This window comes from Gordonia sp. BP-119 (genome assembly GCF_016924115.1).
In the GTDB taxonomy this organism is placed as follows: Bacteria; Actinomycetota; Actinomycetes; order Mycobacteriales; family Mycobacteriaceae; genus Gordonia; species Gordonia hongkongensis.
The window spans coordinates 1-49,067 of sequence record NZ_JAFFZF010000037.1 but is presented as its reverse complement, the minus strand read 5'-3'; the positions used below and the strand labels follow the sequence as shown (position 1 = coordinate 49,067).

The window sequence follows — 49,067 nt, the reverse complement described above, 5'->3', positions numbered from 1 at the left end:
GCACCGCCTGCGAGCAGGTCGAACACCTCATGATCGAGGTCCTCACCGGGCTGGGCCTACGCGCCCTCGCCGAGTCCATCCCGGGGGTTTCGGCGGTCTCGGTCGCGGCGATCCTCGCCGAAACCGGGGACCTGACCCGCTTCGATTCCGCACGCGCGGTGGTCAAACACGCCGGACTGTGCCCGCGGGAGAACTCCTCCGGCAACTACCGCGGCACCACCCGCATCAGCGGGCGTGGCCGGCCCTTGTTGCGGGTCGCCGCCTGGCGGGCGGCATTCGCCGCGCTCACCCACAACGAGGTCTACGCCGCCCGCTACCGCCACCTGACCAGCCGAGACACCAACCAGCTCAACCCCAACCAGGCCCGGGTCGCGATCGCTGCCGCCCTATTGCGGCAACTGTTCGTCGTCATCACCACCAACACTGCCTGGAACCCCGACATCGCTGCCGGCCGTACCCGACCCGCCGAAAGGACCGCCGCCTGACCCCTAAACCCTCCGGCCGGGACAAGCTCGCTGCACCTTGGGCACCCAAGCCCGACCCTGAGCCTGAGCAGTCCCCACCCCCGGCGCGAACCAAGCTCGAATGAAGGCTGTTGGGTAGCAACCCGTTTGAACGCTAGGTAGAGCCCGCGCCAGGCACGACCCCGGCCAACCCGAACCCCCCACCACGCACCCATCCCGACACGCCAACCGGCCGCCGGGCCGAACACCCACGCCCACACCCACCACAGGACCCTGTTGACACAAACCCTCATAGGCTGCTCAGGGAGCAGAGGGAGTGGGCTGGCGAATCAGAACAGAGCCTCCCGATCACGCCGCCGAGGTCACCCGGTAGACGTCGTAGACGCCTTCGACGTTGCGCACCACGTTGAGCACGTGCCCGAGGTGCTTCGGGTCGCCCATCTCGAACGTGAACTTGCTGATGGCCACCCGGTCCCGGCTCGTCGTCACCGACGCGGACAGGATGTTGACGCGTTCGTCGGCGAGCACCTTGGTCACGTCCGACAGCAGCCGGTGCCGGTCGAGCGCCTCCACCTGGATCGCCACCAGGAACACCGATTCCGGCGACGGGGCCCAGGACACGTCGAGAATTCGTTCCTCTTGCTGCCGAAGCGATTCGGCGTTGGTGCAGTCGGTGCGGTGCACGCTGATCCCGCCGCCGCGGGTGACGAAACCGAGGATGTCGTCGCCGGGCACCGGGGTGCAGCACTTGGCGAGTTTGATCACGACGTTGTCGATGCCGTCGACCATGACGCCCGCGTCGCCGCCCTGACGTGCCCGGGTCGGCATCGTCGACGGCGTCGACCGCTCGGCGATCGCCTCTTCGGCGTCCTCGATGCCACCCAGTGAGGCGACCAGCCGGTTGACGACATGCCGTGCGGAGACATGGTTCTCACCGACCGCGGTATAGAGCGCGGTGACGTCGGTGTAGCGCAACTCGCGGGCGATCGCCGACATCGATTCCGCGCTGAGGAGCCGCTGGAGCGGGAGCCCGCCGCGGCGGACCTCCTTGGCGATCGCGTCCTTGCCGGCCTCGAGGGCCTCCTCGCGTCGCTCCTTGGCGAACCACTGCCGGATCTTGGCCTTGGCGCGCGGCGAGACCACGAACGTCTGCCAGTCCTTCGACGGACCCGCGGTCGGCGCCTTGGAGGTGAACACCTCCACCACCTCGCCGTTCTCGAGCGTGCGCTCGAGCGCGACCAGCCGACCGTTGACGCGCGCGCCGATACAGCGGTGCCCGACCTCGGTGTGGACCGCGTAGGCGAAGTCGACCGGGGTCGACCCGGCGGGCAGCGTGATGACGTCGCCCTTCGGGGTGAACACGAAGATCTCGCGCACGGCGAGGTCGTAGCGCAGCGACTCCAGGAACTCGCCCGGGTCCGCGGCCTCCCGCTGCCAGTCGAGCAGCTGGCGCATCCAGGCCATGTCGTCGATCTCGGCGGTGTCGGACTTCTTGCCCGACTTGCGGTAGCCGTTCTCCTTGTAGCGCCAGTGCGCGGCGATCCCGAACTCGGCCGTGCGGTGCATCTCGTGCGTGCGGATCTGCACCTCGAGCGGTTTGCCCTCGGGTCCGATCACGGTGGTGTGCAGCGACATGTAGACGCCGAACCGCGGCTGGGCGATGTAGTCCTTGAAGCGCCCGGCCATGGGTTGCCACAGCGAGTGCACGACACCGACGGCGGCGTAGCAGTCGCGGTCCTCCTCGCAGAGGATGCGCATCCCGACGAGGTCGTGGATGTCGTCGAAGTCGCGGCCCTTGACGATCATCTTCTGATAGATCGACCAGTAGTGCTTGGGCCGCCCCTCCACGGTGGCGTTGATACGCGCCCCGGCCAGCGCGTTGTTGATGTCGGCGCGCACCCGCGCGAGATATGTGTCGCGGGACGGAGCGCGGTCGGCGACCAGCCGCACGATCTCCTCGTAGCGCTTGGGATGCAGGATCGCGAACGACAAGTCCTCGAGTTCCCATTTGACCGTCGCCATGCCGAGTCGATGAGCAAGTGGCGCAATGACTTCCAGGGTCTCGCGAGCCTTGCGCGCCTGCTTCTCCGGCGGCAGGAAGCGCATCGTGCGCATGTTGTGCAACCGGTCGGCGACCTTGATGACGAGAACGCGCGGATCGCGCGCCATCGCGATGATCATCTTGCGGATGGTCTCGGCCTCCGCGGCGCTGCCGAGGGCGACCTTGTCGAGCTTGGTCACGCCGTCGACGAGGTGTGCGACCTCGGGTCCGAAGTCCTTCTCCAGCGCCTGCAGGGAGTAGCCGGTGTCCTCGACCGTGTCGTGCAGCAGCGCCGCGATGAGTGTGGTGGTGTCCATGCCCAGATCGGCGAGGATCGTGGCGACCGCCAGCGGATGGGTGATGTAGGGATCGCCGGACTTGCGCTTCTGGCCGCTGTGCCGTTCGTCGGCGACGTCGTAGGCGCGCTGCAGCAACGCCACGTCGGCCTTCGGGTAGATCTCGCGGTGCAGGGTGACCAGCGGTTCGAGGACCGGCCGGACCTGGCTGCGGGTCGCGGTCATGCGGCGCGCGAGGCGGGCGCGCACCCGGCGTGAGGCCGACGCACCCGGCTGGATGGAGCCGACCGCGGCCGGTGCGTTCGGCCGGTCGACGGTCTCGGCCGACGTCGCGCCGGCGTCCGGGGTGCCCGCGGGATTCACGCCACGCTGCGCCGTGTCGGATTCATCGGGCATCAGCGGTCCTCCTCACGGTTGTCTGTCGGCATACGGTGACCCGTCCGGCCTGCCGGGCGGGCTCAGCCGATTCTAGTCGCGCCCGCCCATGACCGGGTCGACGCCGTCAGTCCAGCGCGACCGCATGAACGGGAACGTCCGGTCCGAGGCCGCGGGCGATCGTGTCCCGGCCGCCGAGACCCGCGAGTTCCATGATCACCGCGACCCCGACGACGTGCGCACCCGCACGGTGGAGCAGTTCGGCTGCGGCGACCGCCGTCCCGCCGGTGGCGAGCACATCGTCGACGAGCAGGACACGCCGGCCGGTGAGGTCGAGGCCGTCGGCCGGGATCTCGAGCGTGGCCTGTCCGTATTCGAGGCTGTAGTCGATGGCGAGGACCGGCGGCGGCAGCTTGCCGCCCTTGCGGACCGCCAGCACCCCGACCTGGAGCTCACGCGCGACCGCGCCGCCCAGCAGGAACCCGCGGGCGTCGATGCCGGCCACGAGGTCAATCGACGAACAGCCATGGGTCAGCGCGGTGACGATCGTCGACAGCCCTTCCGGGTCCGCGAGGACCGGTGTCAGGTCCTTGAAAGCGATTCCGGGAGCCGGGAAGTCGTCGACGAGGCGAGCGTGTTCGGCGATCGCCGCCTGCGCTCGCGAGACCGCCTCCGCCGTACGGTCGGGCACGACACCACCCATCGCTTCACTCCCCTGCTCAGCCACGGATCGTCCACCGATCCATGTTCCATCCGGTGCCGTCGCGGCCGAGACCGGCCACCACGTTGCCCACCCGATCCTTCCACTGCCGTATCCGCGGCGCCGCGAAGAGGGGCACCGACGGCATCGTCGCCCAGGTCGCGTTCTCGATGGACCGGGCCAGACGGAGTCGGTCGGGCGCCGAGACGGTCGTCGCGAGCTGATCCACTCCCCGACTCACCATCGGCTCCCGGATGCCGGACAGGTTCAACGGGTCTCCGCCGCGCAACGCGTAGGCGTCCCGGCTCGGGTCGGCGGCACCGGCCGCGGCGAATGACGCGCCCCCGGCGACGATGAGTGCGTCGACGTCGCGGCCGAGCGCGTCGGGTCGCAGCTCGGGTGAGGACGCGTCCTCGACGACGATCCCGGCGGCGCGGCACGACGCCGCGATCGCCGCGGTCATCTGCTGCCACCGTGGAGTCGGTGCGACGTAGCCGATGCGTACCGTCCGCGGTCGCAGCGCGACCTCCGAACCGGCCGCCTCGCCGCCGGCCGGGTCCTGTACCGCGCCCTGCCCGGTGGCCGCCCGGACGAGTCCGCGCGCTCGTTCGATGTCCGGCCGCTGATAGGCCTGGCCGAATTCGGTGTTCATCTGTGCGGCCAGATTGTCTGCCGGGGAGAGCACCCGGAGATTCCAGACCTGCGCGCCGGCGCCGAAGTCGCGCGCGAGGTCGGCTCGCGGGACGCACGAGGCGAACGCCCGGCGCATCCGGACATCGCCGAACAAGCCGCGGCCGGCCAGGACGAGTTCCTCGACGCCCAGCGCGCGCGCCGGCGAGGACGGCCCGGCGGCCCCCGCCGAACCGGCGATGTCACCGTCGACGAGGCCGGCCGTCACGTCGACGACGTCGAACCGCCCGTCGGGGAGCCGGCGGGTCGCGTCGGTCCCGCGCCCCCAGACGACGATGCGCGAGGTCTCCGGCTTGTCGCCCCACCACTTGTCGTTGGGCACCAGGACGAGTCCGCCGGAGCGCGAGTACCGGTCGATGCGATACGGACCCGACGCCGGATAGTGCGCGTGATCGACCGGTCCGAACGTCAGATCGAAGCCGGTGTTCCATGCGTCCGCGATGCGTCCGACGGCGGCCCGGTCCATCGCCCGGATCGGGTCGATGACGTCGGAGAGGCCCGCCACGCGGGCCACCACATGCGCCGGCATCATCGCCCCGGCGCCGAAGAGCGAGAGCCAGTTCCGGTACTCCCGTCCGGGCGCGAAGGTGACAGTCGCGCTCTTGTCGCCGGCCGCGCAGTCGACTGCGTCGATGTCGCGATACCCGGCGGTGGTCGCCGGGGTGAAGCCGGGCAACCGGCCGCTCATCGCCGCCCAGGCGAGCACGAGGTCGTCGCAGTCGAGCGCCACCCCGTCGGAGAAGGTCGCCCCGGGGTTGAAGTCATACCGCAGGGTCGGCACGCGGCCGGGCACCTGGGTGACCGTGCCGACGTCGCGATCCGGGATGACCTGGCCGGCGGGGCCCAGCAGACTGAAGCCGGGCAGCAGCCGGGTGGTCGCCATGAGGACGCCATCGGCGTTGCCGCCCACCGTGTTCGCGTTGTAGGTCGTGATCCGCGCGTCGACCACGTAGTCGATCGTCGGCGGCGCGTCGTCGCCGCAGGCCGTCACCAGCCCGGCGACCGTGACGAGCCCGACGAGGAGGCTCAGGACCCTGACGAACTCCCGGCGTCCAACGCTCACGTCGCAGAGACTAGCGGTTGCGACGGCGTTTGCCGGTCGGGACCGCGCGGTCCGCGTCGTCGGTGTCGACTGCTGCCCCGGCGGACGCCCCTCGGCGCGTCCGGACCGGCCGCGGCTCGTCGGACGGGAGCCCGGCGCGACGCCGGAGGACCTTCTCGGTGTGCCGGCCGATGTCGGGGCGACGTTCCTTCAGTGTCGCCAGGAGCGGCGCGGCGAGGAAGACCGACGAGAACGTACCGACGAGGACACCGACGAGCTGAATTAGCCCGAGATCCTTGAGCGTTCCGACGCCGAGCAGCCAGACCGCGATGACCATCAACGCGATGATCGGCAGCACCGAGATGACGGTGGTGTTGATCGATCGCATGAGGGTCTGGTTCACACCCAGGTTGGCCTGTTCGGCGTAGGTGCGCCGGGTGGTCTGGAGCACCGAGCGGGTGTTCTCGGAGATCTTGTCGAACACGACCACCGTGTCGTAGATCGAGAAGCCGAGGATGGTGAGCAGGCCGATGACGGTCGCCGGGGTGACCTCCCACCCGACGAGCGAGTAGATACCGGCGGTCACGATCAGGTCGAAGAACAGCGACCCCATCGCCGCGATGGACATCTCCCGGTCGAATCGCACCGCGATGTAGACGAAGACGATGACCAGGAACACGGCCAGCGCGATCAGCATGCGCTCGGTTATCTCGCTGCCCCACGTCGAGCTCACATCCGAGATGCTCACCTCGGCGGGCGCGAGTTCGGGACCGAATTCGTCGGCGAGCGCGCGCGTCACCGACTCCGCCTGGGCGAGATCGAGGGTCTCGGTGCGCACCTGGACCGTCTGGCTGCCACCGGCTCCCGCGGTCTGTACCGATTCGGGCGCCTCGCCGAGGGTCGCGGTGACAACTTCTTCGACGGACTCCGCGGTGATATCGGAGGAGACGACCGGTACCGACATCTGGGTGCCGCCCTCGAAGTCGATCCCGAGGGTGAAGCCGCGGATTCCGATCGAGGCCAGGCAGATGAGCAGGATCGCCGCGGTGACGCCGTACCACATGCGGCGGCGCCCGACGATCTCGAAGGCACCGGTACCGGTGTAGAGCCGGGACAGGAACGAGCGGTTGCGATCGGCGACGAAGTCGGCGTCCGCGCCGGGCTGCGCCTTGTCGGCGTCGAGGACGGCCGAGTCGCCGGTTGCCTTGTTGTCCGGCCCGGTCATCGCACGGTCCCCTTCTCCCGAGTGGCGTCAGTGGTGTCGTCGGCGTCCGTCGGCGACGCAGACGTGCCGGCGGTGGCCGCACCCGCTTGCCGGTGCGCGGCGACGCGACGCTGGCGGGCGACCTCGCTGATCGCCCCGAGTCCGTTGACGCTCGGCTTCGACAGGAACGTCGAACGGCTCGCATAGACGACCAGCGGGTGGGTGACCAGGAACACGACCATGACGTCGAGGATCGTGGTGAGACCCAGTGTGAACGCGAAGCCGCGGACCTCACCGATCGCCAGGATGTAGATGACCGCGGCGGCGATGAAGCTCACCGCATTGCCGGACCAGATCGTGCGGCGCGCGCTCGCCCAACCGCGGGGCACCGCGGACCGGAAGCTGCGCCCCTCGCGCATCTCGTCCTTGATTCGTTCGAAGTAGACGACGAACGAGTCGGCGGTCATACCGATACCGATGATCAGACCCGCGATGCCGGCGAGGTCGAGGGTGAACCCGATCCAGCGACCGAGCAGCACGATGATGCCGTACACCATGGCCCCGGCGAGGACGAGCGACAGCACCGTCAGGATGCCGAGCATGCGGTAGTAGGCCAGGGCGTAGATGAACACCGCGACCAGGCCCACCAGTCCGGCGATCAGACCGGCCTGCAGCGACGCGAGACCCAGTGTCGCCGAGATCGTCTCGGCGTCGGAGGCGGTGAACGACAACGGCAGCGAGCCGTACTTCAGCACGTTGGCGAGTTCGTTCGACGACGACTCGGTGAACGGACTGGCGCTACCGCCGCTGATCCGGGTCTGACCGCCCGGGATGGGCTCGTTGATCGCCGGCGCCGAGACGACGCGCGAGTCGAGCGTGAAGGCGGTCTGGGTCCGGTTGGGCGCCTGCTCGGCGGTGTACCTGGGCCAGAAGCTGGCGGCCTCACCCTCGAATTCGAGGGTCACCACCCATTCGCCGGTCTGCGGATCGGTACCGGCGTTCGCGTTCTTGATGTCGCGACCGTCGATGATCTCCGGGCCGAGGAGGTAGACCTCCGAGCCGTCCGTCGAGCAGGCCACGAGGTACTGATCGGGGCGGTCGTTGCCCAGCAGCGGGTCGTTGGCCGTCGGCGAGCAGTCCATCTTCGCCATCTGCTGCTGGAGTGCCTCGAGCTGCTGCGGGGTCGCGTTCCCCGGCGCCTGACGGAGCTTGCGCTGCTCGTCGATGGCGGCTGCCGCGGCCTCGGTGGGCAGGGCGTCGGCCTGATCGTCGGCACTCTCGGGCTTCGGCGGTTGCGGAGTCGCCATGGCCGGCTGCCCGACGACCGGTCGGACGTACAGGCGCGCCGTCTGGCCGAGTGACTTGGCCTGCGCGCCGTCCTGGCCGGGGACCGTGATGATCAGGTTGTCACCGCTGACGACGACCTCGGAACCGGAGACGCCGAGCCCGTTCACGCGCTGCTCGATGATCTGCTTGGCCTGATCGAGCTGCTCTCGGGTCGCCGCCTGACCGTCCTCGGTCCGCGCGGTCAGCGTGACGCGCGTACCGCCCTGGAGGTCGATACCGAGCTTCGGTTCGATGGTCTGGGGTCCGGTGAAGAAGATCAGTCCGTAGACGACCGCGAGCAGGCCGATGAAGGCCACGAGCGGACGCCACGGCGGGATCTCTCGAGCCGGTCGCGACCGCTTCCCTGCAGTCCGGCCCTTCCCCGAAGTCCGAGAGGGAGTTGTCACAGCTGTTCAGGTCTCCTTGAGAGCGTCAACCGGCCGACGAGCAGCCCGACCGGCATGACCCATCGTCCACTCCTGGCCGGGACACGCCGGAAACGCGTCGGAGGCGGTGCAGACGGATGGGCGCGCCGCGTCGTGGATCGACGCGGCGCGGATGCGGCTTACTTGTCGTTGTCGCGCGCGTCGTCGGTGGCGGGCTTGTCCAGGCTGACCGAGTCGGCGTCGTTGTAGTCGTCGGACTCGATCTCCGGGGCGACGTGGCCGGCGTAGGTGGCCGCGGCCTCATCCGTCGGGACGACGCGCATGACGGCCAGCCGGTTCCAGCGGGTGACCACGCCGGTGGCGATCTCGACATCGACGACGTCGGGCGAGCTCGCGTCGATCACGGTGCCGAAGAGACCCGAGGTCAGCTGGACGCGGGTACCGGTGGACACCGAGTTCTGCATCTCCTGCATCTCGGCCACACGCTTCTTCTGCTTCCGCATCGACAAGAACATGAAGCCGGCCAGCAGGGCGAGCAGAAGCGGGAAGAGCAGAGCGTCCATGAGTGCGAGTCAGTCCTTTGGGTATCAGTGGGTACGGCGTGAGCGAGCGGCCTGTCCGGACAAATCCGGGCAGCATCAGCTCAGCTGTGCTCCACACAGTGTGCCACGTCTTGCGCGGAGCTCATCCCCGCAGGTGGTGCCGGTGTCCTCGACGGTCGTCGAAGATCCGGCTAGAGGTCGTCGAACAGCGTGTCGGCCGCCACGTCACGGGGACGCACCCCGAAGGTGGCGTTCATCGCACCGGCGGGCGGGGTGAGTCCGAGATGATGCCAGGCGGCGGCAGTGGCCACCCGCCCGCGCGGCGTCCGCGCGATCATGCCCGCGCGCACCAAGAACGGCTCGCAGACCTCCTCCACGGTCGCCGGTTCCTCGCCGACGGCCACGGCCAGCGTGGACACCCCGACCGGCCCCCCGCCGAAGGCGCGGATCAGGGCGTCGAGGACGGCTCGGTCCAGACGGTCGAAGCCGAGTTCGTCGACGTCGTAGACCGCGAGCGCCGCGCGGGCGACGTCCACGGTGATCGACCCGTCTCCCCTTACCTCGGCGTAGTCGCGGACCCGGCGGAGCAGCCGGTTCGCGATGCGGGGCGTGCCCCGCGACCGGCGCGCGATCTCGCCCGAGGCGTCGCCGCGGAGTTCCATGCCCAGAATCCCGGCCGAGCGGTGCAGCACCCGGACGAGTTCGTCGGGCTCGTAGAACTCCATGTGCGCGGTGAACCCGAACCGGTCGCGCAGCGGGCCGGTCAGCGACCCCGACCGTGTTGTCGCCCCGACCAGCGTGAACGGCGCGACGTCGAGCGGAATCGAAGTCGCTCCCGGGCCCTTGCCGACCACGACGTCGACGCGGAAGTCCTCCATCGCGAGGTACAGCATCTCCTCGGCCGGGCGCGCGATGCGATGGATCTCGTCGATGAACAGCACGTCGCCCTCGACGAGGTTCGACAGCATGGCCGCGAGGTCGCCGGCGCGCTCGAGTGCCGGACCAGAGGTCACCCGGATGGCGGCGCCCATCTCCGAGGCGATGATCATGGCCAGCGACGTCTTGCCGAGCCCGGGCGGTCCCGACAGCAGGATGTGGTCGGGGGTGCCACCGCGGCCCTTGGCCCCGTGCAGGACCAGTTCGAGCTGTTCGCAGACCCGCGGCTGGCCGATGAAATCAGCGAGTGACCGGGGACGGAGACCGGCGTCGAGGTCGCCGTCGGAGCGCACCGGCATCGCGCTCACGTCCCGGTCGTCGACGTCGTCCGGATCGCCGCCCATCTACGACGCCTTGCCGAGCAGTGACAGCGAGTGACGCAGCGCGGTGGACGCATCGGCGTCGGGATTCTCGGCCAGTACCGCCGTGACCGCCTTCTCCGCCGGACCGGCGGTGAACCCGAGCCCGACGAGCGCCTCGGCGACCTGCTCGCGAATACCGCCGACGACGGTCACACCGGTCGACGCCTCGCCCGTGGGCCGGTCCACCTTGTCCCGCAGTTCGACGCACAGCCGTTCGGCCACGCGTTTGCCGATGCCGGGTACCGAGGTCAGTGACTTGGTGTCCGATTCGGCGAGCGCGCGTCGCAACGCATCCGGCTCGAGGACTGCGAGGGTCGCCATCGCGAGTCGCGGGCCGACGCCGGTGACCGTCTGCAGCAGCGCGAACAGCGCACGGGCGTCGGGTTCGGTGAAGCCGTAGAGCGTCATGGAGTCCTCGCGGACGATCATCGAGGTCAGCAGCGTCGCCTCGTCGCCGCGGCGCAGCCGGGACAGCGTCGCGGGCGTCGCCAGCACGCGGTATCCCACTCCCCCGCAGTCGATCACGGCGTGGTCGAGCGCGATCTCGAGCACCGGTCCGCGGACTGACGCGATCATGCGCGACTCCCTTCTCGTGCCTGGGCCACCCGCGCGCGGTGCCGCGCCGCGGCCGCGTCGGCCTGCTTCTGTGCGGCTGCCATCCGCTCCATCATGGGTCCGCGCCAGCAGTGACAGATCGCCAGCGCGAGCGCATCTGCGGCGTCGGCGGGACGCGGCTTTGTCTGCATGCCGAGAATCCGGGTGACCATCGCGGTGACCTGGGATTTGTCGGCTCGTCCGCTGCCGGTCACCGCCGCCTTCACCTCCGACGGGGTGTGGAAGCGCACCGGGACGTCGCGCTGGGACGCCGCGAGCGCGATGACGCCGCCGGCCTGCGCGGTCCCCATCGCCGTGGACACCTGGTTCTGCGCGAAGACCCGTTCGATGGCCACCACGTCGGGCTGGTGCACATCGAGCCAGTGACACGCCGAGGTGTAGATCGCGAGCAGTCGCTCGGCGAGTTCCATGTCGCTCGGGGTGCGCACGACGTCCACGTCGAGTGCGGTCACCGTCCGCCCCCGACCCGACTCGACCAGCGCGATACCGCACCGGGTCAGACCCGGATCGACGCCCATGACGCGCACTCGTACCCTCCCAGGCATGGTGATCTGCGAACAGTTGTTCGAGATCTTATCGGGGAGGACGGACAAGTCCGGTGATCAACACACCGGAGAGGAGGCGGCTGTCAGTCGTTCTCGAGTTCGGCGAGGACCTCGTCGCTGATGTCGACGTTGCTGTAGACGTTCTGGACGTCGTCGGAGTCCTCGAGGGCGTCGATCAGCTTGAACACCTTGCGTGCGCCGTCGGCGTCCACCGCGACCTCGACCGACGCGCGGAAGCTGGCCTCGGCGGAGTCGTAGTCGATCCCGGCCTCCTGCAGCGCGCTGCGGACGGCGATGAGATCGCTTGGCTCGCTGACGATCTCGAAGGACTCGCCGAGATCGGTGACCTCTTCGGCGCCCGCGTCGAGCACGGCCATCAGGACGTCGTCCTCGGTCTGTCCGTTCTTCTCCAGCGTCACCACGCCCTTGCGGGTGAACAGGTAGGAGACCGAACCCGGGTCGGCCATGTTGCCGCCGTTGCGCGTCATCGCGGTCCGGACCTCGCCGGCCGCACGGTTGCGGTTGTCGGTGAGGCATTCGATGAGCACGGCGACGCCGTTGGGCCCGTAGCCCTCGTACATGATGGTCTGCCAGTCCGCGCCGCCGGCCTCTTCACCACCGCCGCGCTTGCGTGCGCGTTCGATGTTGTCGTTGGGGACCGAGGACTTCTTCGCCTTCTGGATCGCGTCGAACAGTGTGGGGTTACCCGCCGGGTCACCGCCGCCGGTCCGCGCCGCCACCTCGATGTTCTTGATGAGCTTGGCGAACATCTTGCCGCGCTTGGCGTCGATGGCCGCCTTCTTGTGCTTGGTGGTGGCCCATTTGGAGTGGCCGCTCATGTCCGTCGATTCCTTTCCCGGCGCCGGCACGTGCGGCGGGCCGTGGCCCGCATCCGGCGCACTCCTACCTGTATCCGGTCGCCCTGTTGGTGGTGCGCCCTGTTGGGTTGTTCCCGGCGTGCCGGGCTCGTGGTCTACCGCTGGTTCGGCACGATCTTACCGACGCACCATCTCCACGAAGTATTCATGTACGCGCCGGTCGCCGGTCACCTCCGGGTGGAACGACGTCGCGAGCACGTTCCCCTGACGCACCGCGACGATCCGCCCGGCCGCCGGGCCGCCGGGAACACGCGCCAGGACCTCGACCTCCGGGGCGACGGACTCGACCCACGGCGCCCGGATGAACACCGCGCGCATCGGCGCGGCGCCCTCGGCGTCGGTGATCCCGGTGAACTCCAGGTCGGTCTCGAAACTCTCCACCTGACGCCCGAATGCGTTGCGCCGCACCGTGACATCGAGGGCGTCCAGATGCCGTGCGTCGGGCCGGGTGTCGAGGATCGTGGAGGCGAGCATGATCATGCCCGCGCACGACCCGTACGCCGGGAGGCCGTCGGACAGCTTGTCCACCAGCGGGTCGAACAGGTCGAAGATGCCGAGCAGTTTGCTCATCGTCGTCGATTCACCGCCGGGGATGACGATTCCGTCGACCTCGTCGAGTTCGGCCGGGCGTCGCACCGCCACGGCGTCGGCGCCGGCCGCCTCGAGCGCGAAGACGTGCTCGCGCACATCGCCCTGCAGTGCCAGAACCCCGATCCGCGGCCGGTTCCCTTCGCTCACCGATCGGTCCGGGCGTGCTGGTCGTCGGGCATCACGCGGCCGGTGCGCGCCAGCCCCTCCTGGGTGACCGCCGCGACCAGGCGGCCCTGTCGATCGAAGATCCGTCCCTGGGTCAGGGCGCGACCACCGCCCGCCGACGGCGACGTCTGGTCGTAGAGGAGCCAGTCGTCCGCGCGGAACGGCCGCATGAACCACATCGCATGGTCGAGCGAGGCGACCTGCGGATTGGATTCGGGGTGGGGCACACGCGAGGACCCGAGCAGGGTCATGTCGCTCATGTAGGCCAGCGTGCCGACGTGGAAGACGGTGTCGTCGGGCAGCCGATGGCGGTAGCGGAACCAGACTCGTTGTTGCGCAGCGAAATACGACGATGTGACCATCTTCTCCGGGGGCACGATGCGCAGATCGAAGTTGCGCCACTCCTTGAACACCGCGCGCTCTTCCTCGGCCAGCTCGTCGAGGCGGTCGGTGAGCTCGTCCGGTTGCGGGGCCGGCGGCATCCGGTCCTGGTGCTCGTAGCCCTGGTCGGTGCGCACGTGGAACGACGCCGACATGGTGAAGATGGCCTCGCCGTTCTGGATGCCGGTCACCCGCCGGGTGACGAACGACCGTCCGTCGCGTATGCGGTCGACGAGGAACACCGCCGGACGATCCGGGTCACCGGGACGCAGGAAGTAACCGTGGAGGGAATGGACGTCGAACTCGTCGGACACCGTGCGGGTCGCCGACATCAGGGCCTGACCGGCGACCTGGCCGCCGAAGGTGCGCTGCAGGTGACTCGGGAACGCACCGCCGCGGTAGATGTCGGTCTCGATCTGTTCGACCTGGAGTATGTCCTCGATGGCTGCCACGCAGACCAGTATCGCGCACGGCGCCGGTGGGCACTCCCCTGCCCGCCGAAGCGCGGCCGGCGATCAGAGTTCGTCGAGGGTCATGATCCCGTCCTGGATGGCCCTGGCGACCAGCGATGCCTTCGTCGGGGCCGGACGGCCGATCTCGGCGTACTTGGCCCGGATCCGGGTGAGGTGGGTGTTCACCGTACCGAGCGAGATGTAGAGCTGCTGGGCCACAGCGGGTTTGGAGTCGACGAGCATCCAGGTGCGCAGGACCTCGACCTCGCGCGAGGTGAGATTCGGCTTGGCGCGGTCGGCCGTGGCCTCCGCGACCTCGGGGAACTCGGCGAGCGCGGAAACGGCGACCGCACGGTGCAGGTGGGGGTGTCCCGGACGATGGCCCAGGCCGAGCGGCTGACCCGCGCGCGGTGTCTGGATCTGGTGGCCGGGCAACGGCATCCGGCGAGCCGCCAGACGCGCCAGGGCTTCCTTCCGGCGGGCGATGGCCTCCGCGTCACGACGAGCGCTGACCGAGCGCAGGTGCTGGGGGGCCTGATGGGCGATCGCAGTCATGTGTGCTTCCTCTTCACTCATTCAACCGGTGGTCTTCCGGGTTCTCCCGGCGATGAGATGAAGATTATGGGCTGCGGCCCGGGTGGTCGATGGGGAGAACTCCCCTACCCGTGGGGAGAACTACCCACGGTGAAACCGCAGGTCAGCGACGTGCATACGCGGCGGCTGACTCAGTCGGCCGCGTTTCGGGCCGCCTCGGCGTCGATGAGGGGGAGATCTTCTCGCGTGACGATGCGTGACGACACCGCGTACTCCACCAGTTTGGTCCGGCGGTTGCTCGCGAGTTTCCCGCCCCCGCCGCGCATTCCGCTCACCCCGAGTTGATCGAGTTTGTCGCAGACGTTGTCGAGCTTGCGATTGAACTTGGTCAGCGGCCAGCCCAGCCGGCGCGCCGCCTGCGCCGACGACGGGATGGCACTCGACCCGGTCCCCTCACGCCGCAGGATCTCCTCGGCCAGCACGATGATCAGCAGCTTCTGACTCTCCGTGAGCGTGGGCACGCCTTGCGTCGTGTGCCCGCCGCTGTATTCCGGACGCGTCACCGATTTCACCTGCGGCGCGCGGGCGAACAGGCTCAGCTCGTAGGTCGTCGGGCCGGCGGTGAACACGATGGTCGTCTCACCGAAGACGAGCGGCATGCGCGCACCGGGGCCCAGGGTCGCCGAGAACCCGACGTCGCCCGCCGAGACGCTCGCCGACAGGTGCGTGCCGAGATTGGTGAGCCACCAGAGCCCGTTCTCGTTGTGTATCACCAGGAATCGGCGATGAAGGTACGGGTTGTCGTCGATGGACAGATCCGCTTCGCGGCCGATGAAGAACCGTCGGTCGGCGTCGAGCGCGATGCGCTCGCCGCAGTATTCGACGTAGGTCGCCCCGGCGTCCAGCGCGGCGTCGCCGGACTCTGCGGGGGATGTCTCGGCCCGGTCCTGACCCGTGGTCATCAGTCCTCCGATCAGCTCGGGTCGGGGGCCGGAGCAGCTCCGGCGGCCTCTCCCTGCGCCGAGTCGTCGAGCGCGGGCATCGTGAGGGTCGGCACCGATTCGTGGACACTCACGACGATGACGGTGACGTTGTCGTGCGCGCCGAGCGCCAGCGCGGCGTCGACGAGCCGTTCGGCCGCCTGCCGGGAGTCCTCCGCATTGCGCAGGATGTCACCGATCTCCTCGTCGGGCAGCTCCCCGGTCAGACCGTCGGTACACAGCAGCAGCACATCCCCCGGGAATGCCGGCGTACTCGAGTAGTCGGCGACCGGGTCGACCATGCCCGCGCCGAGCGCACGCGTGATCACGTTGCGGCGCGGATCGGTTCGGGCCTGCTCGGGCGTGAGGAATCCGGCGTCGATGAATTCCTGGACCTGCGAGTGGTCGGTGGTGAGCTGGTTGAGCGACCCGTTCTGGAAGCGATAGGTCCGCGAGTCGCCGATGTTGAGCACCAGCCAGTGCGGGCTCTGCTCGTGCGTGACGAGCACGATGCCGGTGGCGGTGGTACCCGCGCGTCGCTCGGTCTCGGTGTCGATCTCGCCGATGCGCCGCTGGGCGGCGAGCAACAGATCGTCGAGTTGCAGTTGGGTCGCCTTGAGTTCACCCGCGCTGGTGGCCTCCGACAAGGTGAGCAGTGCGGCCTCGCTGGCCAGTTCGCCGCTGTCGTGCCCGCCCATGCCGTCGGCGAGCAGGTACATCCCCGGCAGCGCGAGTGCCGCGTCCTCGTTCGTCTCCCGGACTCGTCCCACATTGCACGCCGCGGACCACTCGAGCCGCAATTCACCCACGATGTGTGTGCCCGAGACCGAAGCGTCTCGAACGATGGTCGCCGCATCCATGATCAGCAGATACTACCGCCGCGAAGCCCCTGACCCGCCACGCATGTCGACTGTTCGGTCTCCGGCGTGTTGAGAAGGGGCCCCGCGGCGGGAGGCGGTCGGTCTGACCACCTACGATCCGGACGAAGCGGTCACCAGCCGCGCTCGGCGAGGCGGTGCGGCTGCGGGATGTCGTCGACGTTGATGCCGACCATCGCCTCACCAAGGCCGCGCGAGACCTTCGCCAGCACGTCGGGATCGTCGTGGAACGTGGTCGCCTGCACGATCGCCGCGGCCCGCTGTGCCGGGTTGCCCGACTTGAAGATCCCCGATCCGACGAACACGCCCTCGGCGCCGAGCTGCATCATCATCGCGGCGTCGGCCGGGGTGGCGATCCCGCCGGCGGTGAACAGGGTGACCGGCAGCTTGCCGGCCTCGGCCACCTCGACCACGAGCTCGTAGGGAGCCTGCAACTCCTTTGCCGCGACGTACAGTTCGTCCTTCGGCAACGAGGTCAGACGCCGGATCTCGTCGCGGATCTTGCGCATGTGGGTCGTCGCGTTCGACACGTCGCCGGTGCCGGCCTCGCCCTTCGAGCGGATCATGGCCGCCCCCTCGGTGATCCGGCGCAGGGCCTCACCGAGATTGGTCGCACCGCACACGAACGGCACCGTGAAGGCCCACTTGTCGATGTGGTTGCTGTAGTCGGCCGGGGTCAGGACCTCGGATTCGTCGACGTAGTCCACGCCGAGGCTCTGCAGGATCTGCGCCTCGACGAAATGACCGATGCGGGCCTTGGCCATCACCGGGATCGAGACGGCGGCGATGATGCCGTCGATCATGTCGGGATCGCTCATCCGCGACACCCCGCCCTGGGCACGGATGTCGGCGGGCACCCGCTCCAGAGCCATGACGGCCACCGCGCCGGCATCCTCGGCGATCTTCGCCTGCTCGGGGGTCACGACGTCCATGATCACGCCGCCCTTGAGCATCTCCGCCATGCCGCGCTTGACCCGGGCCGTGCCCTGGCCGACCTCGGGAACGGTCGTGCCGTTGTGACTCACTGAAGATCTCCTCGTGTCGCAGTCCCGACCTGCCGCGTTCGCGGCGGCGGTATGCCCACCAGTCTAGGTGAGGGGCCGATGGCCCCTGACGAGGGATCAGTCCGCCTGGCCTGGGGTGACGCGCTCGATGATCTCGAAGTACTCCGGGGGTGCCGCGTGGCCGCCGAGCCGCAGCCATCGAACGGGCCGGCGTTGCGCGAGGGCCCTGGTGTCCCGCACGGCGTCGTTGTAGAACCGACGCGCCATCATCACCCGCGTCTCGGCGTCGGCGAGTTCGACGACGAGGGCCGCGGACCGACGATTCGGGTCGGTGCGCGCCAGTGCGGCCGACAGCGCGTTCTCGGCGTCCTCACGTGCCGTCGGCGCGGCCCGCTCGGCGCGATCGGCCAGCGTGGCGAGCTCTCGCGCCTGGGCGGCGACGCCGTCGTCGACGGACGTGCGGGAGTTCGCGGCGCCGTCGCCGGCGATCATCTCCGCTGACACCGCACGCACGACCACCGCGCGCCGGTCGAGGTTCGATTCGAGCGCCTGGCGGGCGAGATCGACACGGACGTTGAGCCGGTCGAGGCGGTTGGCCGTGTGGTAGGCCCATCCCGCCACGAGCAGCACGGCCACCACGCCGAGGACGATCCAGGTGGCCATCAGTCCGACACCACGACCGGACCGGCTCCCACCGTGACGGTGTCGTAGACCCGGAGAATCTGGTCGGCCACCCGCGACCAGTCGTACTTGTCGGCCCGAATCCGTCCGGCGGCGACGAGATCGGCGCGCGCCTCCGGGTCGGCGAGGAGTTCGACGAGGCCGGCGGCGAGTTGATCGGGGGACCCCGTCTCGACGAGTCGCCCGGCCCGGCCGTCGTCGAGCACCCGCCGGAAGGCGTTCAGGGAGCTGGCGATCACCGCCGCCCCGGCCGCCATCGCCTCGACCAGGACGATGCCGAAGCTCTCGCCGCCGAGGTTGGGCGCGCAGTAGACGTCGGCGGAGGCCAGCGCCCGCGCCTTGGTCGCGTCGTCGACCTGCCCCAGAAACACCAGGTGTTCGGCGAGTGGACCCGCCCGCCGCCGCAGCGCCGCCTGGTTGCCGCCGCCGACGACCAGGACCCGCACGTACGGGAACCTCTCCACGACCGCGGGCAGTGCACGCATGAGCACGTCGATGCCCTTGCGCGGTTCGTCGAAACGACCGAGGAACAGGATCGTGCCACCCGGGTGCGGATACCCCTCGAGGGGCTCGGCGTCGGCGAAGGACGCGACGTTGATGCCGTTCGGGATCTCGACGGCATCGGAGCCGAGTGACTCCATCTGCCAGCGACGCGCGAGCTCGGAGACGGCGATCTTGCCCGCGATCCGTTCGTGGTACGGCCGCAAGATCCCCTGGAACACGCTCAGCCACAAGGACTTCGAGGTGGCGGTGTGGAAGGTGGTGACGATGGGCCCGGAGGCCACCATCAACGACAGCATCGAGATGCTCGGCGAATTCGGTTCGTGGACGTGCAGGACGTCGAAGCCGTTCTCGGCGACCCAGCGACGCAACCGCAGGTAGCCCTTGGGACTGAAATTCACCCGGGAGACCGAGCCGTTGTACGGGATCGCCAGCGCGGGTCCCGCCCGGACGACGTACTCCGGCAGTTCGGTGTCGCGGCCGGCCGGGGCGAGCACGCTGACCTCGTGGCCACGGTCGAGGAAGACGTCCGCGAGTTCGGTGACGTGGGCCTGTACACCCCCGGGCACGTCGAAGGAGTAGGGGCAGATCATTCCGATTCGCATAGCACTCCCCTGGTCGTCGTCATGTCGGCGTCCCGTCCTGCTCGACGCGACCGCGTTGACGGTCGGTCCAGTCGCTCTCCCAGAGCGGCTGCAGCATGTGCCAGTCCGCGGGATGCGCGGCGATATTGACCGCGAAGGCGTCGGCGAGGGCCTGGGTGGCTGCTTCGATCCCGCCGGAGACGTCGATCGACTCACCGCAACACATCCGGGAGTACGGCGCCTCCTCGAACCAGTGATGAACCGGCAGCAGTGTCGCACCGGTTTCGATGGCCAGGCGCGCCGAGCCCGCGGGCATGCGGGTCCGTTCGCCGAAGAAGGTCACCGGCACCCCGTGCCGGGCGATGTCGCGTTCGCCGAGCAGGCACACAATGCCGCCGGCGCGGAGCCGGTCGGCCAGCAGTCCGAACGGAGGCTGTTCTCCGCCGCTGAGGGGGAAGATCTCGAACCCCAGCGATTCCCGGTAGGCGACGAACCGGTTGAACAGTGACTCCGGCTTCAGGCGTTCGGCTACGGTCGCGAACCTGCCGTAGTGGTGGACCAGCCAGACACCGGCCATGTCCCAGTTGCCGGTGTGCGGCAGCGCCAGGATGACTCCCTTGCCCCGGGCCAGCGCGGCGTCCAGTCGGGCCCGGTCCTCGTCGGGGAGCGCAACGGTGGACGTGACGGTCGCACGATCCTGCGTCGGCAGGCGGAACGCCTCGCACCAGTACCGGGCGTAGGAGCGCATGGCGTCGGCGACGAGGTCGTCGGGCACCTGCGCGGGTTCCACGCCCAGGACACGGGCCAGGTTGCGGCGCAACTGGTCCGGGCCACCGCCACGACGACCCGCGTAGCTGCCGGCACGGTCGAACAGACCCCGCGCCGCCCGTTCCGGAGCCCAGCGGACGGCGGCCCAGCCGGCCCGGTACCCGAGATCAGCGGCCATCGCGCCGAGATCGGTCATCGCTGTCCCGCGGGCGGGGTCTGACCGTCCGAGCCGGACGAGGGTTCGGCATCGCCGTTCTCGGCTTCTGCGGGCTCGGTGTCTGCGGGTTCCGAGGCGATGGGGATGAGGTCCCGCGCACCCGGCGACTGCGCGATCGACCACATCCGCTGCCCGACGGTGATGACACTGGCGACCGCGAGGAACCACATCGCGACGTGGATGGCCCACCACAGGCCGAGACCCGTGAGACCGGCGCCGACGAGCACGATGATCAACCGGTCGGGCCGCTCGATGAGACCGCCGTCGCCGTACAGGCCGCTCGCCTCCGCGCGGGCCTTGGCATAGGAGATGACCTGGGAGGTCACCAGACAGATGAGGGTCGCGACGAGGAGCAGGTCGTGGGGTTCGGTGACCGCGCACCACCAGGCGAGGCCCGCGAAGATGGCGCCGTCGGCGACGCGGTCACAGGTCGCGTCGAGAACGGCGCCGAATCGCGTGCCACCGCCCCGGGCACGGGCCATCGCGCCGTCGAGCATGTCGAACATCACGAACAGCCAGATGACCAGCGTGCCCCAGAACAGCTCCCCCATCGGGAACAGCGTGAGGGCGGCTGCGACGCCGGCCAGCGTGCCGATCACCGTCACCGAGTCCGGCGTCAGCCCGGTCCGCAGGAGCGCCCGACCCATCGGGAGGGTCACCTTCGAGACCGATGCCCGACCCAGAATGCTCAGCATCGCCGAGTTCCTCCCCCATCTCGCGCCGCGTCGTGGCTCAGCGCTTCCCGATCGCTCTCGTCTGACATCGCCTCACCTGATCGCACCGGCACCCGATCGCTCACAGCGGGGTCAGTCGTCCAGCCGTTGCCAGGCGGTGGCCAGCAGTCCGCGAGTGTCCCGGAGCAACTGCGGCATGACCTTCGTCTCGCCGACGATGGTGATGAAGTTCGCGTCGCCCATCCATCGCGGCACGATGTGCTGGTGGAGGTGCTCGGACAAGGAACCGCCCGCCGCGTAGCCGAGATTCAGACCCACGTTGAACGCGTTGGGGTTCGACACCGCCTTGATCGTGCGGATCATCCGCTGCGTGAACGTCATCAGTTCCGCGGACTCCGCGGCGGTCAGATCCTCGAGGTCGGCGACCTGCCGGTACGGCACCACCATGGTGTGCCCCGGGTTGTAGGGGTACAGGTTCAGCACCGCGTAGACGGTGTCACCACGCGCCACGATGAGACCGTCCTCATCGCTCATGGTCGGGATGTCGAGGAACGGGTGCCCCGTCTTCTCGGCCGGTTGCGGGTCGGCGATGTAGGTCATCCGGTGGGGACTCCACAGCCGTTGCAGGCGATCCGCCACACCGACACCCTCGTCCCGGATCTCGCCGGGCGCCTCACCGAACGCGGCGTCACTCATCGAGCGCTCCCGCCACCACGACCGTCTCCACCTCGCCGAGCGCGGCCTCGACCAACTCCTTGGTGGGCGACTCGTTGCGCCTGCTCCGGACCCACCCGACGATCACCGACACCGCATCGGCGACCGGCACGCCGTTGACCTGCGTGCCGTCGCGGAACCGGAAGCTCACCGCCCCGGCCTCGACGTCGCGTTCGCCGGCGAGCAGCATGAACGGCACCTTGCCGGTGGTGTGGTTGCGGATCTTCTTCTGCATGCGGTCGTCGGAGGCGTCGACCTCGGCGCGGACACCGGCGGCGAGAAGGTCGGCTGCCACGTCGTACAGATGCTCCTCGAACGCCTCCGCGACCGGGATGCCGACCACCTGGACCGGTGCGAGCCACGCCGGGAACGCGCCCGCGTAGTGCTCGGTGAGCACGCCGAAGAACCGCTCGATGGAGCCGAACTTCGCCGAGTGGATCATCACCGGCTGCTGCTTGGTGCCGTCGGCGGCGGTGTACTCGAGGTCGAATCCGGCCGGCTGGTTGAAGTCGTACTGGATGGTCGACATCTGCCAGGTACGCCCGATCGCGTCCTTCGCCTGAACCGAGACCTTCGGTCCGTAGTAGGCGGCACCACCCGGGTCGGGCACGAGGTCGAGACCTGATTCGACGCACACCTCTTCGAGGATGGCGGTCGCGGCGGCCCACTGCTCCGCGGAACCGATGAACTTCGGCGAGTCGTCACGGGTGGACAGCTCGAGGTAGAACTCGTCGAGGCCGAAGTCGCGCAGCAACCCGAGGATGAAGTCGAGCAGATGCTTGATCTCGTCCTTGGCCTGTTCCGGCGTCACATAGCTGTGCGAATCGTCCTGGGCGAACCCGCGGACGCGGGTCAGACCGTGCACGACGCCCGACTTCTCGTAGCGGTAGACGTGACCGAACTCGAAGAGCCGCAGCGGCAGTTCACGGTACGACCGTCCGCGCGACCGGAAGATCAGATTGTGCATCGGGCAGTTCATTGCCTTGAGGTAGTAGTCCTGCCCCTGGCGGGTGATCTCCCCTGCCTCGTTGCGTTCCTCGTCGACGTGGATCGGCGGGAACATGCCGTCGGCGTAGTACGGCAGATGGCCCGACAGGTGGAACAGATGTTCCTTCGAGATGTGCGGGGTGCCGACGTACTGGAAGCCGTTCTCGATGTGCTTCGCGCGGACGTAGTCCTCCATCTCGCGCTTGATGATGCCGCCCTTCGGGTGGAAGACCGGGAGTCCCGAGCCGAGCTCGTCGGGGAAGCTGAACAGGTCGAGTTCGGCGCCGAGCTTGCGGTGATCGCGCTTCTCGGCCTCCGCGAGCATCTCCAGGTGTGCGTCCAGCGCCTCCGACGATTCCCACGCGGTGCCGTAGACGCGCTGCAGACCGGCGTTGGCCTGATCGCCGCGCCAGTACGCCGCCGAGCTGCGGGTCAGCTTGAAGGCCGCGATGTACTTGGTCGTCGGGACGTGCGGCCCGCGGCACAGGTCGCACCAGATGCGTTCTCCGGTGCGCGGATTGAGGTTGTCGTAGACCGACAGTTCCCCGCCGCCGACCTCCATCACCTCGGCGTCGTCGGCCGCGCCCTTGTCGTCGATGAGTTCGAGTTTGAACGGCTCCCCGGCCAGTTCGGCGCGGGCCTCGTCCTTCGACTCGTACACCCGCCGCGAGAACCGCTGACCCGACTTGATGATCTGCTTCATCTTCTTCTCGAGGGCGGTGATGTCCTCGGGGGTGAAGGGTTCGGCGACGTCGAAGTCGTAGTAGAAGCCGTCCTTGATCGGCGGGCCGATGCCGAGCTTGGCCTCGGGGAACAGCTCCTGGACCGCCTGCGCGAGAACGTGTGCGGTGGAATGCCGGATCACGCTGCGGCCGGCCTCGGTGTTCGCGGCGACCGGTTTGACATCGGTGTCGGCGTCGGGTGCCCACGACAGGTCGCGGAGGTCCCCGCCCGCGTCACGGACGACGACGATGGCCTCCGGGCCCTTGTTGGGCAGCTCGGCCTCGCGCAGTGCGGTGCCCGCGGTCGTCCCAGCCGGCACACGGATCGTGGCGGGGCTGGTCACCTGGACGTCGTCGGGCACGGGGGCGCTCCTCGGGTTGGGGCGGACACGCGAAGACGCGTCCGGGTCGGACGTTTGCGACTCTGATGGTATCCGCGACGGGTCGTCGTGGAGTGCACCCCTACCTTGCGGCGTCGGAGATCAGCCGAAGATCGGACTCGCCAGCCAGCCGTAGTCGAGGCCGACCCACCCGGCGACGGTGTTGAGCGCGCCGAGAACCCAGAGGGTGGCGATGACGATGGCACAGGTTGCGAGCCAGAAGACGGCCTGTACCGACCAGTGTTGCCGACCGATCCAGTCCATCCAGGCGTCGTATTTCGCCCGCGCGAACTTCAGCAACCGGTGCGCCCAGTCGAACTCGGACGCCAGGATGCCCAGTCCGAGGAACACGATGAGCCAGCCCGGGCCCGGGTACGGGACCGCGACGATTCCGCACAGCAGGACGATCGTGCCGATGGTCCCGACCGCGATGCGGTACATGCCGTGCCACTTCGGGTTGCTTCGCACGACGTAGCGACGATGGCGTGCGCGGATGCGCAGGCGATGCCGGAGAGACCCGCGGTCCGCGTCGGCCGACGTCCGCGCGCCGCTCGGTGTGGACGTCTCGTTCACTCCGGATTCGCTCGCCCCCGGTGTCGGCATCGTCTCCCACCTCGTTCATTCGGCCCGCTGCGCACTTCGGCCCGGTGTTCGTCTCGGCCTGGAAAGTGACGTCCAGGCTACGCGATGCAGGTGTGGGCCTCCGGCGTCGGCAGGGTGGTCGAGCGGCGCCGTCGCCTCCGCCGCGCGCCGTCGATCAGAGTCGCGGACACGGTGACCGCGAGAAGCAGCGGATAGCAGCCCGAATACAGCACGACGAGCAGATCGCCCACGACAGAGTCGTCACCATTTCGCGGCATCATTAAAAGCCCCAACGCGATGGCGTGGTCGGAGGTCAGGTACGGCCCGCTGTCCCACCAGTGCCGCCACCAGGTGAACGTCAGCGTCGCCACGCCGGCCGGCGCGAGCCAGTACCACCACGTACGAGCCGTACTCCCCCGCCGCATCGCCAGATCCAGCGCGACGACGAACAGCGGCACGCACCAGACCCAGTGGTGTCCCCACGCGAAGGGCGAGACCGCACACATCGTCATCCCGACGATCGTCGCCGCGAGGACGTTGCGCGCATCGCGGTCGGCGACCACCGCGGCGAGCAGTCCGAGCGCGGCGACGACCAGCGCGAGCGGGAGCCACAGCCACGTCGGCGCGACGAAGACGGGCCCGCCGGGTGCGGGCTCGGCGAACCGCCCGATGTCGAAGTGGGACAGCATCTGTGACACGAATCCGCGCACCGACTGGTTGGCCGGCGAGTCGGCCCGGCCGATGCGTTCGGTGTCCGTGAGGTGGCGGGTCCAGTAGGCCCACGAGTCGGCGGGGACGGCGAGGAATCCGATCATCACGGTCGCCGCGAACGTCGCCAGCGCCGTGGCTGCCGCGCGCCACTGGCGGGTCACCAACAGGTAGACGACGGCGAACAGCGGTGTCAGTTTGATCCCGGCGGCGATGCCGATGGCGACTCCGCGCCACCGCGATGTCGTCGAGAGGAACACCAGGTCGACGAGGATCAGGGTCATCACCAGGAGGTTGACCTGTCCGAGCCAGATGGTGGTTCGGATGGGTTCGAGGGCGGTCGACGAGATCGCGAGCAAGGCGGCGAACGTGATCAGGCGACCGTCCGGCCGGTAGCGCAGGCTCCGAAGGCACATCCCGATCACGCCGATGAGCGCGGCGAAACCGATTGTCCACCAGACGATGTTGGCGACGGCCTCGGTGAGCAGAGCCAGCGGGACGAACACGACCGCGGCGAACGGCGGATAGGTGAAGTGCAGACGCCACAGGACGGGTGCGTCGTACAGCGGACCCGCGTCGAGCACGGTGGCCGCGCCCGCGCGGTAGACGCGGGCATCGGTGGCGTTCTCGAAGAGTCCGTAGAACGGGTTGGCGATGGGGAACGCCGCGACGTGCCAGGCGATCACCCCGACCGCGACGACGGCCGCCACGACGATCGCCGCCGTCGGGATCCGTGCGGGCACAGGACGAGACGACTCCGGCAGATCGACGGCAGTCTTCGCGGCCACGCGGCGAGCGTACGCCCTGTATGTGAGCTGCATCACGCGCAACGCCGTGGCGCCTGGTCGGTTGTTCGGTGGACAGCTGGATCGCGACGGTCCGTGCCGGACTACCGTTGACCTCGGTGGGTGACGAGATCACCTGGGGGACGACACCATGTCATCACTACGAGCAACCCTCGGAGTCGTACTGGTCATCGCGGCATCATCAACGCTGACCGTCGCATGCGTCGGGGAAGGCATCGAGCCGGTCGCGATGACGCGCGACACCTCGTCGAGCACCGCCGACGGTCCGGTTCCACCGATCCACATCGCACTCGAGACCCCGTCCGAGGTCGTGCGCCCGCGGCTCAACCCCTGGCCACTCCCCGACGACTCTGCGCTACGACCCGACCAGCGGCGAGTGGTCGACGTACTCATCGATCTCTCGACCGGGAACGACGGTGAGGAGCTCGCGCAGCGTTCGACCTGCCGCGTTCTCGACGGCATCCAGTCACCGCCGGCCGACGCGCCGGGCTGGCAGGCGCGCATCGTCGCCACGGTGACGATGCGGCACGGTTACGGCCTCCTCGCCGCGCCGCTGCAGCGGTCCGCGGACGCCGCGGTCGTCGTGCTGGCCCGGGCTCTCGCCGACGTCGATGCGGTTGCGGGACAGCCATACCGGCCCGTGTTCGTTCATGGGTGCAGTCCGCACTGAAAGCGTCCGATCGTCGCGCCGCACCCACGGGACGTCGGCGTGGCGATTACCACTGCCATCGCAAACCGGCGACGGCGTTCTTCGCCATCAACGTCTTCAGAAGTCCTAGTAGCGACACGCGTGCGAGGACAGAGGTCCTGGGTCACGTAAGCACGAGTCCTGCTCGTACGCGGGCTGAGGCTGTCATCAGGATCGCAGTAGCTCGATGGTTAAAGATTGATCCTAGGAAGCGACTTTAATCTAAAGATATTGCCTTGCCCTTACGTCCTGCTGTAACGTATTGTCTGCATCACTCCTTGGGAAGGCAGGCGCATGCTGAATCTCAATCTGCGTGAGAAGTTCTTGGTCGGACCCGGGACATCAGTCGGCGAGGATCCGTCGGATTGGAATCGCAACTGGGCCGGGTTCGACCCACACGCAAGCGACAGCGTGAACTTCAATCAGAACCGCGGCGTGTACAAGATTGGGCCACGCGGTCATCGAGAGCGGATCGCCACGATGAGCGTCGGGCACGTCATTCGTATCGTTGCCGAGATCGATCACATCGAAGACGTTCCGCTTCGCTCAGGAGGCGTCAAGCAGGCCGTTGTCGGACACGTTCTGCGCAGGGGGCACCCTGATTACGACCGTCTCATCGACACCGCGATCGAGCCATTCCGCAATCCTGTCCGGTATCTGCCGGACGACAACTCCAACCTTGGCTGTATGTGCGGGTGTGGCAGTGAATTGCCACCTGGCCGCCGCTGGGTTCCCGGCCACGACCAGCGTGCACTTCACGACCGCGTAGCGGAAGGTTGGGGCTCCGTTGAGCGGTTCATTCGCTGGTACGACGACGAATACCGGCTGAGTTCCGATTGACATGCAAGCAACGCGTTTACGTCCTCAGTGCCGACAAGCCGCTACCCGTACCAGCGGCGGACAGCCCACGGAGGACCTTCGCCCTGCGCCCATCGCGACGGCTCTAGGACTGCCTCCATAAATGTCGGGGCACTATCCGGGCTATGAGGCGGCCACGGCGGCACTTCAAACGCCGCTGCAGCGCTAGTGCCCGGGGTCTCGTAACCGAACTCGTGAGAGGCAGCCACGATCTCGAAGTTGATCTGCCGAGCCTCACTGGCACTTAGTTCAAACGGCGGCGGCAATGGATGAAACTTGCGCGCTGCCAGTACCAGTAGTCGATGCGGACCGAGCGGAAACACCATGTGCGAGGAACGCGCCCAGGCAGGGGGCTCCCACCGGCCACGAGCCGGACCTCCCAACCAGATGGTGGGCTCATCACATGTGACCAATGGACCCGCACTCGACACAAGCCACCAACTTCGCGCCGCCACGAGGTGCGGAATAGCCTGCGACCGCCAGACGCCTATGGCACTTTCCAAAGCCCGGGGCTTCCGCTCGCTACTGAGCAACTGAACATTCAGAATCTCGTCCAACAGCTCGTCGTGGCGCTCCGCCGAGTAAGGAATCCCATACAACGGAGCAAGCCAGGGCAGCACTCGACTGACCGTCTCAGCGCGACCAAACCGATTCAACGCGTCTTCAATCCGCAAATTCTGCGCGTGATGTTTGAGTGTCCGCTGCTCCTGCAGCGCCACGAACACACCAAGATTAGCGATCAATTGCCGATCACGAATTTGCCCATCGGGAAGCTCGTCTAACGCGCCGAGCCATGCGGCGGCGTCGCTCTCGATCCTCGACATGTGCTTCTCGAACCACAGCTCAGGGTAGTCAGATTCCAAATCGGACGCGGAGATCCTGTACAGATTCGATTTCTTGGCGATGTCCTTGGTGGGCTGGACATATGTGTCACGCGTCGAGACTTTCGTGACTCGGACCGCACCTTCGGAGTCAGCCCACCGCCGGAGGTAAACCTGAGGCACGTGGTGATGCTTCTTTCCGACACCGCCAGCGGCAGCAAGACGTTTCGACTCCTCGATCTCGACATCCGATGTCCACTTGTGCGGAAACACCCGCCCTTGCATTCATCACCCCGTTCATCATCAGATCGACTCAAAGAAGTCCTCGTCCAGGCGATACAGAGTCGCAGCCTGCTCGGGCTGAACGCCGACCTCGTACTGCACCAGCAACTCGGCGAGCCGGGAACCGTCGATGAGTTCGATGCGGGCGTTGATTCGCTCTGCCTCGTCGCGAGCGCCGTGGGTGAATCTCGATGTAGTTAAGTACACGCCACGGTCGCCCTGCTTTCCAAGGAGCGCTCCCGCGAACTCGTGGATCCTCGGTCGATCGACAGCACGGTCCTCGGCGTACCGCTTCGCCTGAACATAGATGCGATCGAGGCCGAGCGGATCCTGGCTAATGATCCCGTCCACTCCTGCGTCACCCGACGCGCTCGTTCGCTCGACCGATCCGGCACGCCCATATCCCATGCGGTCCAGGAGCCTCACGACCAGCTCCTCAAACCCGGTCGGCGAGAGTTTAAGTGCCGTTGCCAGCACCTCGCTCTCAACGGCCGCCCGATTAAGTGCGACCGCACGCTCCAGGAGGTCGTTCGGCGTCGCCGCCCCATCGTCGTCAGTCACAGTCGGTTCGACGATGTCGTGGTCCTCGTGAGAGTCATCCTCGCGCTTCCGCTTCCGCATCTTGAACGCGCGATACGACTCGTATTCCTCCAAGACCTTCATGTCGATGCGCTCGGGATTGCTGTATAAGGCGCCACGCCCCTGCTGTGAGATCACAATCTGCCCTCGGCCAGGGCGTTCGATCAGGCCGGCCTGGCTGAGGTAGGTCGTCGCCCACCCAACTCGGTTGTTGATTCGTTTCGCCGCACCGCTGGGCAACATCTCGGCGCGCTCAGCCTCGGTCAAACCGAACTGATCAGCCATGGCCTCGACAACATCGCGAGATCTGTGGACCTGCCCGTCGGCGAGAAAGGCGAGCACTGGCCGCATTAGGGATTGGAAATCAGGAATGGTCACCGCGCACAACTCCGACAGGGCACGGAGCAAACCTTAGACGGTGGCGGTGCGGTTGCTGTTGAAGAACGAAGGCGCGTCGTGGCTGGCGAGAGGTCGAGTGATGGCCCGATGACCTGACAGCCGCTATCACCTGGTGGTCCCGGCTGGGATCGAACCAGCGACCTTCCCGGTGTGAACGGGACGCTCTTCCACTGAGCCACGGGACCGTGTCGGGCGCCTTCGGTCAGTGCCGGGGGCGCCTGCGCACGAGCCAGAAGATTACACGGGTTGCGCAGAAGTCCCAAATCACCGCGGTGGGCCACGTCACAAACCCGCCTATGCGGCACGGGAGCGAATCACACGCTGGTGATTCACTCGCGGCCACGCCCCTGACCAGGCGATTTGGATAGTTCGGAAACCATCGCGTAAGTTTCTCTTCGCACCGCGAGCAGCACGATCCACAAGATCGCTCGTGGGCATGCGGATGTAGCGCAGCTGGTAGCGCATCACCTTGCCAAGGTGAGGGTCGCGGGTTCGAATCCCGTCATCCGCTCGGCGCGAGTCGACTCGCATCTGGTGGTGTGGCCGAGTGGTGAGGCAACGGCCTGCAAAGCCGTGTACACGGGTTCGATTCCCGTCGCCACCTCCACCGCTGCACAATTCCATACCCGCGCGATTAGCTCAGTGGGAGAGCGCTTCCCTGACACGGAAGAGGTCACAAGTTCAATCCTTGTATCGCGCACCACGACAAAACCCCCGGATCGATCCGGGGGTTTTTCGTTGGCTCATCGGCGTCTCAGTTGCCCGCCGACCACTCGTCGACGATTTCCCCCAACGACGCCGCCGACGGACCCGAGGGCGCGGGCAGTACGGTCCGGGAGAACCGCGGTGCCGGCGCGGGGGCGATCGCGTCGTCGACGCGCACGAACGAACCGCGTTGCACCGCGACCGGGTCTGCCGCGGCTTCGTCGAAGTCGAGAACCGGTGTCACACAGGCGTCCACACCATCGAACACACTCCCCCATTCGTCGCGCGTACGCGACCCGAAGCGGGCGTGCAATGCCGCGCTGATCACCGGCCACGAGGCCCGGTCCCACCGGTCGGGCAGGTCGCCGATGCCGAGGGTGTCGATCAGGTTCCGCCAGAACTTCTCCTCGAGCGCGCCGACGGCGACGAACTTGTCGTCGGCGCACCGATATGTCGCGTAGAACGGCGCCGAGCCGTCGAGGAGATTGCCCTGGTCCCGAGACCCCCAGCGTCCGGCGGCCTTCCACGACCACTGCAGCGCGCCGAGCAGTCCGGCACCGTCGACCATGGCGGCGTCGATGACCTGGCCTCGGCCGGTGCGCGTGCGGTCGTGCAGAGCGGCCAGCACGCCGACGACGAGCAGCATCGATCCCCCGCCGAAGTCGCCGACGAGCGAGAGCGGCGGCACCGGCGGGGCGCCGGCCGGACCCATCGCCTCGAGCACGCCGGTGACCGCCAGGTAGTTGATGTCATGTCCGGCGCTCGCGGCACGATCCCCGTCCTGACCCCACCCGGTCATGCGCGCGTAGATGAGTTGCGGTGCGTCGGAGCAGATCTCGGGACCCAGGCCGAGGCGTTCCATCACGCCCGGACGGAAGCCCTCCACGACGATGTCGGCGCGCCGGATCAGCTCACGGATGCGGGCCACGTCGTCGGGGTCCTTGACGTCGGCGTCGACCGTGCGTCGCGACCGGTACAGACCGGCGTCGGCATCCGGGATACCGTCGGGCCCGGGCAGATCCGGGCCGGGCCGCCGGATCCGGATGACGTCGGCGCCGAGATCGGCGAGCAGCATGCAGGCGTGCGGGGTCGGCCCGAGCCCGGGCATCTCGACCACCCGCACGCCGGCGAGTGGTCCGCTCACGACGTCGGACGATGGTGGAGAACGCCACCGATCGTGAAGTCGACGTAATCGCGGACCAACTGGTCGACATCGTGAGAGTCGTTCAGCCACCAGCTGATCCCGTTCATCAGGTCCAGCACCGCGATCGCCGACTGGTGTGGGTCGCGGACCTCGAACAGCCCCAGTCGGGCGCCGGCGGCGATCACATCGCGAATTCGACGCTGGTAGTACTTCCGATAGTCGGTGACCACCCGTCGGTGCTCGGGTGTCAGCGCCGACAATTCCCGAAGGGCGACAAGGTGTTCCACCCGGTGCCGCGCCAGACGCCGGACGTGGGCCTCGATCAGGTTCGTGAGCCGTTCGACGGGACCGCCCTCGGCGTCGAGCAGCAGCAGATCCTGCTGGGGATCCTCGGTCATCCGCAGCGCGATGGCGTAGAGGATCTCCTCCTTGGACTGAAAGTGGTTGTAGAGGCTCGCACCCCGCATACCGACCGCCTGGGCGATGTCACGCATCCCCGCGTTGGAGTAGCCGTGATCGGCGAAGTAGCGGGCCGCGGCCTCGACGATCTCGTCGCGGCGTCGGCGGGGCCGCCGCGCCGGCGGCGTCCGGTCTTCGTCGGTGGCAGCGTCGGCGTCGATCTCAGCCCTGACCGGTTCCATAGGCCTTCCTCAACTCGCGTTTGAGCAGTTTGCCCTGGGCGTCGGTCGGCAACGCGTCGACCACGTGGACCTCCTTGGGCACCTTGTACGATGCCAGGTCGGTTCGGCAGTACTCACGGATGTCCGCGCCGGTGTGTTCCGCGCCGGCGCGGAGCACCACGAATCCGGTGACCGCCTCCGACCAGTACGGGTCGGGCAGCCCGACGACGGCGGCACGCTCGACGTCGGGGTGCGCCTGCAGAACTCGCTCGACCTCCTGTGACGCGACGTTGAAACCGCCTGTCTTGATCATGTCCTTGCGCCGGTCGCGGAAGAACAGGTTGCCGTCGGCGTCGATGCGCACGATGTCACCGGTGTGCACCCAGCCACCCTCGAAGACCTGAGCGGTGCGCTTGGGGTCCTTGTGGTAGCCGAGCATGACCGACGGTGTGCGGCAGAGCAGTTCGCCCTCTTCGGCGTCGTTGCCGTCGGCGTCGACGACCCGGACCTCCAGGTGCCCGACCGGCTTCCCGATCCAGGTCGGGTCCTGGTCCGGTACGTCCTCGAGTCGCCGGAACCAGCCGACGGAGCCGAGCTGGGTGAGTTCGGACTGTCCCCAGTAGGTACCCCAGACCGATTCCGGGGTCGCCGCGGCCCACGCGTCGACCGCGTGCGGCGACACCTGACCGCCGTAGGTCAGGCAGCGGCGCACCGAACCGACGGTGTCGGCCCCGAAGTCCGGGTGGTTGGCGAGCGCGATGAAGAAGGTCGGCGTCTGGGCCAGCACCGAGATCTTCTCGTCGCGGATCATCCGCAACGCCGTCGCCGGGTCGACCGCGGCCGGCAGCACCAGGGTGGCGCCCAGCAGCGTCAACGAGGTCAGCGAGCCGATCCCGGCGATCGTGTGGAACGGCATCACGTAGAGCCACACGTCGTCGTTGCGGCAGCGCAGCCCCCACGTGTACGCCGGCGAGGTGGAGATGAGGTAGTTCCGATGGGCGATCTCGACGCCCTTCGGCGTCGACTCGGTGCCGCTGGTGTAGACGATCATCGCGAGATCGTGTTGTCGACCTCGCAGTCGGGTTCGGAATCGTCAGCCGCCGCGACGGACTCGTCGAACGAGTTCCACGAGTTCGCCTCGTCGTCGCCGACGACGAGAACCGAGATGCCGAGACTGTCGGCGATGGGGCCGGCCAACGCGGACAGCGGCTGCTCGACGACGAGCACCGTCGGTTCCAGGTGCCGGAGCTGCTGGGCGACCTCGCCCTCCCGGAACATGGGACTGACGCCGGAATACGCGGCACCGACCTTGAGGGCGCCGTAGTAGGTGGCGACCGTCTCGACCCGGTTACGACTCATCACCGCAACGCGATCCCCGCGCCCGACGCCGAGGTCGAGCAGCACATGGGCGACCCGGTTGGCCATCGTGTTCAGCTCCGCGTACGACGTCGACGTACGTCCGCCTTCCGCGTCGTAGGCCACGATCGCCGGGGTCGAACCCTGGGACCGGGCCAGGCGACGCAGCTGGTCACCGATGGTGGCCCGGCCCAGCATCGAGGTCTGAGCGGGAGACAGGGCGCGCGTCGAGGGGTTCACGGCGGGGGCGCTCACGCGAACATCCGGTTGTCGAAGCGGTCGAGGAAGGCGATCTCCTCGACCGGGGTCCGGGACAGCTTGCGGGGGAAGTCGTCACGCGGATAGCCGACGGCGATGTGGGCGGCGGTGAGATAACCCTCGGGGATGCCGAGGAGGTTCTTCACCTCGTTCTCGGCGGCGCAGAGCAGGGTCGTCAGCGCAGTGGCCACGCCTTGCTGCCGGAGCGCAAGGGTGAGGTTCTGGACGCTCGGATAGATCGACGCCCCGCCGACGACGCTGAGCCTGCCCAGTTCGTGGTCGGTCGGGTGCAGTCCGTCCATCTGGGCGCACACCACGATCAGGGCGGGCACCTCGGCGAGGTGGTGCGCGAAATAGTTGGCGCTCTCCACGGTCTTGGGGATGGCGCCGACCTTCTTCGACCCCTCGACGACCGCGGCGTAGTAGCCCTCCCAGAACGGCAGGTACAGGTCGGCGAGAGCCTTCTTGGTCACCTCGTCGCGGACGACGACCCAACGGACGGGCTGGCGGTTGCCGCCCTGCGGGCCGAATCGCGCGTCGTCGAACGCCCGGTACAGCACCTCGTCCTCCACCGGGCGGTCGCTGAAGTAGCGGCAGGTGCCCGTCGTGCGCATTGCCTCGCTGAGATCCATGTCAATCCTCCGTGCTCACTAACCGTTGTTAGTATGACTGAGGACACAGTGGCACAGCCGGCTTTGGTCGTCAAGAGCCGTCAGACGGAGTTGAAGGCGGTGTTGACGTCGCACTACTAACAGTGGTTAGTTTTGGTTATGACATCTGTTTCGCTGCGTCCGGAGACGCGCCCGACCACAGCGGAGATCCGGGCATTCGTGGCGGCGGGCAACATCCCGACCCTGCTCGCGGTCCTCGTGGAGATGACGGGTGACCACCGGTGGATGGCCGATCGATTCCGCCCGACGCGGAGCCGAGGCATGGACGACAACTCCTCGGGCGGGCTCGGAGAGGACGTCCAGCAGGAGATCCGCGCGGCGGTCGTCGACGCCCTCGAGGACTGGTACGACCGTGGCCGGCCTGCGCGGAAGCCGGCCGACGAGGCACTCGTCGCATCGTTGATGTCGTTCACGGCGGGCGAGCAGGTGGCCCCGGAATTCGCGCCGATGATGACCGAGATCGTCCGTGGCGACCTCCGGGATATGCATCTGCCGGCGTTGCCCGATGATCTCGCCACGTCGATGGACGCGCTGGTCATCGGCGCCGGTGTGGCCGGCATGCTGATCTCCACGCAACTCGCCGGAGCCGGCGTCGAGCACACCGTGCTGGAGAAGAACGACGAGGTCGGCGGCTCGTGGTACGAGAACCGGTACCCCGGCGCCGGCGTGGACACGCCGAGCTACCTGTACTCGATCTCGTCCTTCGACCACCCGTGGTCCACGCACTTCGGCAAGCGCGACGAGGTGCAGGGCTACCTACAGGCCTTCGCCGACCGGCACGCGGTGCGCGATCGCGTCCGCTTCGGCACCGAGGTCCTCTCGGCCGCCTACGACGCCGAGACCCAGCGCTGGACGGTCCACGTCCGTAACCGCGAGGGCCACCAGGACACCCTGACCGCCCGGATCCTCATCAGCGCAGTCGGTCTCCTCAACCGCCCGAAGCTTCCCGAACTTCCGGGGATGGACGACTTCACCGGTCCGATCTTCCATTCCGCACAATGGCCGGACGAACTCGACGGGCCCGGCGCGCTCACCGGCAAACGGGTCGCCATCGTCGGATCCGGTGCCAGCGCGATGCAGATCGGGCCGGCCATCGCCGATCGGGTCGGATCGCTGACGATCTTCCAGCGCTCGCCGCAGTGGATCGCGCCGAACGATGACTACTTCGCCCCGGTCGGCGACGACGTGCACTGGCTGATGGACAACCTCCCCGGGTACCGGGAGTGGTACCGCGCACGACTGTCGTGGATCTTCAACGACAAGGTCCACTCGACCCTGCGCATCGACCCGGACTGGCCCGAGCCGACCGCGTCGATCAACGCCGTCAATCACGGTCACCGCGAGTTCTACCTGCGCTACCTGCGCAGCGAACTGGGTGACCGCGACGACCTCATCGACCTGTCGACTCCCGACTACCCGCCCTTCGGCAAGCGGATGCTGTTGGACAACGGCTGGTTTCGCATGTTGCGCCGGCCGAACGTCGAGCTGGTTCCACACGGCGTCGAACGGGTCACCTCCGATGGACTCGTCGACGGCACCGGCACCGCCCACGACTTCGACATCATCGTCTTCGCCACCGGATTCCACAGCGACCGCTACCTCTACCCCATGGACATCGTCGGACGCAGCGGGCAGAACACCGTCGACGCGTGGGGTGATCACGACGCGTACGCCTACCTGGGGATCACCGCACCCGACTTCCCCAACCTGTTCATCCTCACCGGGCCGAACACCGCACTGGGACACGGCGGCAGCTTCATCAGCATCCTCGAATACCAGGTGCGCTATGTCTGCGACGCTCTCCGCGCGATGATCGAGAACCGGCTGGGCGTACTGGAAGTCCGACGTGACGTCACCGAGGAATACAACGACGCCGTCGACCGCGCCCACGCGCAGATGGTGTGGACGCATCCGGCGATGACCAACTGGTATCGCAACCCCGACGGACGCGTCGTCGCCGTCCTGCCATGGCGGATCGTCGACTACTGGGCGCGGACGCGCAGTGTCGACCTCGACGATTTCGTCGCCGAACCCCTCGTCGACTGACGGGACTACCGTGGCTGTCATGACGCCCCTCATCTCCGCCACCGATCTCGCCGCCCGCCTCGGCGAGGAGAACCTCCGCATCGTCGACGCCACCGTCCATCTGACCTTCGATGCCGACGGCGCACACGTCGCCTCCGGTCGGGAGACCTATCTGGCCGGGCACCTGCCCGGCGCGGTGTTCGCCGATCAGATCACCGACCTCAGCGACCCCGACGGCGAGGCACCGTTCGCCGCAGCAGACTCCGCGCGTTTCGCCGATGCGGTCGGCCGCCTCGGCATCGGCGACGACTCCACCGTCGTCGTGTACGACACCGCCAACGGCATCTGGGCCACGCGACTGTGGTGGCAGTTCGGACTCGAGGGCTTCGACGACGTACTCGTCCTCGACGGCGGGTACGGCGCCTGGACCGCGGCCGGCCTCCCGGTCGAGACCGGCGAGGTGACGACCACCGCGGCATCGTTCACCCCGCGCCGCCGGCCCCAGCGGATCGTCTCCACCGACGAGGTCGCCGCCGCCACCGGCGAGTCCTCCGTCCTGCTGGTCAACGCGCTCGACCGGGAGTCGTTCGCGGGCGGCCACATTCCCGGCAGTGTCAACGTGCCGTTCGCCGAACTGGTCGACGACGCGGGGCGACTCCGGCCGCTCGAGGAGCTGCGCGCACTGTTCGCAGACGTCGGCGCCCTCGATCCGTCGGTACGCCCGGTCACCTACTGTGGCGGCGGGATCGCCGCCACCGCAGCGGCTTTCGCGCTGCACAGCCTCGGACGCGACGACGTCGCGGTCTACGACGGATCGATGAACGCCTGGACCGCCGATCCGGCTCGTCCGCTGTCGTGACCGACCCCGGTGCCGCCGACCTCGCCGATGTCACCGTGGAGGTCGTGACCGACCCCGCAGCGGCGGCGGGAGTAGCCGAGGTCGCCGCCGTCACGTTCCCGCTCGCGTGCCCGCCGCACGCTGCACCGGCCGACATCGAGAACTTCGTCGCCGACAACCTGCGGGAGAACAGCTTTCGTGATCATATCGCCGATCCGACTGCCGATGTCCTGGTCGCGCGCGACGGTGTCGGCGGACCGATCCTCGGCTACGCGCTGGTGCTGCATGGCGACCCAAGGCACCCCGACGTGTGTGCGGTCGTGACCGAGCGTCCGGTGAGCGAGATCTCGAAGATGTATGTGCTGCGCGACCATCATTCGCGGCAGGGCGCGACTCCGTCGCACCTGCTCATGGGTGCCGCGCTCGATCGCGCACGGTCGCACGGCAGCGCTCTGGTGTGGTTGGGCGTGAACCAGCTCAACGTCCGGGCCCAGCGGTTCTACACGAAGATGGGTTTCGAACGCGCCGGCGCGAAGACCTTCACCCTCGGTGACAGCATCGAGCACGACTACGTGTTCACGCAGCGGCTGTGAGCCTTCGGGCTCAGTCGCGCCCACCCGCAAACCCACCCCTTTTCGGTAAACCCACCGCGCTCGGATCGGGTGGGTTTACGGAGAAGAGGTGGGTTTGTACGGAGATCAGGCCGCCGACTCCGCGAACCGCGAGAGAGCCAGCAGGCGCGACGTGGCGCGTAGGTACTTCTTGCGGTAACCGCCGGCCAGCATCTCCTCGGTGAAGATCTCGTCGAGCTTCGCGCCCGAGACGGTCACCGGGATGTGGGCGTCGTAGAGACGGTCGGCGAGCACCACCAGGCGCAGGGCGACCGACTGGTCCTCGGCCGGGTGCACCCCAGAGATGCAGACCAGGGAGACGCCGTCGACGAGGTCCTTGTACTTCGACGGGTGCAGGGTGCTGAGGTGGTCGCACAGTGCGTCGAAGTCGTCGAGGGTCGCGCCGTCGGTGGACTCGGCGATCTCGGTCAGTTCGGACTCGCTGCGCGGCTCCGGCGCCGGCGGCAGATCGCGGTGACGATAATCGGGACCGTCGACGCGGATCGTCTCGAACACCGAGGACAGCTTGCGGATCTCCCGTAGGAAGTCCTGGGCGGCGAACCGGCCCTCGCCCAGCTGGCCGGGGAGCGTGTTGGAGGTGGCGACGATCGACACGCCCTTGGCGGTGAGTTCGGTCAGCAGCCGGGAGACGAGCATCGTGTCGCCCGGGTCGTCGAGCTCGAACTCGTCGATACACAGCACCGTGTGCTGCGAGAGCCGCTCGACGGCATTCACGAAGCCCAGCGCGCCGACCACGTGTGTGACCTCGACGAACGTGGCGAACGACTTCGGTGCGGGCATCGAGTGGTAGATCGACGCCAGCAGGTGGGTCTTGCCGACGCCGAAGCCGCCGTCGAGATACAGACCGACGCCCTGGGACGGCGCCTTCCGGGAGAACAGGCCCTTCTTGCCCGAGCGCGCCTTCGACGCCCGCGCCACGAAGTCGCGCGCCTTGGCCACCGCCTCGGCCTGCGACGGCTCGTTGGGGTCGGGGATGTAGGAGTCGAAGCTCACGTCGTCGAAGGTCGACGGGGGCACCATCTCGTCGATGAGTGCGTCGGGCGAGGTCGCAGGGTTGCGATCGCAGAGTCGGGCCACCATGTGTGGAGAGTAGCCAGGCGCGGAATGATGAACGCATGTTCCACCTGCAGAAAGCGACCCAGGTCACATCCGAGGACGAGCTGGTCCGGCTGGCCGAGCTCTACTCCTACCCTCCTCGATCGTCCACGGATCCGGACGACGGCACGCCGTTCGTGCGGGCGAACATGGTGTCGTCGATCGACGGTGCGGTCACCGTCGACGGCAAGTCCGGCGGTCTCGGCGGTCCCGGCGACAAAGCCGTGTTCCGCGTGCTGCGAGGGCTCGCCGACGTCGTCCTCGTGGGTGCGGGCACGGCGACCACCGAGGGATATGGGCAACCCGCACCCGACGACGCCCTCGCCGCAGTCCGGCGATCGCAGGGGCAGGCGCCCGCCCCGGCACTCGCGCTCGTGTCCCGGTCGCTGTCGATACCGCCCGACTTCGAGCCCGTGTCCCACGAGAACACCGTCGTCCTCACCTGTTCGAACGCGCCCGCCGATCGCCGGCGGGCTCTGCTCGATGCCGGCGCGACGCTGGTGGACTGCGGCGACGACGCCGTGTCGACCCCGGCCATCCTGGAGCACTGCGGTGTTCGCGGATGGTCCCGGGTGCTCTGCGAGGGCGGTCCGAGTCTGCTCGGTTCGCTCGTGGCAGCCGATGCCGTGGACGAGCTGTGTCTGACCACGAGCCCGCACCTCGTCGGCGGGATCGCCGGCCGCATCGCGGTCACCGACGAGGGGGCGGCGGTCCTGCGCGCACTGCACCCGGCGTCGATCATGACCGATGACGACGGGTTCGTGTTCACCCGCTGGGTCCGCGACGGCCGCCCGTCCACCCGGTGAGCTGTCCGCTCCCGGTCCGGGACTCAACCGACACCCGGCTCGAGCGTCCTCGCGGATTCGTTGACTACGCTCGCGGACATGCCAAGAGCGCACACCCCGGCCGTCGGCGCAGCACCGAACTCCCGCCCGAGGGCTCTCGCGGGTGTGGTCGCCGGCGTGATCGCGGCGATCGTCCTGTCCTCTTGTGCCGTCGGTCCCGACCGTGGCCCCGACCTGATCCCGGGCGGCGGCGGTCAGGAGGGACCGGCACCGTCGTCGTCGACCGCTCCCCCCGCCCCCGCGCTCGCGGTACCGAAGACCGATCTCGAGTGGAGCGAGTGCGCCGCCGAGACGAGCGAACGATACGGGGTGCCCCGTCCGGAAAGCGTGACGATCGAATGCGCCGAATACGACTCGCCCATCGACCGCGACCAGCCCGACGGCGAGGTCGTGTCGATCGCGGTGACGCGCGCCCGGATCGCGGACACCCCACCCGACGCCGCGCCGCTCGTCCTCACCTCCGGTTCCGATCTGCCGTCGTCGCGGACGCTGATGGTGATGACCGCCGGCCCGGGCCGGGCGTTCCTCTCCTCGCACCCCGTGGTCGCGGTCGACCACCGCGGCATCCCTCTCAGCAGCGACATCGACTGCATGACCCGACTGGAACGCACGACGATCGCCAACAACGGCCTCGTCGACCGCGCCACGACGACGGACGCGCGGATCTCGCGCCTGTCCACGGCCGCGTCATCGGCCTCGGACGGGTGCACGGAGACGCTCACCCCCTACCAACTGAGTTTCGGGGCCGCGAACGCCGCCGCGGACCTCGAGTCCCTGCGGCAGCGCTGGGGCGTCGAACATCTGGGGCTCATCGGCACCGGTGAGGGTTCCGACGTCGTGCTCACCTACGCGTCCCTGTACGGCGGACGTGCCGGGCGGATCATCCTCGACACCCCGACCCCGTTCGGCGCGAACGCCCGGGATCGCGCACAGTCCCAGGCGCGGGGCGTCCAGGTGGCGCTCCAGGGCTTCGCACAGCGGTGCTCGGCGTTACCGGGCTGCGCGCTCGGGTCCAACGGGGTCGCGACGATGACCCGCATGCTGGGCAAGGCACGGGCGGGCGACCTCGAGTCGCTCTCCGACACGGCCGCGCTCGAGGCGATCACCACGACCCTGGCCCTGGCGCCGGACCGCCCGCAATCGTTGCTCGACCTCGCAGATGCCATCGCAGCTGCCGACCGCGGCCAGACCGCGGCGCTGGTCCGGCTCGCCGATCGCGCCGCGACCCTGCGGCTCCCCGACGGCGCCCTGGTGTCCCGCTGCAACGATGTGACCGGCCCGGTCGGACAGAACGAGGTGCCGGGTCTGGTGGACGCGTGGTCCAAGCAGAACCCCCTCACCGGCGCGAACAGTGCGCTGTCACTCGTTCGGTGCAACGGCTGGGCGTCGGGCAATCCGGTCCGGCCACCCACGTCGCTGCCCGCCGACCCGTTGATCCTCAACGGGACGCGCGACCCGATCAACGGTGGCGAGGGAGCCAATGCTCTCGTGCCGCTGTTCATGAACGCCGAGGCCGAACCGGTGACCGTCACCTGGGACGGCCTGGGCTATTCGGTCCTGGGACGCAGTGCGTGCGCCGCCGGGGTCGTCGCGGAGTACGTCGATCGGGCGCCGCTGCAGGGTCCGACCCAGCGGGGCTGCCCCACCTGAGTCCCCGGACCACGCCGCACGGTTCTGAGCTCGGCGGCGCGCGTAGTACGGTTCGCGGGTGGCCAATCTCGACAGGTATCTCTATCCCCCGATGAGTGCTCAACGGATCATCCCGATGGTCCTGTGGCCGATCAGCCTGCTCATGGTCGTGCACCGCTCGGTGTTCCTGGGTGTCAACGGTGACCGCACCGACGACTTCAAGCCGGTGTACGCCGCCGCCTACAACTTCCTGAACAACCTGCCGGTCTACGGCGAGAACTACGCCACCGTCGACCCGCACTACCTCTACCCGCCGTCGGGCACCCTGCTGATGGCGCCCGTGGCGATCATCGACTACGAGCGCGCCCGCTGGGCCTTCATCGCCGTCAGCGTCATCGCGCTTCTCATCTGCGCCTACCTGCTCACCCGGATGTTCGGCTACGCCCTCGACTCGTGGGTCATGCCGACGGTCCTGTTCTTCTTCTTCAGCACCGAGACCGTCTCGCACACACTGATCTTCACGAACTTCAACTCGTTCGTGCTCCTCGGCCTCCTCGCCTTCCTGATGCTGATGCTCAACCGGCACGACTGGTGGGCGGGCGTGCCGATGGGCCTCACCCTCGCGGTGAAACCGGTGCTGGCGCCGCTCATGCTGCTCCCGCTGCTCAACCGGCAGTGGCGGGTGTTCGCGCTCGCCATCGTGGTTCCGGTCGTCCTGACGATCGTCGCCTGGCCCCTGTCGGTCGACGCGAACGACTTCATCAGCCGGACCGTCCCGTACCTCGGCGAGGCGCGCGACTACTACAACAGCTCGATCGCCGGCAACGGCGCATACTTCGGCGTCGCACCCTGGCTGGTACTACTGCTCCGCGTCGCCTTCGTCGCGATGGCCGCGTTCTCGCTGTGGTTCCTGTACCGCTACTACCGCAAGACCAACGAGTTGCTGTGGCTCGCGACGTCGTCGGGAGTCCTGCTGTGCACGACCTTCCTCGTCGGTTCACTCGGACAGGGCTACTACTCGATGCTCCTGTTCCCGCTCCTGATGACGGTGCTCCTGCCCGGCTCGCCGATGCGCAACTGGCCCGCCTGGCTCGGTGTCTACGGGTGCATGACCTTCGACGGCTTCTACTCCGACCGCTGGACGGCGTTCGGATGGATGGTCGAGTACAACAAGGTCACCTGGGGTTGGTCACTCCTGATGATCGCGGTGTTCTGCTCGCTGCTGTTCCGCTACCTCGACATGCGGTCCGACGGGGTGGCCGGCATGGTGCCGCCGGTCCGCTCGGACGCCGACGCGCCACGCATCCCCGCCGCCGAGACCGGTGCCACCGAGAACGAGACCGTAGGCCTGTCGAAACAGCGCTGACACAGTCGATCCTGCCGGGCGCGCTACCGTGGAGGACATGACCGACAGCACCCCGTCGACCGACGCCGAGAATCTCGCCGAACTCACCGATGAGCAATGGCGCCAGCGCCTGACGCCGGCCGAGTACCGTGTCCTCCGCCAGGCGGGCACCGAGGCGCCGTTCACCGGTGAATACACCGACACCAAGACCGTCGGCATCTACCGGTGCCGCGCCTGCAACACCGAGCTGTTCCGCAGCGAGCAGAAGTTCGAATCGCACTGCGGCTGGCCGTCGTTCTTCTCCCCGCTCGCCGGCGACAAGATCATCGAGGTCGAGGACAACTCGTTGGGCATGCGGCGCGTCGAGGTGCTCTGCGCGAACTGCAAGAGCCACCTCGGCCACGTCTTCGCCGGTGAGGGCTACGACACCCCCACCGACCTGCGCTACTGCATCAACTCCATCAGCCTGACGCTGGAACCGGCCGAGTAGCAGCCGGTCCCTCGGCGCGGCTCAGGGCAGGGCGTCGATCAGCGCCGGCACCTCGACCCGCGGTCCGGTGAAGAACGGGGTCTCCTCGCGCACGTGCATCCGCGCCTCCGTGGCGCGCAGATCACGCATGAGATCGACGATGCGGTGCAGCTCCGGCGCCTCGAAGGCCAGCAGCCACTCGTAGTCGCCCAGCGCGAACGACGACACCGTGTTGGCGCGGACGTCCTTGTACGCACGCGCTGCCTTCCCGTGGTCGGCGAGCATCTTGCGCCGCTCCTCGTCGGGCAGCAGGTACCACTCATAGGACCGCACGAACGGGTACACGCAGATGTAGTTGCCGGGGTCCTCGCCCGCGAGGAACGCCGGGATGTGGCTCTTGTTGAACTCGGCGGGCCGGTGCAGCGCGACGTTGCTCCACACCGCGTTGCACGCCCGTCCCAGAACGGTCTCGCGGCGGAACTTCGCGTAGGCGGCCTGGATCGGCTCGACGTCCTCGGCGTGCCACCAGATCATGAAGTCGGCGTCGGCGCGCAGACCCGACACGTCGTAGACACCGCGGACGACGACGCCGGTGTCCTCGAGGGACTTGAAGAAGTCCGCGGCGTCGGATTTGGCCTGATCGCGATCAGCACCCAGTTCACCTGGGCGGACCGCGAACACCGAGAACATCAGGTAGCGGATCGTCGAGTTGAGTTCTGCGTAATCCAAGCGGCTCATGGATGCCATCGTGCCACCGGCGCCCACCCGGCGACCAGGCAGGTCAGCGGAGTCGGGTCACGTCAGATCTGCCAGCAGTTCGGCCGCCGCGCGACCGGCCCGACCGATACAGGCCGGCACCCCGACCCCGGCATACGACGACCCGGCCAAGGCCAGACGCGACGGCCGCGCGGCCAGCACCTGCGACATCGCGGCGAGGTGCCCGGGCGCATACACCGGCAGTCCGTCGTCCCAACGCTGGACGTATGCGTCGACGACCCGCGACGACACCGGTGCGACACCGGCGGCGCGGCACACCTCGTCGAGGTCTTCGAGTGCCTCACGACGCAGCCGGTCGTCGACGCCGGGTTCGGTCGTCTCATCCGGTACCACCGCACCGAACCTCCCGAACGACGCCCGCACCGAGACCGGCCGGTCCGCATCCGACAGATGCGCCCACTTCTGCGAGCTGAACGTGAAAGCCTTGGCGCGCAATCCTTCTCCGGTCCCCACCAGCACACCGGAGTGATCGGGCAGCTCGGTCCCCGGCGCGAGCGCGATCGACACCACCACCGACGAGGCGCCCCGGACCGCGCGTAACGGCGCGGACAGGTCCGGCGCGGACCGACCCAGGAGCTCCCCCGCCGCCCAGGCCGGCACGGCCAGGAGCACGGTGTCGTACGGTCGCGGGTCGCGAGCCGTACCGAAGTCGAGCACCCACCCGGCCCCCGACGGAGTGACATCGGTGACCGGACACGAGATCTCGGGTTCGACGCCGGCCGCGGCCCGCAGGGCGTCGAGGAGGACTTGGTATCCGCCCACGAGGGCGCCGAAGACCGGCCCCGAGGCCCCGGCCCCCGCGGCGATGAGGTCGCCGACGGCAGCGGTGAGCGACGGCGCGCCCGCGTCGAGGCGCGTGGCCAGCGCCGGTAGCGCCTCGCGGACCCCGATGTCGCCGGCGAGACTGGAGTACACACCCCCGAGCATCGGGTCGACGCTGCGCGCCACCACCGAGGGCCCGAACCGGTCGGCGACCAGCTGCCCGACCGACGTATCGGTCCCGGCTTCCCACCGCATCGAACGGTCGGATTCACCGGACATGCGGTCGACGTCCTCGGGGTCGGCGAGACCGTCGACGACGGCCGGTCCGGCCGGGATGCCCATCAGCGCCGGACTGGGCAACGGATGCAACCGCTTACCCGACCACACCGCGGGACGGCGCGGCGTCGGCGAGACGATCCGGTCGGCGAGGCCCAGTTCGGTGACGAGTTCGAGCGCCTCGGGTCGCCGGACGATGAACGCCTCGGCCCCGACGTCGACGGCCCGACCGCCGACCGTCGTGGTGTGCAGGACCCCGCCCACCCGTCCGGAGGCCTCGAGCAGGTCGAGGTGCGCGTCGGGCCCGAGCGCACGACGAAGGCGGTAGGCGGCGGTCAGACCGGAGATCCCGCCGCCGACGATCGCGATCCGGACCCGCGGGGACATCAGAGGCTGTGGATCACTTCGACGGCCCGGGTCAGCACGTCCGGGTCGGTGCCGGGCAGCACGCCGTGTCCGAGGTTGAAGATGTGCCCGACCGCCCCGGCGGCGATCGCCCGGTCGCCGTCGGCGACCACCCGGCGGACCTCGGCGTCGACGACGTCGGGGCCGGCGAACAGCAGTGTCGGATCGAGGTTGCCCTGCACTGCCTTACCCGGACCCACCCGGCGCACGGCCTCCTCGAGCGGCACACGCCAGTCGACGCCGATGACATCGGCACCGACATGCGCCATCGGGGCGAGCAGCTCACCGGTGCCGACGCCGAAGTGGATGCGCGGGACGCCGTACCCGGCGACCTCGGCCAGGACACGGGCGCTGTGCGGTGCGACGAAACGCTGGTAGTCGGCGGCCGACAGCATGCCCGCCCACGAGTCGAAGAGCTGGATCGCGTCGACTCCGGCCTCCAGCTGGACACGCAGGAACGCGATGGTGATGTCCGCGAGGCGCGCCATCAGCTCGGCCCACGTCTCCGGGTCGCCGTGCATCATCGCCTTGGTCCGCTCGTAGTTGCGGCTCGGGCCGCCCTCGATGAGGTACGAGGCCAAGGTGAACGGCGCTCCGGCGAAGCCGATCAGCGCCGCCTGGTCCCCCAGCTCGCCGAGCAGCAGTTCGATGGCCCGCGCGATCGAGCCGACCGCTGCCGGTTCCAGCCGCGGGATGCGCGACACCGCGTCGGGCGAGCGCACCGGCTCGGCGATCACCGGCCCGGTGCCCGCGACGATGTCGAGGTCGATGCCGGCGGCCTTGAGCGGCACCACGATGTCGGAGAACAGGATCGCCGCGTCGACGTCGTGCCGGCGGACGGGCTGCATGGTGATCTCGCAGACCAGTTCGGCGTCGAAGCAGGACTCCAGCATGCCGTGATCGGCGCGGATGGCCCGGTATTCGGGCAGCGAGCGACCGGCTTGCCGCATGAACCACACCGGACGGCGTGACGGGGTCGCGCCGGTGGCCGCGGCGACGAGCGGCAGGTTCGACCTATGGACCCGGGTACCAGTTGCGTTCGACATCACCGCTTACTCTGCCATGCCCCTCGATCTGCGCACGGGTGGTCCTCGGCGCGCCTCCGCCGTGGCCGGGCACCCCAGCCCTACGGTCGAACGGTGACCTCTTCGGGAGCTCCGGACGAGCCTGCTGATTTCCGCGCGGCGGTGGAGTCGCTGCATGCTGCCCGGGTGCGCCGCGAGATCGAGGTCGGACCGATCCGGCCGCCGCAGCGCCTGGCGCCGTACAGCTACGCCGTCGGTGCCGAGGTGCGCCCGCCCGAGGACCTCGACGTGGTGCCCACGGATTCGCAGGGCAGCGCCTTCGGGCGCCTCATCCTGCTGTTCGATCCCGCCGGACAGGACGCGTGGAACGGCACCATGCGCCTCGTCGCGTTCCTCCAGGCGGAGGTGGAGGCCGCCCTGGCCATGGATCCGCTGCTGCCCGAGGTGGCCTGGAGCTGGCTCAGCGACGCCCTCGGCGTCCCGGTGGGCGCGACCGCCACGCCCGACGGTTCCGCCCACCGCGTCGAGGTGACCGCGCTCGGCGGCACCGTCACCTCCACGACGTCGGTCCGGTACGGCGACATCGCCGGACCTCCGCGCGCACATCAGCTCGAGGTGCGCGCCTCGTGGACCGCCCTGAGTTCGGACGGCCTGAACAACCACCTCGAGGCGTTCTGCGACGTCCTCGCCTCCGCCGCCGGCCTCCCGCCGGTCGGGGTCACCGAACTCGGCGCGACGTGAACGACTCCGCCCCCGGGGATGCGGCCGAGAACCCGATCGAGCCGGACCCCGCGCCGGAGGTCACCCCGCTGCTCCGGCCGGCCGACGGCGTGCCCCCGGTACTGGCGACCGCCAGCGAATTCGCCGACGCGGCAGCCGCTCTGGCCGCCGGCGACGGGCCGATCGCCGTCGACACCGAACGCGCGTCGGGCTACCGGTACTCGCAACGCGCCTATCTGATCCAGATCAAACGACGCGGATCAGGGAGCTTCCTGCTGGACCCGATCGGTGATCCCGGCGCGCTGGCGCCCGTCATCGACGCGATGCGCGGACCGGAATGGGTGCTGCACGCGGCCGATCAGGACCTCCCGTGCCTTCGCGAACTCGGTTTCGAGTGCGTCGAGCTGTACGACACCGAGCTGGCCGGACGCCTCCTGGGCCTGGCGAAGGTCAACCTCGCCGCGATGGTGGCGGAGTTCCTCGGGCTGGGACTCCTCAAGGGACACGGCGCCGCCGACTGGTCGCGCCGCCCGCTGCCCGACGAGTGGCTGAACTATGCCGCGCTCGACGTCGAGGTCCTCGTCGAACTGCGCGACGCCATGGACGCCGCACTCGCGGAAGCGGGCAAGGACGGCTGGGCGCGAGAGGAATTCGCTTACGTCCTGGGTCGGCCACCGGCACCGCCGCGCACCGACCGGTGGCGCAAGACGTCGAACGTGCACACCGTCAAATCCACCCGCGCCCTCGCCGCGGTCCGCGAATTGTGGACCGCGCGTGAGGAACTGGCGCAGCGTCGGGATGTCGCGCCCGGACGTGTCCTGCCCGACACGGCCATCGTCAACGCCGCGACCGTGAACCCCCAGTCCATCGCCGAACTCACCAAGCTGCCGGTCTTCGGCGGCCCGCGTCAGCGCCGTCAGGCCGGGATCTGGATGTCCGCGCTGCAGCGGGCGCGCGAGATCCCCGACAGCAAGCTGCCCTCGCGGAAGTCGACCGGGCCGGGTCTGCCCCCGGTCAGCCGGTGGGATCAGCGCAATCCGGAGGCCGCGGCGCGGCTGCAGGCGGTCCGGCCGGTGCTCAAACAGATCGCCGAAGATCACACCCTGCCGGTGGAGAACCTCCTCGCACCCGATGTGGTGCGACAGCTGTGCTGGGACGGGTTGCCGGAACCGATCACGACCGAGGCGCTCGATGCACATCTGGCCGCCGCCGGCGCCCGCACATGGCAGCGGGCGCTCTGTGTGGAGGCCCTGACCGAGGCCCTCCTCGACGCCGCCCGACCTGGGCCGACGGCGGCCGCCGAGTAGATCGCCAAGCCCGACGAGACCCCCGGCCATCGCGCTGTGGCGCCGACCTTCGCGTACATTCGGGGGTCACGACCCGAATGCCATCACCCGAGTACGCGAGCCACCGGGAAGTCACCTCCGGTGAGCACACCACCTTCCGCGATGGGAGCAGATCCGTGGCCACAGTCTCCGTCGGCATCGACTCCGACCTCGAACCGAGCGCAGCATGGGCGCTCGCCAGCAACCTCTCGCGCTTCGACGAGTGGATGACCATCTTCGGCGGGTGGCGCTCGCCGGTCCCTGACACGATCGCCGAGGGCACCACCATCTCCTCCCTCATCAAGGTCAAGGGCTTCCGCAACGTGATCCATTGGACCGTCACCGACTACGACGAGCCGCGGCTCATCGCGCTCTCGGGAACCGGCCGCGGCGGGGTAGACATCGATCTGGCGATGAAGGTCGACGAGATCGCCGACGGCTCCCACTTCGACCTGTCGGCCGAGTTGTCCGGCGGTCTGCTCAACGGCTCGGTCGGCAGGCTCGTCGCCAAGATCCTGGAATCCGATGTGCACAAGTCGATCTCGAACCTGGCGACACTGCGCTGAGTCGATCGGGGCCGACCTGACCCCTCTGCACCCTAATCCGAGGAACCACCAAACCGCTGGTCTGTGGGGTGCAAGCGACCCCCTCCCTCCGCTCCCTGCGGTGCGAGGAGCGCCAGCGACGAGAGGGTCCTATAGCTTGTCAAGTGCTCCGAGGTCAGTGGTGAGGTCGCGGAACACTTCGCGGGCGATGTAGCGCTTGAGGCAGCGGAGGATGTCTTTCTTCGTTTTGTGTTCGGCGGAA

The 49,067-nt window shown here is 68.6% G+C and carries 46 protein-coding genes, 4 tRNA genes and 1 pseudogene; 16 read left to right on the top strand and 35 right to left on the bottom strand.

From position 1 onward, the window contains the following. Nucleotides 1-485 (top strand): transposase (locus tag JW364_RS19065; RefSeq protein WP_205334530.1); only part of this gene is annotated, 485 nt, incomplete at its 5' end. A gap of 327 nt (nt 486-812) precedes the next feature. On the opposite strand, the gene JW364_RS19060 is transcribed toward JW364_RS19065, so the two are convergent. The 24 genes from JW364_RS19060 to JW364_RS18945 form a co-directional block, all read right to left on the bottom strand. After that, nucleotides 813-3,197: a bifunctional (p)ppGpp synthetase/guanosine-3',5'-bis(diphosphate) 3'-pyrophosphohydrolase gene (locus JW364_RS19060; protein WP_205334110.1), complete on the bottom strand. Its 2,385-nt coding sequence runs from the start codon at nt 3,195-3,197 to the stop codon at nt 813-815. A 106-nt stretch (nt 3,198-3,303) separates the two neighbouring features. Beyond that, on the bottom strand, nt 3,304-3,879 hold the full coding sequence (locus tag JW364_RS19055; RefSeq protein WP_159371898.1) for an adenine phosphoribosyltransferase: 576 nt from the start codon (nt 3,877-3,879) through the stop codon (nt 3,304-3,306). A gap of 16 nt (nt 3,880-3,895) precedes the next feature. After that, on the bottom strand, nt 3,896-5,629 hold the full coding sequence (locus tag JW364_RS19050; protein ID WP_205334111.1) for an ABC transporter substrate-binding protein: 1,734 nt from the start codon (nt 5,627-5,629) through the stop codon (nt 3,896-3,898). Between the two features lie 10 nt (nt 5,630-5,639). Then, a complete protein-coding gene (gene secF / locus JW364_RS19045; protein ID WP_137808773.1) occupies nt 5,640-6,833 on the bottom strand; it encodes a protein translocase subunit SecF in 1,194 nt (397 codons plus the stop codon). After that, a complete protein-coding gene (secD, locus tag JW364_RS19040; RefSeq protein ID WP_307814811.1) occupies nt 6,830-8,455 on the bottom strand; it encodes a protein translocase subunit SecD in 1,626 nt (541 codons plus the stop codon). The genes secF and secD overlap by 4 nt, the downstream gene beginning before the upstream one ends. Before the next feature lie 248 nt (nt 8,456-8,703). After that, nucleotides 8,704-9,087 carry a preprotein translocase subunit YajC gene (gene yajC / locus JW364_RS19035; RefSeq protein ID WP_205334113.1) on the bottom strand — a complete coding sequence of 128 codons (384 nt, stop codon included), beginning with the start codon at nt 9,085-9,087 and terminating at the stop codon, nt 8,704-8,706. A 170-nt stretch (nt 9,088-9,257) separates the two neighbouring features. Next, nucleotides 9,258-10,346, bottom strand: a complete 1,089-nt coding sequence (ruvB, locus tag JW364_RS19030) for a Holliday junction branch migration DNA helicase RuvB (RefSeq protein ID WP_058250271.1) — start codon at nt 10,344-10,346, stop codon at nt 9,258-9,260. Then, nucleotides 10,347-10,940, bottom strand: coding sequence for a Holliday junction branch migration protein RuvA (gene ruvA, locus JW364_RS19025; RefSeq protein ID WP_065632105.1), 594 nt, complete (start codon nt 10,938-10,940; stop codon nt 10,347-10,349). Further along, complete coding sequence (gene ruvC / locus JW364_RS19020; protein ID WP_058250269.1) at nt 10,937-11,506, bottom strand: crossover junction endodeoxyribonuclease RuvC; 570 nt, start codon at nt 11,504-11,506, stop codon at nt 10,937-10,939. Before ruvC ends, ruvA begins: the two co-directional genes overlap by 4 nt. Nucleotides 11,507-11,607: 101 nt before the next feature. Then, nucleotides 11,608-12,363 (bottom strand): YebC/PmpR family DNA-binding transcriptional regulator, encoded by a 756-nt coding sequence (locus tag JW364_RS19015; RefSeq protein ID WP_058250268.1) that lies wholly within the window; start codon nt 12,361-12,363, stop codon nt 11,608-11,610. 156 nt (nt 12,364-12,519) lie between these two features. Next, the gene (gene pdxT, locus JW364_RS19010; RefSeq protein WP_058250267.1) at nt 12,520-13,140 is read right to left on the bottom strand and encodes a pyridoxal 5'-phosphate synthase glutaminase subunit PdxT; all 621 of its coding nucleotides are present in this window, start codon (nt 13,138-13,140) and stop codon (nt 12,520-12,522) included. Continuing rightward, nucleotides 13,137-13,991: an acyl-CoA thioesterase II gene (locus JW364_RS19005; protein WP_058250266.1), complete on the bottom strand. Its 855-nt coding sequence runs from the start codon at nt 13,989-13,991 to the stop codon at nt 13,137-13,139. Before JW364_RS19005 ends, pdxT begins: the two co-directional genes overlap by 4 nt. A gap of 63 nt (nt 13,992-14,054) precedes the next feature. Further along, nucleotides 14,055-14,546 (bottom strand): LuxR C-terminal-related transcriptional regulator, encoded by a 492-nt coding sequence (locus tag JW364_RS19000; RefSeq protein WP_205334114.1) that lies wholly within the window; start codon nt 14,544-14,546, stop codon nt 14,055-14,057. 170 nt (nt 14,547-14,716) lie between these two features. Beyond that, the gene (locus tag JW364_RS18995; protein ID WP_058250264.1) at nt 14,717-15,487 is read right to left on the bottom strand and encodes an FHA domain-containing protein; all 771 of its coding nucleotides are present in this window, start codon (nt 15,485-15,487) and stop codon (nt 14,717-14,719) included. A gap of 11 nt (nt 15,488-15,498) precedes the next feature. Then, nucleotides 15,499-16,365 (bottom strand): PP2C family serine/threonine-protein phosphatase, encoded by an 867-nt coding sequence (locus JW364_RS18990; RefSeq protein WP_058250263.1) that lies wholly within the window; start codon nt 16,363-16,365, stop codon nt 15,499-15,501. Nucleotides 16,366-16,496: 131 nt separating this feature from the next. Further along, the gene (gene pdxS, locus JW364_RS18985; RefSeq protein WP_065632101.1) at nt 16,497-17,408 is read right to left on the bottom strand and encodes a pyridoxal 5'-phosphate synthase lyase subunit PdxS; all 912 of its coding nucleotides are present in this window, start codon (nt 17,406-17,408) and stop codon (nt 16,497-16,499) included. A 96-nt stretch (nt 17,409-17,504) separates the two neighbouring features. Further along, complete coding sequence (locus JW364_RS18980) at nt 17,505-18,050, bottom strand: NUDIX hydrolase (protein WP_065632100.1); 546 nt, start codon at nt 18,048-18,050, stop codon at nt 17,505-17,507. Continuing rightward, on the bottom strand, nt 18,050-19,174 hold the full coding sequence (locus JW364_RS18975) for a glycosyltransferase family 4 protein (protein WP_068971776.1): 1,125 nt from the start codon (nt 19,172-19,174) through the stop codon (nt 18,050-18,052). The genes JW364_RS18980 and JW364_RS18975 overlap by 1 nt, the downstream gene beginning before the upstream one ends. 19 nt (nt 19,175-19,193) lie before the next feature. Next, nucleotides 19,194-20,117, bottom strand: coding sequence for a phosphatidylinositol mannoside acyltransferase (locus tag JW364_RS18970; RefSeq protein WP_068971775.1), 924 nt, complete (start codon nt 20,115-20,117; stop codon nt 19,194-19,196). After that, entirely contained in the window at nt 20,114-20,833 is a 720-nt protein-coding gene (pgsA, locus tag JW364_RS18965) for a phosphatidylinositol phosphate synthase (RefSeq protein WP_068971774.1), read from the bottom strand. The genes JW364_RS18970 and pgsA overlap by 4 nt, the downstream gene beginning before the upstream one ends. A 111-nt stretch (nt 20,834-20,944) precedes the next feature. Beyond that, a complete protein-coding gene (locus tag JW364_RS18960) occupies nt 20,945-21,508 on the bottom strand; it encodes an HIT domain-containing protein (RefSeq protein WP_068971773.1) in 564 nt (187 codons plus the stop codon). Further along, entirely contained in the window at nt 21,501-23,597 is a 2,097-nt protein-coding gene (thrS, locus tag JW364_RS18955; RefSeq protein WP_068971772.1) for a threonine--tRNA ligase, read from the bottom strand. Before thrS ends, JW364_RS18960 begins: the two co-directional genes overlap by 8 nt. 120 nt (nt 23,598-23,717) lie before the next feature. Then, nucleotides 23,718-24,218, bottom strand: a complete 501-nt coding sequence (locus tag JW364_RS18950; protein WP_083229441.1) for a TIGR02611 family protein — start codon at nt 24,216-24,218, stop codon at nt 23,718-23,720. 77 nt (nt 24,219-24,295) lie between these two features. Next, nucleotides 24,296-25,693 carry a glycosyltransferase 87 family protein gene (locus JW364_RS18945; protein ID WP_068971784.1) on the bottom strand — a complete coding sequence of 466 codons (1,398 nt, stop codon included), beginning with the start codon at nt 25,691-25,693 and terminating at the stop codon, nt 24,296-24,298. Nucleotides 25,694-25,841: 148 nt separating this feature from the next. Between JW364_RS18945 and JW364_RS18940 the strand changes: the two genes are divergently transcribed. Together JW364_RS18940 and JW364_RS18935 are read left to right on the top strand one after the other, a co-directional pair. Continuing rightward, nucleotides 25,842-26,381, top strand: a complete 540-nt coding sequence (locus tag JW364_RS18940) for a hypothetical protein (RefSeq protein ID WP_065632095.1) — start codon at nt 25,842-25,844, stop codon at nt 26,379-26,381. A 312-nt stretch (nt 26,382-26,693) separates the two neighbouring features. Continuing rightward, nucleotides 26,694-27,239 (top strand): hypothetical protein, encoded by a 546-nt coding sequence (locus tag JW364_RS18935; RefSeq protein ID WP_065632094.1) that lies wholly within the window; start codon nt 26,694-26,696, stop codon nt 27,237-27,239. Between the two features lie 41 nt (nt 27,240-27,280). Here JW364_RS18935 and JW364_RS18930 read toward each other — a convergent pair whose 3' ends face one another. The 3 genes from JW364_RS18930 to JW364_RS18920 form a co-directional block, all read right to left on the bottom strand. Then, the gene (locus tag JW364_RS18930; protein ID WP_065632093.1) at nt 27,281-28,363 is read right to left on the bottom strand and encodes a DUF4238 domain-containing protein; all 1,083 of its coding nucleotides are present in this window, start codon (nt 28,361-28,363) and stop codon (nt 27,281-27,283) included. Between the two features lie 18 nt (nt 28,364-28,381). Further along, the gene (locus JW364_RS18925) at nt 28,382-29,317 is read right to left on the bottom strand and encodes a restriction endonuclease (protein WP_065632217.1); all 936 of its coding nucleotides are present in this window, start codon (nt 29,315-29,317) and stop codon (nt 28,382-28,384) included. Nucleotides 29,318-29,448: 131 nt separating this feature from the next. Continuing rightward, nucleotides 29,449-29,523 (bottom strand) — tRNA-Val (locus JW364_RS18920). Nucleotides 29,524-29,776: 253 nt separating this feature from the next. Between JW364_RS18920 and JW364_RS18915 the strand changes: the two genes are divergently transcribed. The 3 genes from JW364_RS18915 to JW364_RS18905 all read left to right on the top strand — a co-directional run bounded on the left by JW364_RS18915 (nt 29,777) and on the right by JW364_RS18905 (nt 30,041). Continuing rightward, nucleotides 29,777-29,849 (top strand) — tRNA-Gly (locus tag JW364_RS18915). Nucleotides 29,850-29,871: 22 nt separating this feature from the next. Next, nucleotides 29,872-29,945 (top strand) — tRNA-Cys (locus JW364_RS18910). Between the two features lie 21 nt (nt 29,946-29,966). Further along, nucleotides 29,967-30,041, top strand: a tRNA-Val gene (locus tag JW364_RS18905). A 51-nt stretch (nt 30,042-30,092) separates the two neighbouring features. Here JW364_RS18905 and JW364_RS18900 read toward each other — a convergent pair. From JW364_RS18900 to JW364_RS18885, 4 genes and pseudogenes are all read right to left on the bottom strand, one after another. Beyond that, nucleotides 30,093-31,187, bottom strand: a complete 1,095-nt coding sequence (locus JW364_RS18900; RefSeq protein ID WP_068969816.1) for a CaiB/BaiF CoA-transferase family protein — start codon at nt 31,185-31,187, stop codon at nt 30,093-30,095. Further along, the gene (locus tag JW364_RS18895) at nt 31,184-31,828 is read right to left on the bottom strand and encodes a TetR/AcrR family transcriptional regulator (protein WP_065632091.1); all 645 of its coding nucleotides are present in this window, start codon (nt 31,826-31,828) and stop codon (nt 31,184-31,186) included. Before JW364_RS18895 ends, JW364_RS18900 begins: the two co-directional genes overlap by 4 nt. After that, nucleotides 31,809-33,418, bottom strand: a pseudogene (locus JW364_RS18890) (class I adenylate-forming enzyme family protein). Before JW364_RS18890 ends, JW364_RS18895 begins: the two are co-directional and overlap by 20 nt. Next, on the bottom strand, nt 33,415-34,053 hold the full coding sequence (locus JW364_RS18885) for a nitroreductase family protein (RefSeq protein WP_068969817.1): 639 nt from the start codon (nt 34,051-34,053) through the stop codon (nt 33,415-33,417). The pseudogene JW364_RS18890 and the gene JW364_RS18885 overlap by 4 nt, the downstream one beginning before the upstream one ends. A 138-nt stretch (nt 34,054-34,191) precedes the next feature. On the opposite strand from JW364_RS18885, the gene JW364_RS18880 reads away from it, so the two are divergent. The 3 genes from JW364_RS18880 to JW364_RS18870 are packed head-to-tail and all read left to right on the top strand — an operon-like array spanning nt 34,192 to nt 37,548. Further along, on the top strand, nt 34,192-36,138 hold the full coding sequence (locus JW364_RS18880) for an NAD(P)/FAD-dependent oxidoreductase (protein ID WP_068969818.1): 1,947 nt from the start codon (nt 34,192-34,194) through the stop codon (nt 36,136-36,138). A gap of 19 nt (nt 36,139-36,157) precedes the next feature. Further along, nucleotides 36,158-36,976, top strand: a complete 819-nt coding sequence (locus JW364_RS18875; RefSeq protein ID WP_205334115.1) for a sulfurtransferase — start codon at nt 36,158-36,160, stop codon at nt 36,974-36,976. Then, nucleotides 36,973-37,548, top strand: a complete 576-nt coding sequence (locus JW364_RS18870) for an N-acetyltransferase (RefSeq protein ID WP_205334116.1) — start codon at nt 36,973-36,975, stop codon at nt 37,546-37,548. The genes JW364_RS18875 and JW364_RS18870 overlap by 4 nt, the downstream gene beginning before the upstream one ends. A 105-nt stretch (nt 37,549-37,653) precedes the next feature. Here JW364_RS18870 and zapE read toward each other — a convergent pair whose 3' ends face one another. Continuing rightward, complete coding sequence (gene zapE / locus JW364_RS18865; RefSeq protein ID WP_159370698.1) at nt 37,654-38,667, bottom strand: cell division protein ZapE; 1,014 nt, start codon at nt 38,665-38,667, stop codon at nt 37,654-37,656. Nucleotides 38,668-38,702: 35 nt separating this feature from the next. On the opposite strand from zapE, the gene JW364_RS18860 reads away from it, so the two are divergent. From JW364_RS18860 to msrB, 4 genes are all read left to right on the top strand, one after another. Next, entirely contained in the window at nt 38,703-39,488 is a 786-nt protein-coding gene (locus JW364_RS18860) for a pyrimidine reductase family protein (RefSeq protein ID WP_205334117.1), read from the top strand. A 78-nt stretch (nt 39,489-39,566) separates the two neighbouring features. Further along, on the top strand, nt 39,567-41,177 hold the full coding sequence (locus tag JW364_RS18855) for an alpha/beta fold hydrolase (protein WP_240199312.1): 1,611 nt from the start codon (nt 39,567-39,569) through the stop codon (nt 41,175-41,177). Between the two features lie 58 nt (nt 41,178-41,235). Next, nucleotides 41,236-42,522 carry a glycosyltransferase family 87 protein gene (locus JW364_RS18850; protein WP_205334118.1) on the top strand — a complete coding sequence of 429 codons (1,287 nt, stop codon included), beginning with the start codon at nt 41,236-41,238 and terminating at the stop codon, nt 42,520-42,522. Nucleotides 42,523-42,559: 37 nt separating this feature from the next. Beyond that, nucleotides 42,560-42,991 (top strand): peptide-methionine (R)-S-oxide reductase MsrB, encoded by a 432-nt coding sequence (gene msrB / locus JW364_RS18845; RefSeq protein ID WP_058250317.1) that lies wholly within the window; start codon nt 42,560-42,562, stop codon nt 42,989-42,991. A 21-nt stretch (nt 42,992-43,012) separates the two neighbouring features. On the opposite strand, the gene hemQ is transcribed toward msrB, so the two are convergent. The 3 genes from hemQ to hemE are packed head-to-tail and all read right to left on the bottom strand — an operon-like array spanning nt 43,013 to nt 46,236. Then, nucleotides 43,013-43,708, bottom strand: coding sequence for a hydrogen peroxide-dependent heme synthase (gene hemQ / locus JW364_RS18840; protein ID WP_058250316.1), 696 nt, complete (start codon nt 43,706-43,708; stop codon nt 43,013-43,015). A gap of 57 nt (nt 43,709-43,765) precedes the next feature. Beyond that, on the bottom strand, nt 43,766-45,172 hold the full coding sequence (locus JW364_RS18835) for an FAD-dependent oxidoreductase (protein ID WP_205334119.1): 1,407 nt from the start codon (nt 45,170-45,172) through the stop codon (nt 43,766-43,768). After that, nucleotides 45,172-46,236 carry a uroporphyrinogen decarboxylase gene (gene hemE, locus JW364_RS18830; protein WP_205334120.1) on the bottom strand — a complete coding sequence of 355 codons (1,065 nt, stop codon included), beginning with the start codon at nt 46,234-46,236 and terminating at the stop codon, nt 45,172-45,174. The genes JW364_RS18835 and hemE overlap by 1 nt, the downstream gene beginning before the upstream one ends. 93 nt (nt 46,237-46,329) lie before the next feature. Here hemE and JW364_RS18825 point away from each other — a divergent pair, with 93 nt between their 5' ends. From JW364_RS18825 to JW364_RS18815, 3 genes are all read left to right on the top strand, one after another. Next, nucleotides 46,330-46,956, top strand: a complete 627-nt coding sequence (locus JW364_RS18825; protein ID WP_058250234.1) for a DUF3000 domain-containing protein — start codon at nt 46,330-46,332, stop codon at nt 46,954-46,956. Further along, nucleotides 46,953-48,242 carry an HRDC domain-containing protein gene (locus JW364_RS18820; protein WP_159370692.1) on the top strand — a complete coding sequence of 430 codons (1,290 nt, stop codon included), beginning with the start codon at nt 46,953-46,955 and terminating at the stop codon, nt 48,240-48,242. The genes JW364_RS18825 and JW364_RS18820 overlap by 4 nt, the downstream gene beginning before the upstream one ends. 155 nt (nt 48,243-48,397) lie before the next feature. After that, nucleotides 48,398-48,826, top strand: coding sequence for an SRPBCC family protein (locus tag JW364_RS18815; protein ID WP_065632270.1), 429 nt, complete (start codon nt 48,398-48,400; stop codon nt 48,824-48,826). The last annotated feature ends 241 nt before the right edge of the window (nt 48,827-49,067 follow it).

Coding starts and splice junctions, on each gene's coding strand:
- JW364_RS19015 (WP_058250268.1), bottom strand. CDS start 12,363: ATGAGCGGCCACTCCAAATGGGCCACCACCAAGCACAAGAAGGCGGCC.
- zapE (WP_159370698.1), bottom strand. CDS start 38,667: ATGGTGGCCCGACTCTGCGATCGCAACCCTGCGACCTCGCCCGACGCA.
- JW364_RS18860 (WP_205334117.1), top strand. CDS start 38,703: ATGTTCCACCTGCAGAAAGCGACCCAGGTCACATCCGAGGACGAGCTG.
- ruvB (WP_058250271.1), bottom strand. CDS start 10,346: ATGGGCGGCGATCCGGACGACGTCGACGACCGGGACGTGAGCGCGATG.
- JW364_RS18835 (WP_205334119.1), bottom strand. CDS start 45,172: ATGTCCCCGCGGGTCCGGATCGCGATCGTCGGCGGCGGGATCTCCGGT.
- JW364_RS18970 (WP_068971775.1), bottom strand. CDS start 20,117: ATGACCGATCTCGGCGCGATGGCCGCTGATCTCGGGTACCGGGCCGGC.
- secF (WP_137808773.1), bottom strand. CDS start 6,833: ATGACCGGGCCGGACAACAAGGCAACCGGCGACTCGGCCGTCCTCGAC.
- msrB (WP_058250317.1), top strand. CDS start 42,560: ATGACCGACAGCACCCCGTCGACCGACGCCGAGAATCTCGCCGAACTC.
- JW364_RS18980 (WP_065632100.1), bottom strand. CDS start 18,050: ATGGCCACCTGGATCGTCCTCGGCGTGGTGGCCGTGCTGCTCGTGGCG.
- JW364_RS18855 (WP_240199312.1), top strand. CDS start 39,567: ATGCCAAGAGCGCACACCCCGGCCGTCGGCGCAGCACCGAACTCCCGC.
- JW364_RS18995 (WP_058250264.1), bottom strand. CDS start 15,487: ATGACCACGGGTCAGGACCGGGCCGAGACATCCCCCGCAGAGTCCGGC.
- hemE (WP_205334120.1), bottom strand. CDS start 46,236: ATGTCGAACGCAACTGGTACCCGGGTCCATAGGTCGAACCTGCCGCTC.
- JW364_RS18885 (WP_068969817.1), bottom strand. CDS start 34,053: ATGGATCTCAGCGAGGCAATGCGCACGACGGGCACCTGCCGCTACTTC.
- pgsA (WP_068971774.1), bottom strand. CDS start 20,833: ATGCTGAGCATTCTGGGTCGGGCATCGGTCTCGAAGGTGACCCTCCCG.
- JW364_RS18930 (WP_065632093.1), bottom strand. CDS start 28,363: ATGCAAGGGCGGGTGTTTCCGCACAAGTGGACATCGGATGTCGAGATC.
- yajC (WP_205334113.1), bottom strand. CDS start 9,087: ATGGACGCTCTGCTCTTCCCGCTTCTGCTCGCCCTGCTGGCCGGCTTC.
- JW364_RS18975 (WP_068971776.1), bottom strand. CDS start 19,174: ATGCGAATCGGAATGATCTGCCCCTACTCCTTCGACGTGCCCGGGGGT.
- hemQ (WP_058250316.1), bottom strand. CDS start 43,708: ATGAGCCGCTTGGATTACGCAGAACTCAACTCGACGATCCGCTACCTG.
- ruvA (WP_065632105.1), bottom strand. CDS start 10,940: ATGATCGCGTCAGTCCGCGGACCGGTGCTCGAGATCGCGCTCGACCAC.
- JW364_RS18880 (WP_068969818.1), top strand. CDS start 34,192: ATGACATCTGTTTCGCTGCGTCCGGAGACGCGCCCGACCACAGCGGAG.
- JW364_RS18895 (WP_065632091.1), bottom strand. CDS start 31,828: ATGGAACCGGTCAGGGCTGAGATCGACGCCGACGCTGCCACCGACGAA.
- JW364_RS18960 (WP_068971773.1), bottom strand. CDS start 21,508: ATGAGTGACGCCGCGTTCGGTGAGGCGCCCGGCGAGATCCGGGACGAG.
- JW364_RS18990 (WP_058250263.1), bottom strand. CDS start 16,365: ATGGATGCGGCGACCATCGTTCGAGACGCTTCGGTCTCGGGCACACAC.
- JW364_RS18875 (WP_205334115.1), top strand. CDS start 36,158: ATGACGCCCCTCATCTCCGCCACCGATCTCGCCGCCCGCCTCGGCGAG.
- JW364_RS18950 (WP_083229441.1), bottom strand. CDS start 24,218: ATGCCGACACCGGGGGCGAGCGAATCCGGAGTGAACGAGACGTCCACA.
- JW364_RS19055 (WP_159371898.1), bottom strand. CDS start 3,879: ATGGGTGGTGTCGTGCCCGACCGTACGGCGGAGGCGGTCTCGCGAGCG.
- JW364_RS18935 (WP_065632094.1), top strand. CDS start 26,694: ATGCTGAATCTCAATCTGCGTGAGAAGTTCTTGGTCGGACCCGGGACA.
- JW364_RS18940 (WP_065632095.1), top strand. CDS start 25,842: ATGTCATCACTACGAGCAACCCTCGGAGTCGTACTGGTCATCGCGGCA.
- JW364_RS19000 (WP_205334114.1), bottom strand. CDS start 14,546: ATGACTGCGATCGCCCATCAGGCCCCCCAGCACCTGCGCTCGGTCAGC.
- JW364_RS19060 (WP_205334110.1), bottom strand. CDS start 3,197: ATGCCCGATGAATCCGACACGGCGCAGCGTGGCGTGAATCCCGCGGGC.